The following is a 52248-nucleotide window of genomic DNA, read 5'->3' as shown; positions in this document are numbered from 1 at the left end:
TATTTTTAAATTGTTTTTATTTAACATTTACATTTGTTTTCCATTCTTCGTCAATGCAGAGGTTAAAAACGACAGCACTCCAATAAGGACTACCACCACCCCTGAAATTAGAAAAGAATTGGCTACTCCGATTGTTTCCGCTATTGCCCCAGTGAATAATAAACCAACTATGGTTGGCAAAACCGCCATACTGTAATACATTGAAAATACGCGTCCCAACATACTTGGCGCGATTTCTTCTTGAAGAATAGCAGCAAAAGATGCTGAAAATATAGAGATCGCTACACCCCCCAAAAGTGTTGTCGTTGCATATCCGATAAACCAGCCTGACGGCAACCCACCACACAGGATAAAAGATGTCCCTAATAGTATGTGCATAGTATTAACCAGAATAATTTTAGGAATTCTGATTTTCACTGCGCCCAAAATAGTTCCACCTATAAGCATCCCTACGCTCCAAACGATTTCAATTAAACTCATTTCCAGTTTTCCGCCTTGGTAATGTCCCGTTGTCAGCAAGGGAAACATAATAGCAGCGGGCATAATAAAGAACGTAACCATCATCGCAAATATGAATAATAGCCTCAACACTCTATTTTGCACCACCGTTTCAAATCCATCCTTCAATTCCATCACTACGTTGTTGAGCGTTGATTCCGTCGATTGTCTGACATGGGGGATATGCACAGATACCAACGAAGTAATTGCTGCAACGGCTCCTAGAATATCCAAATACAATACATTAGGAATCGACATGTACGTTATTGCCAGTGTTCCGATTGCTGGCCCTGCTATACGGCTTAGCGACTGTAATAACTGGTTGATCCCCGCTACCCGCAGTAACTCCTGCTGGGGCACAATAAGCGGTGCGATCGCCTGCATTGCCGGTGAATGAAAGGCGTTTCCGATGGACCGCAACCCCAACATTAGATAAATCCAGTTCAGATTAACTGTTTCATAACGTAAAAGGATGATCATGATCAAAGCGCATAATGCTAAAAAAGCATCAGACAATATCAATACTTTCTTACGGTTCCATCGATCGATAAATACGCCTGCGAAAGGCCCAATTAAGGCCTGCGGAAATAGTGCTGATATTCCGGCGATAGCCAAAACTTCAGCAGAGCTATGTTCCAAACTCAACCATATAACAATCGCAAAATTAACAGCATAGCTGGTCAGCATAGAAATAAACTGTCCAGACCATATAAACAGATAGGTCTGCAACCATTTTCCATTTTCCATGAAAATTTATGAAATAATTATACAACAAAAATTGGAAGAGCAATACCAAGATTGTCTTCTAAGAAAGGGGAGTGTGTATTAAAGCGACACTCGGATTAGTTAATCCAAGGTTTCGCCATCATTGCTGTATTTCCTGAATAGTTCATAGGTGCAAATATATGAAAATTAAAAAGACGTTCTATAAGTTGACAAAAAAAATTGATTATTAAGAGTTAGTTTTCAATGACCTAGTTTAATTTACACTCTCTATCACCATCTATGCATTAGCGCCTACGTTTTCTTGGTTTCGTTGTAGTCCATATAAATATAAACCATATCCCAAAAGCTACGGTAAATCCTATCCAAGGAGTTTTCATAGATAACGCTGCAAAGAACCCTACCGTCGCAATGATGCAAGTAATAAAAAACCAAATTACATTTTTCATCATTATCCAAATTTACGTGTTTAAATACATTAAATGAATTACATGAGAAAATTATTCCTATGTAATTCATGCTCTTTTATTAGGCAGCGACTTTGTCTGTTTTGTTTCCCTTTTGTGTTTTCTTCACCCACTTGACTTCGACTTTTTTAAGTTGCGCAATTACTCTCCGCTGTACGTCATCGACGATCTTCCAATCTTTGGCTATATAGATGTCCGTGGTACGATTACCTTCGTCAACGTGATTGAGCGCAAGTGCCACATCATCTTTGCTCATACGGCAATCGTTGCGTGCGGTATTGGCAAAGGTGTGCCTTGCCCAATACAAGGTGAGCTCCGGTATTCCAGTCAATTTACGCAACTGCTCCATACCTTTGCACAATGCCCAATTGAGACCGTCGCAACTGGAATAACGTAAGGATAATTTGCCTGTGTATTTTTCGAGTAACGGTTTGGCTTCCTCGACAATCTTGATGCTGATAAAGGCATTGTCCTTACGTTTGCCCTCGGTCTTGGAACGGTTGTAATCCACCCGGCCGTTTCTAATATCACACTCGGTTAATTGGTAAAGGTCAACGGCGTTCATTCCGCAGAGGTAGAACGAAAGCATATAGAGTTCTTTGGCCAATTCCGCGCGGCTTCCGGGTTTGGTGACACAATCCCTTATCACCAGCACCTGTTCAAGCGTATTGTTCCTTTTCTTGGTGAGAGGTGGCGAACCGACTTTGTATCTCTTGAACGGATAATGTTTGATGCGGTATATGCCGAGGTCTTCATTGTTGTATAGGTCACGTGCAGCATTGAATAACGTCCGCAGGTCGCGCATCTGATTATGCAGACCGCTATCGGACAACCCTTTTTCTTTGGTCGTAACTTCATTTCCCAATTGGTTGATCCGTGTCATTGTTCTTTCTGACCGCATATAACGTTCGTATGCCATCAGCATATTGGAATTGATCTCCTTGATCGAGACGGATGTCCGATTGAAATAGTCGACCAGACTGTTACGGATTTTCCTGTGATTGTTCGCCGTTCCCGTATGCTTTTCTTTTCTGAGACGTTCAATGTGTTGGTCGCAAAACTTGATGAAGTCGATATCCTCATCTTTGTCACGCAGGTAATCGCGCAGGGATTCAGCGGTAAAATAATCCAGTCGTTCGTCAAGTTCGCTAATCATCTTTCGATAATCCCTAAGCTGCTTCTCGACCTTGTCGGCGATAAACGGGTCTTTGACTTTAAAGTCTTTGGTTAATTGTTTCCTGACAACGAAATGAGTTGTGTCAAGATACTTTCTTAATCTTTTGTGTTGCACACAAATTTTCACATTGTAGGTGCCATCGGCTTTTTTGTGATGCTCGAACACCTTTGCACTAACGGTTGCCATAGTTCTTTCGAAATTGGCACGTAAAAGGGCTGTAACACATTTGTAACACTTTTACGTGAAGTTCAACAAAAATCTATGCAAGTCACGTCGTTTCGGAGTATCCGATTCGGCGTAGGACAGATGTCCCTAAAGTGCCCTAAGAAACGAAAAAAGTCGTTTTCCCTTGCGGAAAAACGACTTTTTCGATTTGTGCGCCCACCTGGGCTCGAACCAGGGACCAAAAGATTATGAGTCTTCTACTCTAACCAACTGAGCTATAGGCGCGCTATTTTATATTCACCTCTGATATACACAGTTGTCTCTAAAAAGTCAATATTGTTCCTTTTTGACGATGCAATTATCGATATTTGCGGCGAGAAAACAAAATTTTCTATGCAAAAAATTAAAAATATTATCCTCGATTACGGTAATGTGATTTTCATGATAGACTTCGTCCGAGTAAAAGAGGCTTTTATGTCGTTGGGTATCACAAATGTAGATGATTTCTTCGGCCATAGGGCACAAGACCCTTTATTTGATGCTTTTGACCGAGGAGAAATCAGTGCTGCTGAATTCAGAACCGGGATCCGCGAACGTGCCAACCGTCCCGACCTGACGGACGAGCAAATAGATCATGCGTGGAATGCCCTCCTCATCGGTGTACCTCACGGCAAGCACGAAATATTGGAATACCTCAAAACAAAATACCGTACATTTTTGTTAAGCAATAACAATGAGATCCATTACGCATATTGCATGCAGCATATTCAGGATCGATATGATGTGCCGGACAATTCGGTCTTCTTTGAAAAAACCTATTATTCGCACGCTATAGGTCTACGCAAGCCCGATCCGGCAATCTTTGAGCGAGTGGTCCAAGAAACAGGTATTGTCCCCGACGAGACATTGTTTATAGACGATAGCCCACAACATTTGGAAACGGCAAAAGACATGGGTTTCCATACCGCATTGTGCACGGCAGAGTATCCGTTAGAAAAGATTGTAGCGGATTTGAAGTTATAAATACAGGATAAAATTGGGACAACATTTTTTTTAATTTTTACCTTTTAGTTTTTACTTTTTTAAGCTATCTTTGCACACACAAAAAAAATTAAAAGGGCACGAAAGGAGGTATATAACAGCATGATTATCGTAAATGTAAAAGAAGGAGAATCCTTAGACAGAGCGTTGAAACGTTTCAAGAAGAAATTTGAAAAGACAGGTGTATTACGCGAACTGCGCTCTCGTCAAGCATACGAGAAAAGATCAGTCACTCGTCGTACCCAGATTAAGAAAGCAATCTACAAACAACAATTAAACCAAGAGAACGTTTAAACGTGTTTGCTACGATAAGATTAGAAGAGGATGTTTTGCGACATCCTCTTTTTTTATGTCACAGACAATTCTTTAAATAGGGCTGCATATCCATGGACCATTTTGTCCCATCCAAAATGCGCCAAAGTATATGTACGATAAGCATGTCGCTGCTCTCCCTTTCCGTCATATACCAATCCCTGTATCGCACTGGACCAGGCTTGCGCATTTTCTGGTTCTACATGTATCCCATTTTTTCGATGTTGTATAGCATCCACAATCCCATCGATAGCCGATGCCAGTACCATTGCTCCACAGGCACTCGCTTCCAGACATACCAAACCGAATCCTTCCATATCCCCCTCTACGCTAATATTAGGCATTAAGAAAGCTTCTCCATGACTTAAAAGAACATCCAGCTCTTCTCTCGGCAATTTCCCCACATGCTTGATCCTATCAACGTATGCCGAATCGTTTAATAAGCTGCGCAATTCCATCTGATCCGAAGGATAGCCCATAAACAACATATAAAGCTGGCGCCAACGTCCGGGCAACCACCGTAATCGTTCCTCCGTTTTTGATACTTCCCTAGAAAACGGCCCGGCCATCACCAGGTAATATTCTTCGGGAAGCAAGGGCAACACCTCACGGACAAACCAGGAGAACCCTTTACGCTTGACGGGGCGTCCCAACATAACCAGAATTTTACTTCCATGAGGCAGATGATATTTCCGTTGGAACTTTCCCCATTCTGTGACATCTGTTTTTGGGGCTAGCCGATGATCAATTCCGTTGGAGATAACGGAAACCTTTTTTTCGTCTATTCCCCGTCTAATAGCGGCTACAGCTGTAGCCTGACTAACAGCTACGACACGATCGTAACGATTGAAACGTGGCAAGATAAAACGTTGATAAAGACCAAGAGGAAAAACAACATCCAATCCATGAAGCGTGACCACCCTACGGAGATGGTCATAACCGACGTGCCAAAGGCTAAGGGCCGCAATCAATCCATCATTAAAATGTACCACACGGATATTGGGGTACCGGTGTACCATCGCCAGGATGCGACCATTGAGTTTGCGAAAAAAATGAAAATAGCTTTCTTTGCCCGTATAAACAATTTTCCGGACAACCACATGGGCATGCATTCCCTCAATCAATTCATAGCTCTGCTTTTCCATTCCGCCGGTAGCAGGCGGATATTTGTGACTAACGAACAGGACTTCCATATTTTAAAACGTTGGTAGTATCCGATTTTCGGATAAAAATATAACAGACTATCCCGATCAATATCCAACATACCTGCCGTGCCCGTCGCAATATGGATACCGTAACCCAGACTGCCACCCCCTGAATTCCTATACTGGCCAATACCACCTTATTGCCCAGCTCTTCTATTCCCAGCTGCCCGGGTATAAACGCCCCGACACTTTTGATCAGGATGACACCCATATCCAAAAGTACACCCTGTATCCATAAAATATCGTAACCAAGAAAATACAGGATAACATAAAACTCCATACTACCCACCAACCAATGTAAAAAAAAGAGGAAATAAGACCACCAAAACAGCGTATTGTTGTCACGGCAAAAACATTGTGCCTGTAGAGCCAGATCACGAACAGTCTTCCGCATGCGCCACCATAAATTAGACATATTTTGAGGCACAGTCCTACCGATTCCTCGCTGTTGATAAAGAAAATAGAAAAACACACCTTTTATGGCTAGAAGCAATGCAATGAGTACAAACAAACCGTAACGCCACAATAGCGGCAGCACATTGCTCGCTGTAAGGGACAACCAGAGCAAGGAAATAATCAACAGTAATAATTGGGATAATACCGCCGTCACACGCGATACAACAATAGATTCGGATGCTACACTTCCCGTAATCCGATAAGGCTTCAATAGTTCATTCTTCAACACATCTCCCCCCACGATACTGGACGGATTGTAAAGACCTACCGTTTCGCCTACCTGACGGATTCCAAAAAGTTGCAATAAGGAAACACACCTCCTTTCCTTCCCCAAACATACCCACCAGCCAACCGTACCAAGTAGATAGGCTATAAAAGTAATCAGCAGAATAACGAGAAATCTTGGGCCGATTTTCTGAAGTTCTTGAAAAACCACTACAAAATCGACTTTTGTAATGAATACGGCGATCGGAACGATAATACATGCAAGAATGATAAATCGCCATACCTTTTTCTTGGTCAACATGCCGCCCATACCAGATCTTTATTGGATTGCATACCCAACTGTGTAACTTCGTCAAAGTAACGGTCAGTCAGTTTTTTCCAATCAAATCCTTGTACATAGCTGAGTCCTGTACGTGTAATGAATCCATGCAATACCGGGTCGTTGAGCAACAGTCGAATATAGATAATGTAGTCCTCTGCTGATTCGGCAGCACATTTATATCCTGTCTGTCCATGACGCACCAAATCGGCACTTCCTCCACCATCCGCAATGACGCAGGGCAAACCGGATGCCATAGCTTCTACAACTACATTTCCATAGGTTTCAGAAACCGAAGGGAAAACAAAAGTATCGCAAGACGCATACAGCTTTGCCAATTCGGCGTGGGGCAGGTTGCCCATAAAAATAGCTTCTGGCATTTGTCGTTGCATCTCCTCTTTTGCCGCTCCATCACCAGCAACGATAAAATTGTAGGAAAGATGCATATCTTGAAGCCGATTATATATTTCTATCAATATCTGTACGTTTTTTTCCCACACCAATCTACTTGCGAATAATATATTGGGCCTATCATTCCCCGTGATACCTTGAACATAGGCTACGTCCCTTTTTTGGGGATTGAAGAGATTCAGATCGATGCCACGTTGCCACAAAACCATTTTATCCCTTTCTACGCCCAGGCCTTCCAGTTGTACCTGCATGGCCCGTGAAGGAACATATACCACATCACACCGATTATAAAATCGCTGCATAGCTGCCGTCATCCACTGTTTTACAGGCTTGATGAGCACAGGAATTTTTCGGAAATAATACGGTATATAAGACAGAAAATTGGTGTGATAAAGGCTGATGACCGGAATATTCCGTGACTTGGCATAACGCAGTGCGAAAAAGCCCAGCAGCGACGGTGTCGCAATATGAATGACATCGGGTTGGAAAGTATCCAGCTGTTGTTTGACCTGTACACTCACCAAAGCAGGCAAACTAAAACTGTAATCCGCATTTAGGCCGGTATTGAGCGTTGGAATACGTATGGAAGCATGTTTGTCTATTTGTTCAGGACCTTTGCCATATATAAACAAGAAAGAAAATTGCGTAGAATCTATTCTATTGATAATTTGAAACATGGTGCGGGAAGCGCCATCACATTCCTCGATCAGTATCTCTGCAAAAAAGGCAATTTTTATCATATAACCTTATTATTTGTTTCCACTAAAATAAGTCCTTCATATTGCCCTAATAGAAACTGAATATTAATCCTTTATGAAATTTCAGGAGCTTGTTTATCCATTGGAAACAATTTCTATACGAAAGTATAATCTGGGCTTTACACCTACGTAACAATTCTGATCTAGATTTGAAGCATATAACGATAAATACCTATGGTCTTCGATATGGTTTGGCATAAAAAGAGGCACTGGCGAAATGTAGTACTGTCCGTTTTAACCTTTCCAATTGTATTTGGCTACTTGATCAAAACGACCCATTCCAGCACTTATTCCTCATTTCATACCGAAGTAAACGGGTACGCCCTGGAATATAAGGATGCAGGAGAGCTGTCACTGTTGACCTATAATGTCGCCGGCCTCCCCGATTTCCTGTCTTCGGCCAGTTGTTCCCGAGCAAAGAGCATGAAAGAAATTGCGGAGAAAATCAACCGTTTTGATATTGTCAATGTGCAGGAAGACTTCCATTATCATCGGGAACTCTACGGAGATCGAAATGAACATCGCTTCCGCACTGTCCACAAGATAGCGGTACCCTACGGCGATGGCCTCAACACCTTGTCCAAATATCCCATCCGGGAATCAAGGCGTATCCCATGGCAACACTGTAGTGGCTCGGATTGTCTTGCCGCCAAGGGGTTTTCCTTTGCCCGTATCGAAGTTGCAAAAGGAATCAGCGTAGATGTCTACAACGTGCATGCAACTGCACAGGATGATAAATATGCGACCATCGCCCGAAAGAAAAACTTACAGCAATTGGCCCAATATATCGGCACCCAGTCCGTTGGAAAGGCTATTATTGTCATGGGGGATTTTAATGCCCATTTTGAAGCCACTTGGGACAATATGGGTTGGTTTGCACAAAAAACAGGGCTAGAGGATGTATGGACGATACTCCAAAAAGGCGGGGTATGCCCCTTCGCACATACTGACTTTGTTCCAAAAGAAAAATTGACCCTGACAGATAGCTGCGAAAGTATTGATAAGATCCTTTTTCGAAATAGTGCGCAGTTAGAATTTTTTCCTTCGGTGTACAAGGTAGAAAAGCAATATTTCACCAATAGCAACGGTGTACCTCTCTCGGACCACTATGCTATTTCGTGCATACTGCAATGGAGAAAAAACAGTAGATAATCCCCTTCAGACCGTCCGGACCGATAAAAATAATGTTTAGTAAATTCCAAGAAAAATTATTTTTAGAAGATAAATATTGTATATTTGCACTCGCATTCGGAAAGGTGTCAGAGTGGTCGAATGAGCAGTCCTGGAAAGACTGTATACGGGATGACTGTATCGAGGGTTCGAATCCCTCCCTTTCCGCCAAAGCAAGAGCAAGCCCGACATTAGTCGGGTTTTGTCGTTTAATACAATAGGCCAAGTTTACTTGAGCGAAAATGTATTAAACGACAAAACTGTGCGAAGCACATTGCTTGCTCTTGCTTTGGAACCCTCCCCTTAGGGATCACCGAGCAAAGCGAGGTAACCCCTCTCAATATACAGCAAAAACAGCAAACAAGTGATGAGCCACGATTCGTTATCTATCTCCGATCTCATGTGCTCTTTTGAGTTGGCTTGTTTCCCTTTTTCAGTCAAAAGCATAAACAAAACCATACAAAATTTTCTCTAACACCATAATATGGTATGTGTTACGAAGCTTTTGCTTAAAAGCGTCCGAGTTCGTAACTTGCACTATTCGCAAAGGCACTTTATGATGATTCGTACCATAGGCTTGTTATTTTGTTTATTGTCCGGTATTTATTGCCCTGGACAATCCATTTCATCTATTGGGAGTCCCTATGTACAGAATTACACCAAATCGAAATACAAAGCAGGAAACCAAAACTGGAGTATTGATCAGGCACCGGATGGCGTGATCTATACGGCCAATGCTGATGGTATAATAGCATTCGACGGGTCCTATTGGGAAATCTACCCTTTGAAAAACAAAGTTGGTGCACGGAGTGTACGTGTGGCAGAAGATGGACGTATATATGCAGGTGGCAAGGAAGAATTTGGTTATTTCGAAAAGAAGAAGGGTAAGCTTCAGTACCATTCCTTAACACATTTGATAAAACCCGATATTATCGAGAATGATGAGATATGGAAAATATTCTTCACTGGCGATTCGGTTATCTTTCAGTCGTTCTCTAAATTTTATCTCTTACATCAAGATAAAATCGCAACACTCTACGGTAATGGAGAACCTTTTCTCTTTGCACATCAGGTAGGAAAGAAAATATGGGTCGAAAAAATCCCTACCGGGTTAAGCACGTGGAGTCCGGCGGGGTTTATCCCCTTGGAAACACGATTGACAAATGTATTGGTCGTTCTTCCTTTCAGTGCTAAAGAAATGTTGGTCGGAACTGCCAAAGAGGGGCTTTTTATCTTGCATGAAAACGGGAAAGCTTTGCCGTGGAACGTCAACCCACAATTAAACCAACTCCTTAAAGAAGCACAGATAGACAACGGTATCAAAATAGATGATCGCACATTCGCATTCGGAACAATTAAAAACGGTATTTTCATCATCGATCAGTCGGGGCAAATACTCCAACATATCCACAAACGGAACGGCCTACAGAACAACACCGTACTCAGCATGCTATTGGACAAACAGGGCAATATCTGGGCAGGATTGGACAATGGTATAGACCGTATTGAGATCAACTCCCCCTTTTATTATTACAACGATATTTTCGGCGAACTGGGAACTGTTTACGCCATGAAGGTCTTTCAAGACAAGATATACTTGGGAACAAACCAAGGTTTATTTTATAGCCACTGGACTACAGACAATTACGCACAACAACTTCAATTTCAATTCATTCCCAATTCGCAAGGACAGGTTTGGTCCTTGGATATACTCAACAACCAACTGATCTGTGGACACAATAATGGTACTTTTTTAGTCAAGGACAACCATATACAACGTATATCAAGTTGGACGGGCGGTTGGCAAAACATCCAGCTTATACCCAACGCCCCCTTTTTCGTCCAAGGGAACTACACGGGAATAGCCTTATTCGAAGATCGACAAAACTGGCAGCTGAGCCGTAAGTTTGACGACCCCAAACAGGCCGTATTCAAACTTTATCCTTGGGGAGATATGACTTTTTGGGCTGTATTTAATAATAGTATAAAGTTGCTAGAACTTTCAATAGCCCAACCTAAGATAAAAACGCTCAAAACATTCTCTTTCAAAGAAGATTTTCCCAATATTCAGCGAATCACGCCGGCTGGTATACGGGGCAATACTGTTTTTGCGACCGATAAGGGTATTTTTATCTACGACAAGGTATTGGACAAATTTGGACCTTACAATGATCTAAATGAATCCCTCGGCTCTTTCGCGAATGCGAGCAAAATAAAGGAACGGGATGATACAACGTATATCTTTATCAACGAAGGACGCTTTGCTTTAATAGAATGGAGAAACGACAATACTATCCGTATCGATTCCACCTCCTTTAATGTGCTGGAAAATACCGTCATGAAAAAATATGAAAACGTAGAGTTTGCAGCAGATCGGTTCCTTTTTGCCCTAGACAATGGTTTTGTAGCCTATAATCCGTATTTTAAACATAGCATACCTATTGAAAGCCCCATCATAAAAGGCTTACAGGATATTTCCATGATGAATGGTGACTCGACACACTATCTGGCTCTTGAAAAACCTATCCCTTACCGACACAATAATATACGTGTAGTATTCTCCTCTCCATGGTATTCCAGCACAGCCATAAAATACCAATATCAATTAGAAGGGTATCATAATAAATGGTCCAGCCCTTCCGAAATACCCTATATCGATTTTACAAATCTTTCGTGGGGAACCTATACATTTAAAGTAAGAGCGATAGCCGCGAATGGACAGATTTCAGAGATCAGTCAGGTTACATTCACCATCAAGCCTCCATTTTTCCTGCAATGGCCTGCCCTTCTTCTATATCTGGTCATTTTTGTACTGACATTCACCTATATACGGCGTCGTATAATCCAAAAGATAAAACAAGATAAGCTTCAACTGCGTGAAAAGCTACGCCGACGCCAGGAAGAATTATTGCGTCGAGAAGCGGAACAAAACGAGAAAAAGCTCATGAAGCTAAAGACTGAGCAATTGGAACAGGAATTAGAACTCAAAAATCGAGAGCTTGCCAATGTAGCTGCCAACATTGTTTACAAAAATGAACTGTTGAACAATCTGCAGGATGAACTCTTCAATCTGAAAGATAAAAATGGCAATAAATTGTCTGCTGACCAATTGCAGAAAGTAAATAAACTCATGGATAATGCACGCAGTGATGAACGTGATTGGGATATATTTGAAAAAAGCTTCAACGAGTCACATGAAAACTTCTTCAAAAAATTGAAAGCAGATTATCCATCTTTATCACCGAACGATCTCAAGCTATGCGCTTACTTGCGACTTAATATGTCCAGCAAGGATATTGCCTCACTACTCAACATCACAACACGCGGTGTAGAGATACGACGCTACCGTTTACGCAAGAAATTCAGCCTTCCTACAGACAAAAACTTAACAGAGTTTCTATTAGAACACTAAATATACTACATCAATAGTACTACAAACATACAGTGTCAAAACTACACTAACAAAAAATAATTGAGCAAGCCCAACAAATAATTAACACACTAACAAACAACAAGTTAGCAAAATAAAAACTTTCTAATGTAGCAGGTATTTATACATGATGTAGTAATGTGAAATGCTATTATTTTGTCATACAATCTATACATCACATCTTTGTTGATATTATAAACGCTGTGTTACGATAACCTATTATTGTGCCACAATTATAAACAATTAACAAACTATTTTTATGAGGAAGTTATTTTTACTTTTTTTGTTTTTGACCGCTGTCCTATCCTATGGATATACACAGGTAAAAACGATCACCGGGACGGTAAAAGACAGCCAATCCTTAGAAGGTATACCGGGGGTCAGTATTGCTAAACCTGACGGAACGGGCGTTCAGACGGATGGAACGGGCCGGTTTACCCTAGAGGCACGTCCCTCCGAAGTACTCACTTTTCGCTTTATCGGTTATACGTCACAAACAATGACCGTTGGTGACCGGGAAACGTTGGAAGTTTTATTGGTCAGCGAAGACCAGGCTCTGGAAGAGGTCGTCGTCATCGGGTATGGTACAGCCAGCAAACGAGATTTGACGGGATCTATCACGCAGATAAAGGGTGACGACATCGTGGACAGACCCGGTACCAACCCCGTAGCCAGCCTGCAAGGTAAAGTGGCGGGTTTACAGGTCACGAACTCCGGTCGCCCCGGACAAGAACCGGATATCCGTATCCGGGGAACGAACTCCATCAATTCGGTCAAACCGCTGTATGTCGTGGACGGATTGCTCAATGATAACATCAACTTTCTCAATCCTGCCGATATCGAAAGCATCGATGTATTGAAAGATCCTTCGTCACTCGCCATCTTTGGGGTACGCGGTGCCAATGGTGTCATTGCCATCACCACAAAAAGAGCCAAAACAGGGCAATTAGATTTTGAGTTTAGCTCCCGTCTTGGTATCAAAGATGTCAATCACCGGATGAAAATGACCAATGCGGAGCAGTTTAAAGAGCTGTACGATGAGCTACGTTTCAATCAGGGGAATGATACTTACGATTATACCCATTGGACAGGAGATACGGATTGGCAAGACGAAATATTCAAGAACGGTATCATCAACTACAACAACCTCAGCGTAAGCGGTGCCACCGAGCGCAACACCTTTCGGATGGGGGTAGGCTATTCGCTTGATCAGGGAATTATCAGCCACGAAAGACACAAACAGTTTACGTTCAATATTTCGGATGAACTCCGGCTTACCGACAATTTCCGGACCGGGATTGTGCTGAATGGGTACCGTGCGCACCTGCCGGTAAATCGCGACGTGTTCGGAGCGATACAGGCAGCGCCTATTGCCCCCGTCTACAACGAAGAATATGGGCTATATCATACGATGCCCGACTTTCAGCGTGCGCAGGTAAACAACCCCTTGCTGGCTATCGAAGAAAGGAAAGATTCCAATATCAGCCTAAACTACCGTGTGGTAGCCAACAGCTACGCAGAGATCGACTTTCTATCCCATTTCAATTTCCGTGTCAACCTGTCCGCTGATTATGGGTTCAATCCATCTAGGAGTTACATGGCAGTGCTTGCCCAGTACAACCCGGAAATTGCGGAAGATGACAAAACCCATTGGGTCGGAAACCAATATACTTCTGTGAACCAATCTCAAAATAAACATTATAAGTACCAGACAGACTGGTTGCTCAACTATAAGAATAGCTTTGGCTTGCACCATTTTACCGGAATGCTCGGTTTCACGACTTATACACAGGGAATGCAGTCGGTCAGTGCAAGCAGAACACAAGGAGAGAATAGTATACCGATCCCCAATAATCCGGACTATTGGTTCGTAGGGATCGGCGATGCCGCCAGACAGACCGGTAACGGAACTGCCTCTGAGGCCCGTACGGTATCCTACTTAGCACGGGTATTGTACAACTACGACAGCAAATATCTGCTCAATGCTTCTTTCCGTCGTGACGGTAGTTCCGCTTTTGCCAAGAATAGGAAGCCTTGGCAGAATTTCATAGCCGTCGGTGGTGCCTGGGTCGTAAGCCGTGAAGACTTTATGCAAGATCAGGATATCATCAACAACCTGAAGATACGGGGTTCGGTGGGTGGCTTAGGCAATCAGAATGTCGGTCTTTCCTACCCGATGTATCCTGTACTACAGGCCGGAAGTTCTGCTGTCTTTGGTGATGAGCTTGTCCCGGCTTACGGTCCGGAATATATCCCTGATCCGAATCTGCACTGGGAGATCGTAAAAAGCTGGGAAGCGGGCTTTGAGCTGACTGCCCTCCAAAACAGATTGAATGTAGAAGCTGTCTATTATTACAAAAATACAGATGGTGTGATGGTCAGGGTGCCGGGTATGTTTGGAACTATCCCGGGATTGAGCAACATCGGAAATATCGAGAATAAAGGGATCGAAGCCTCCGCCCGATGGAATCAACGCCTAAATGATGATTGGTCACTATCTTTCGGAGGAAATATCACTACAGTAAAGAACATGGTCAAGAAACTCTCCACCGATGGGTACCAGATAGCAAATCCACCTTCACGGACTATTGCCGGATACCCGATCGCTTATTTTTATGGCTACGTCCATGATGGTATATTCCAGACGCAGGCTGAGATTGACCAGTACAATGTTCAAAATGGTATCGGAAGTGGCGTTTTTCGTCCAGGAGATATTCGTTTCCGTAATGTGACGACCAATACGGAAGGAGGTCCCGAACGTATCGATGCCAATGACCGTACGATGATCGGTAACCCTACACCAGACTTCTATTACGGTCTATCCACCTCTGCATCCTACAAAAACTTTGATCTAAACATCGAGTTTCAGGGTGTCTATGGCAACGAGATCATGCGTACATGGAATAGACAATCGGCCACCGGCAACTTTTTACAGGATAGAATAGCACGCTGGACAGGCCCGGGCACCAGCAACTGGGAGCCGATACTCGATGATGGACGTGCAGCCAATAGGGAGATTTCTTCATATTTCATTGAAGATGGTAGCTTTTTCCGTCTGAGAGATGTCACATTAGCATACCGGTTCCCTCAGGAGAGCTTATCCCGAATAAAACTAAAGAACCTGAGGCTGTTCATGAACGCACAGAATATGTTTACACTCTCCCGAAATACAGGATTTACCCCCGAAATCGGAGGTAGCGCTATCTCATTTGGTGTGGACAATGGGACCTACCCTGTTCCGGCCATATACACCTTTGGTATAAACATGAATTTTTAAACCGTAAAATGACGATAATAATGAAAGCACTAAATAACAACAGCAGGATGCTTTTCCTATCTATGGTGGCAGTACTGTTCATGACAAGTTGTGGCACGGACTGGTTGGATATTAAGCCTTTGGGACGTTTTACCGAAGATGACCTGCCTACAGGTTCTTTGGAAGAGCATGTTTTTGCAGCCTATGCCGCATTGCGTAGCGAAGGGACGAGCGGATTGCAGTATGTAGGCCTGCACAATATCCGTTCGGATGATGCCAATTTGGGCAGTAATGACAATGACTACGCTGTAGGGGGTCCTATCTATGATAATTTCAACTATTCACTGACACATTGGTATGCACCCGACTATTGGACAGGACATTATGGTTTGATCAACAGGGCCAACAATGTCTTGTCCGCCGCAGATTCATTGGACAATCTTACAGCAGGAACCCTGACCAATATCGCCGAAGCAAAATTTCTTCGGGCATGGGCTTACTTTAATCTGGTCCGTACCTTTGGAGAGGTACCGATCATCGACTTTCGTATCACGGATCAGGCTTCAGCCAACAGACCTAAGTCTACTATTCCGAAGATTTACGAACTGATCGATTCCGATCTGCAGGATGCCGTCACTAATCTGCCCGATACATGGGTAGGGTTTGCCGGCCGTCTTACCCGCGGAGCTGCACTGGCACTCCGGACCAAAACCCTCATGGCACGTCATCGCTATGCAGAAGCATTGATATCGGCACAGGCCGTCATGAGTTCAGGAGTATATGACCTGAGTGTTCCCTACGACATGATCTTCAGAGAAGAGAGCGAAAACAGCAAAGAATCTATTTTTGAGATACAGGCTTACTATGACGGTGTACAGAATTTTGGGGTGACATATGCCTCACGTCAGGGAGTACGCGGTTCCGGACAGTGGGATCTCGGCTGGGGCTTTAATGTACCGAATGAGCGATTGCTCAATGCTTTTGAACCAGGTGATCCGCGTCGCGAAGCCACCGTTCTATTTAGCGGACAGCTCAATACGCCCTATGGCGAAGTACTCCCCAGCGGTTTGCCACGCCCTTACTACAACAAAAAAGTGTACACCAACCCTGCTCTGCGGACAAAGTATGGAAGCCGAATGGGACAATGGTTTAATGTAAGGATTATCCGTTATGCCGATATCGTGCTATTGGCAGCAGAAGCGGCCAATGAAGTAGGCGGTGAGGCTAATACGGATTTGGCACTCGAATATCTGGAAATGGTCAGGGCCAGAGCCAGAGGAAATAATAATGCTATCCTACCGGAGGTAACCACACAGGATCAGGAACAATTGCGTCAGGCTATACGCCACGAACGTCAGGTAGAGCTCGGTATGGAAAATGAACGCTTCTACGACCTGATCCGTTGGGGAATCGATGTACAAACGATGCAGGCCGCAGGTCACACAACTTATCAGGCAAAACATCGCTTCTACCCGATCCCACAAGTGGAGATCGACCGTTCGGGTGGTGTATTGGTTCAAAATCCGGATTATTTATAATTGATAATGATGAATTACAATTCGATTATTAATATACAAAATTCCTAATTATCTCATTCGCAATTCTTAATTAGGAATTCACATTAAGCATATATAACATGAAAAAACATATATATACCCGTTTATTACTGCTATTTGGCATCTTGGCCGGAACACTAACATTCAGTTCCTGCCAAAAGATGGATCGTCCCGCGATGGGCGAAATAATTCCCGATCCTGAGGATGACGGAAGTATCCGTGTACTGGCCATCGGCAACAGCTTTTCGACAGATGCCTTAGAAACACATCTATCGGGACTAGCACAGGCCGCAGGTATTCCGATGACTATCGGAAACTTACACATCGATGGCGCATCACTAGAATTGCACAGAAACAATGTACAGCAGAATGCCAACACATACAGTTACCGAAAAATCGACCGTAATGGGGAGAAAACCACTACGGGTGGCTTCAGTATACACCGCGCATTAGCGGATGAAAACTGGACACATGTTAGTTTTCAGCAAGTCAGCCAAAACTCCGGGCAGTATGAAACCTGGGCAGCGTCATTGCCATTTGTATACGAGTATGTCGCACCAAGAGCAAAGAATCCGACAGTTAAGTTTCTTCTCCATCAGACCTGGGCTTATGCACAGACATCTACCCACTCGGGATTTGCCAACTACAGTAACAATCAAATGACGATGTATTCGGCCATTGTTGATGCTGTCAACAGAGCCAAAGATCTTGTAGCCATCGATGCAATCGTTCCGGCGGGCACAGCCATACAAAACGTACGGACAAGCATCATCGGCGATAATGTAACCAGTGATGGATACCATCTGAACGCCGGTATCGGCCGTTACACAGCCGCGTGCGTATGGTTTGAAGTATTGACAGGCCAGAGCGTACTGGGCAACACCTATGTACCTGCGGGTATGTCTGCCTATGAAGCCGAAATTGCCCAACAGGCTGCACATATGGCTATGGCCCAACCTTCGTCAGTGACCGACATGGTAGATTACAAAGATTGGGGTGGCAGCTTTGAATTTGTCGATCCCATCTATCTCGATTTTGGACAAAATGTAGCTACAGACGGATGGAATGGAATTACTGTGTCAGACAACAATGTTGGTTTCAGTATATCCAACCTGAGGGATGAAAACGGTGAATTTACCGGTATATCCTATACGATGCTTGAGAAGTTTAATGGTGTCAATACAAATGGTGTCCCATTTGTCGGCTCAACTCCGTTTTCTATCCCTGAATCGGTAGCAAGAAGATCTTTCTTTGGGCATGCTTTGGATTGGGGAACGACGCCAGCCTATGAAAAAGGCGTCTTTAAGCTTTACGGACTAGATCCTGAAAAATCCTATGAACTCTGCTACTATGCATCTAGAGAGGGAGGCGATGTAAACGTTAGGGAAACAGCCTTTATCGCAGAAGGAGCAAACACAAGTACTGTATCTGTGCTTACTTCTACCACGCCGCCTGCCCATCCACCGGTAGTCTGTAGCCCTAATGCTATTACACCGAACAGTAATGGAGAGATTACGATAACAGTAACCGCAGGTGCTAACAATACACATGTAAACAAGTTCTTTTATATTAATGCCATGCGCATCCAACCATCAAATTAATATTTGATGACTCTTTAACCAACTATCGGATTCCCAATGGATCCGATAGTTGATTTTACATCTCACTATCTTGAACAATGAAGTTTATATATTTGACATTCACGACCATACTGAGCATACTACTCCTAAATTGTTCTGCACCCAAAACAGAAAACAACGCCAACACAGGTATAGAGGATTTGAGCGATACATTATCCGATGACTCGTTGATTACGCTTGTCCAGAAACAGACATTCCATTATTTCTGGGATGGTGCCGAACCGAATTCCGGATTGGCACGCGAACGTGTACATATCGACGGAAAATATCCCGAAAACGATGAAAATGTCATCACCATTGGCGGAAGCGGTTTCGGCCTAATGGCTGTACTGGTAGGCATACACAATGAATTTATTACTAAAGAAGAAGGTTTGGCTCGCATAGAAAAAGCCCTCACCTTTTTGGGAAATATCGAACGCTTTCAAGGTGCTTGGTCACACTGGTATTTTGGTGATACCGGCAAACCAAAGGCTTTCAGCGAAAGCGACGATGGTGGAGACATTGTCGAGACGGCGTTTATGGCAGAAGCCTTGATCTGCATACGCGAATACTATAAAAATGGCAACGATGCAGAGAAAAAAATAGCAGCAAAAGCAGATAAACTTTGGCAAGGTATCGACTGGGATTTTTATCGCAATGGAAAGAATGTGCTTTACTGGCATTGGAGCCCAAAACACGAATGGGGTATGAATCATGCCATCCAAGGGTTTGACGAGTGTATGATCGCCTATATCCTAGGTGCTTCATCCCCTACCCATCCCATCCCGGCAGACACTTATCATAAGGGTTGGGCACGCGACGGTGCCATTCGCACGTCAATGACTAAATACGAAATCCCTACCGTATTGAAGCACAATGCCAAGGAAGGAGAAGTAGGCCCCTTGTTCTGGTCGCATTATTCCTTTTTAGGGCTGAATCCAATGGGCCTATCGGATCAGTATGCCAACTATCAGGACTTAGTCACTAACCACACGAAAATTAACATCGCTTATGCTGAACATAATCCCAAACAATTTAAAGGCTATGGTGCAGATAAAGGTTGGGGATGGACAGCCAGTTATTCCACAAATGGATATAATGCCCACCATCCGGACAACGATCCGACGGGCGTCATCTCCCCTGCAGCGGCCATTTCGTCCATACCCTATACACCCAAGGAAAGCATCAGCTTTATGCGTTATCTGAAAGACAGTATCGGTGACAAGGTATGGGGCAAATACGGCTTCTATGATGCGTACAGCGAAACAGCGGATTGGTTTCCACAACGCTACTTAGCTATCGATCAGGGACCGATGGTGGTGATGATCCAGAATTACAAAGATGCCTTTATCTGGGACCTCTTTATGGGAGCACCCGATGTACAGAAAGGTTTACGTAAACTGGGCTTTTCGAGTACATATCTGAAATAGAAAAGTGAAACAAGCCTTCTAATGATGCACATTGAAATCGTACCTCTTCAAAAACGAAAATGAAATGATAAACAAACTTGCAATATGGATGCTCGGTATCGTTACAATCTGGACAGTCAGCACGACAGCCCAAACAAATTCCCAAATGGACCGATTCATTTTGGAGCTCATGAGCAAAATGACGGTAGAGGAAAAGATTGGGCAATTGAATCTGGTTACGGGTGGAGAGGCTGTCACCGGATCCGTAGTATCCACAGGTGTTGAAGCCAAGATTAAAGCCGGCAAGATCGGCGGAATTTTCAGTATGTCTTCACCGGCCAAAATCCGAACCGCACAAGAGTTGGCAGTGAAGCATTCGCGTTTGGGTATCCCCCTTATTTTTGGTATGGACGTTATCCATGGATATAAAACAATGTTTCCTATCCCACTCGGCCTTGCAGCGACCTGGGACATGGGGCTTATTCGGGAATCCGCACGTATCGCCGCAGTAGAGGCCAGTGCCGACGGCTTAAATTGGACATTTTCACCTATGGTCGATATTTCCAGGGATCCACGTTGGGGGCGGATATCAGAGGGAAATGGCGAAGACACCTATCTCAGTTCGCGAATAGCGGCCGAAATGGTCAAAGGATATCAAGGTGACGACCTCAAGGCGCACAATACCCTCATGGCGTGTGTCAAGCATTTTGCGCTCTATGGAGCCGCAGAAGCGGGGAGAGACTATCATACCACCGATATGAGTCTTCATCGCATGTACAACGAATACTTGCCCCCTTATAAAGCCGCTATAGATGCCGGCGCAGGAACGGTCATGACCTCCTTCAACGATATCAATGGTGTGCCTGCCACAGCAAACAGATGGTTGATGACGGATATACTGCGCAATCAATGGGGATTCAAAGGGATGGTCGTGACCGACTATACCGCTATCAATGAGCTGATGGATCATGGTCTGGGTGATCTGCAGACCGTGTCTGCATTGGCGCTAAAGGCAGGAGTACACATGGATATGGTCGGTGAAGGTTTTTTGAGCACACTAAAAAAATCATTGGATGAAGGGAAAGTGACACAGGCCGAGATCGATGAGGCTTGCAGGCTTATACTGGAAACAAAATACAAATTGGGACTTTTTGAGGATCCATTCCGATACTGCGATGAAGAACGTGCAAAGAACCATATCCTGACCACAGCCCATTTGGCCAAAGCACGTGAAATAGCCGGTAAGTCTTTTGTGCTTCTAAAAAATGAAAACAATACCCTGCCCTTACAAAAAAAAGGTACGGTCGCTCTTATAGGCCCGTTATCAAACACCCGATCCAATATACCCGGAACGTGGAGTGTAAGTGCTGACCTGCAGAATACACCTAGCCTATTGGAAGGTATGCAAGACGCTTTGGGCGATAAGGTAAACATAGTACAGCATTTGGGTGCTAACTTGATGTCGGATGCAGCATACCAAGAGCGTGCCACGATGTTTGGACGTACGATACCCAGAGACGAACGTCCCGAAACAGAAATTATTGCCGAAGCACTACGAGTTGCAGAATCGGCAGATGTCATCGTTGCAGCATTGGGAGAATCCTCCGAAATGAGCGGCGAAAGTTCCAGCCGTACAGAGCTGGATATTCCCGACACACAAAAAAGATTATTGGAAGCTTTGCTGAAAACGGGTAAACCCGTTGTATTGGTGTTATTCGCGGGTCGTCCGTTAACATTAATCTGGGAAAACGAACATGTACCTGCTATATTGAACGTTTGGTTTGGCGGAACGGAAACCGGTAAAGCGGTGGCAGATGTTCTCTTTGGAGACGTGAACCCGTCGGGTAAACTTCCCGTGACCTTTCCTCAGAATGTCGGACAGATCCCATTGTATTACAGCACTAAAAACACCGGACGTCCTCTAGCTTCGGGAGCATGGTTCGAAAAATTTCGCTCCAACTATCTCGACATCACCAACGAACCCCTCTACCCTTTTGGGTATGGGCTAAGCTATACCACATTTTCTTATGGTGATATCCAACTGGATAAAAATACCTTGGGTGTAAATGATAAGATCACAGCGACTGTCTCTATAACCAATACTGGCAATTATGACGGCGAAGAAGTGGTACAGCTTTATATATGCGATCTTGTCGGTTCAATCACGCGTCCTGTCAAAGAGCTTAAAGGGTTCCAAAAGATATTCCTAAAGAAAGGAGAAAGTCGGAATATTACATTTGAAATCAGTGTGGAAGATCTGAAGTTTTATAATAATGACTTGGAGTTCGTTGCAGAGCCCGGTGACTTTAAACTATCTATCGGCACCGATTCCAAAGAGGTAAAGGAAGCCGAGTTTTCACTGCGTATGTAATGGGCTCCTATCCATCAAAAGGCCCGGCAAAGAAAATAATTTAGCAATATAATGCACAACGAGTTTATACTATTTCTTATCCGTAAAATAGATCTCCATCTTGCCGTCCACGGCTTTCTTATTGACCATATATCCCGCCTGCTCTGTTATCTTCGCCGGGGTTCCATCGATATATACAAAGTATCCATACCCACCTATCAACATCTGACTATCAGTAAATTATAATTTCACACTACTGCCCTATTCACAACAACATATTCGAATATAATTTGCTTTTTATTATTTTGCCATGTACACGGCAAAACAGATTGTATAAATCCTCCATGTGGAACCTCAAATACCAGGAAATCAAGTATCCTGATAGCGTAAAACAAAACTATTTATACCCACTTCACGATTATCGCCAAAGCATTTTCAGACACTCAATATCCACCTCACATCAAAAGCATCGATTACTTCAACTAGCTTTTGGTCAATATTATGTCTGACGAGAAGACTCTCTTGATGACGTTCCAGTTTTTCAATCAGCATTTGTCTATCGTCCATATTTTTACAATGCATAAAAATAGACATATAGTTGCCAAGTATCCTTCCTTCATTGTGCACCAGATCCGAACCATGAATGATAATGCTATCAGAAACCAGCGATCCACTCACGACAGGCATGTCTGTATAACCTTCCAATTCCTTTTCAAAAGTTTCAAATTGTAAGGTACCTTCAAAGCAGGTTTGGTAATAGGTGAGTGCTCTCCTACAATTACCAGAAAATGTAATGAAGACCGCACTCACAAATTTACCATGATTAAAGACAGCCATATCAGGTTATGCATCAGGAATTTCAGGCTCTACGAGCTTCATTAATTTCTCCAGCGATTCCTGCCAGCCCAAATAACACATCTCTGCCGGTATGGCCGAAGGAATTCCCTCCTGCACCACCTTAAGTTCCGTACCGTACGAAACAGCTTTCAGCCAGACGGACGTTGTCATTTTTCCCGGTAAACCGGGGTTATCAAACTCATCCGTGTATTTAATAAATGTATTGGGTTTTATCTCAACGTACGTTCCACCAAAAGAATGTCCATGCCCGGTGCTGAAATTAACAAACGTCATGTGGTACTTCCCCCCGACCTTAAAGTTCATCTCCTGAACGGTACATACAAAGCCATAAGGAGGCAGCCAAGTTGCATGGGCTAAAGGGTCGGCAAATGCGCGGAACACTTTTTCCGGACTTGCCTTGATTACCCGATGTAATGATATTGAATTACTTTCCATGATCATAAAATTTAATTTGTTATTAATTATTTCTTGTTATGCTTCGCTTTTTCCTCATTCTCCTTTTTTTGGAATGCAATGATTTTCCTGATCGATGCTTCGGACAGCGGTTTTTCATTTGGAATCTGGATAACAGACTTACTGGTTTTATACCCCTTCAGATCTGCTTTGAAGTGTTCCCAAAATTTTGCACTATACGGATGTGACAAAGAAATATGTTTGGGAAATGCACAATAGTAGATCAAATAACCATGGTACTTAAAGCACGGTATTTGATAACTGATCCCTTCCACCGCATCGGATACGAGTTCATTGATGATTTTGCGGATGGTTTGCATCCGTGCTAACGTATCACCGCTAAAAGCCTGGTGATACGCATCGATACTTTGATAATCTGTCTTAGCCATTTGTCCGCAGTTTAGGATTATATACGTAAGAAATAGCGAGGATAACCAACACCACCAACGGCAACAGCATAAAGCCTATATTTTTGTCTACACAGGCGTGACTGATGAATGCGAAGATCAGGTTGAAGGTAAGCCCCGCATAGGCCCATTCCTTTAGTTTGACGGGTATGCCAGGATAAGAAATTGCAAAAACGCCCAGTACCTTACAGATGATCAGCGCACAGGCAAAGTAATCGGGATAGCCCAAGGGTCTTGTCCCTACGGTTGCCTGTTCCGGTGCAAACAGCAGGGTGCTAAGTGGCATGACACCTTCCCAAAGGATGATGAGGATCGTAGCCACCCAAAAGATTATTTTACGTTTCTTCATTTTCGTAACGATTAGTGGTTTATAAATTAATTTGATTCAACATAGCGTACAAAACTGTCCAATATAGCCTGCCAACCTTGTTTCTGAAATTCAGGGTCATTTTCTGTTTCAGCATCGAATGTGGTTTGTATATTGGTCTTACCATCTTGTGAGGTAAACAGTGTGGTCGTCTTTCTGCCATCAGGCATCGTATACGTGATCTCCCGATGTAGCTCCACATTATCATAATGAGGTGTAAATTCACGACGTTCAATGAAGCCCCTCCGATACACGTCTCAATCTAGAGATATACAAATCATATAAACAAATATTTCAGCAGAAAGCAGTACCTTTGTCTGGATATATGAAAGAACTGGCGTATCTCAACAAGTACTTTTATAAGTATAAATGGCGGCTCATTCCGGGGGTGATCTTTGTGGTCTTGTCCAACTATTTCGCTATTCTTCCGGCAAAGGTCATCCGCGAAGCCTTCGATCTGGTCAAGGAGAATATTGATCTTTACCGACTGTACGACGGTTTCGAACGCCAGGAGCTCATCTATCAAATCTTTGGGAGCAGTCTTTTGCTCTTTGGGGCAATCGTTCTCCTGCTTGCGCTGATACGAGGTCTATTTCTTTTCTTGATGAGACAGTCGATCATACTGATTTCAAGATATATCGAATACGATCTCAAAAATGAGATCTACAACCATTATCAAGAGTTGGACTTCTCTTTTTTCCGAAAAAACAATACAGGTGATCTCATGAACAGGGCGACAGAAGATGTCAATCAAGTACGCAACTACCTGGGACCTGCCATCATGTACGCCATCAATACCGTCACGCTATCGCTCATGGTCATCTATGCCATGTACGACGTAAACCCTACATTGGCTACCTATTCATTGATTCCTATCCCCATCATCGCTATCATCATCCTTTTTATCAATAAGATCATCAACAGGCGTAGTACACAGATACAGGCACAGCTCTCCAAACTGTCCTCTTTTGTACAGGAAACATTTTCGGGTATCCGGGTCGTCAAAACCTATACTAAAGAACCGGAAAAAATGGCCGAATTTGCCAATGAGAGCAATGCCTACCGGAACAGGTCGCTTGATTTGGTACGTGTACAGGCTGTCTTTTTTCCATTGATTATTTTCTTGATAGGTTTCAGTACCATTATCACCGTCTACATAGGTGGTATAGAGGTCAATAAAGGTACGATTACAGCCGGTAATATCGCCGAATTCATCATCTACGTCAATCAGCTTACCTTTCCCGCAATGGCATTGGCTTGGGTCACTTCATTGATACAACGTGCAGCAGCCTCTCAAAAGCGGATCAACGAGTTCTTGAAGACCCAACCTCAGATCGTCAATGGTACTGTCGAACGAAGCATAGAAGGGGACATACGGCTTTCACATGTTTCCTTTACCTATCCCGAAACAGGCATCAAAGCATTGGACGATATCAATGTACATATCCCTCGCGGCAGTACATTGGCCATTATCGGCCGAACAGGTTCTGGCAAGACCACGCTGGCAAATCTGTTGTTGCGTATGTACGATGCTGACCAAGGTAGTATCCGTATAGATGATATACCTCTAAAGGATTATGACTTTAGATCCATACGGCACCAAATAGGTTTTGTTCCTCAGCAGGTCTTTTTGTTTTCGGATACCATTGCCAATAATATTGCTTTTGGCTTGGACGAGGCCGACGACGAGCGGATCGAACAAGCCGCAAAAGATGCAGTGGTGTATGACAACATCATGGCTTTTGAAAAAGGCTTTCAAACCCATATAGGGGAAAGAGGTATCACACTGTCCGGAGGACAAAAACAACGGGTATCCATTGCCCGGGCACTGATCAAAGACCCCAAAATATTGATATTTGATGACTGCCTATCGGCTGTAGACACCAAGACCGAAGAACAAATCCTCCACAATCTCTCCCGCATCATGAAGGATAGGACATCGATCTTCATTGCACACCGGGTATCGACCATCAAAAATGCCGACCATATCATCGTATTGGACCATGGCAAAATCATAGAACAAGGCACACATGACCAACTCATGGCACAAAATGGAGAATATGCCAATCTCTACGAAAGCCAACTGCTCCAAGCTGTAGAGTAACAATCAGATTTGCAAAATCAAGGCAAAACATGTTTTGCCCCTACCTCAACTCACATTAATTTTGTATATTCACGGTAGATTACCAACCCTATAGCTATATGAAGGCTCTTTTTGTGTTTTCCTTCCTATTATTGCAGACACTTGCATATAGTCAGGTCATTCACTTACCAGACATCAGCAAGAACGAACTGCTTACTCAAACCTTTGCAATCGACACGACTGCCAATGCCGTGATCCTCTTGGAAAGAGGGAGCACCATGATCCAAAAAAGTGATGCAGACATGGCTCTGATGGTTTTCCATCGCTATGGTGCGCGTACCAAGATAGTGAATCAGGAAGGATACAAACATGCCGATTACCGCATTCCGCTGTACACATATGGTTCGACATCGGAGTATATCATTGATATCAAAGCGAGGACCTATAATCTTGCTCCTGATGGTTCTATCAGCACTACCTCTCTCAAAATCAAGGATATCTTTACCGAAAAAGTCAGCGAATACCTTAAAGTCACGAAATTTACGCTGCCCGACATACGTACCGCATCAGTGATCGATGTCGAATACACGGTCGTTTCCCCCGATATCTTCAAGTTCAGAACATGGGCTTTCCAAGCTGATATCCCAAAAATAAGCAGTGAGTACAATGCCGTTATTCCGGCCATGTTCAAGTACAATGTAACCTTACGGGGTACCTTAAAAGTCAAGGACACCAAATCCAAGATATACCGGGAATGCCTTAACTTCAACGGTGCAAAGATGGATTGTTCGGATATCACGTATATTATGGAAGACATTCCGGCCTTTATCGAAGAGGAGTATATGTTGGCTCCCAAAAACTATCTATCGGCCATACACTTTGAGCTGGAGGAGTCCACAGACCCCAGAGGTGCTGTCAAAAAGTACACACAAGAGTGGGCAGATGTAGACAGAGAACTGATGTCGGACAAAAGTTTTGGAGGTCAACTGAAAGAAGCCAATTTTTTCAAAAAAGTATTTCCATCAGAAATATTGTCCATTACGGATCCCTACAAAAAAGCCAGCGAAATCTACCATTTCATCCAAAAACATATCCGATGGAACAAATATTACGGTAAGTACAGCCAAAACGGTGTAAAAAACAGTTTTGAAAACAGATCGGGAAATATAGCCGATATCAACCTGGCACTGACTGTTGCACTTCAAGCTGGCGGATTGGAAGCCTACCCTGTATTGGTCTCCACGCGGGACAATATCGTGCCCAACACCTTATATCCTGTGATTTCCGAATTCAACTATCTCGTCTGTGGAGTAAAAATCGATGGAAAAATCCTATTGGCCGATGCTTCCGAGCCTCTGCTCTCTTTTGGAGAACTTCCCCTTAGAGCCATCAATGACCGTGGACGGATCATCTATTCGCGAAAATCGTCCGAATGGATTCCGTTGGTCAATCCCTTACCCGCAGAAACTTCCTATTCTTTCTCTGGCGAATACCTGAAATCCGGCAAAATCGTGGGACAGCTCACAGTCACTTCTTTGGGTTACGATGCCTTCCAAAAGAGACAGTCCATTCTCAAATACGCCTCTAAGGAGGAGTACGAGGAAAAATTGGATGAAAGGCTGACGAATATCCGAATCAAAAAACTCGATCTCTCCAATGTGGAAGACAATACCTTTCCGTTGATAGAAACTTCGGTGGTAGAAATAACCGTTGGCGACTCCATTACTTCGGGAAGTTTTACAATCAACCCCATCTTTGTCAACCGGACCACTCGCAATCCCTTCAACCTGGACGACAGGACATATCCTGTCGATATTGGTTCAAGAAAAGCAGAAAACCACCATATCTCTATCCGTTTTCCCGAAGATATCAACCTAAAATCGGCTCCCAAAAGCATCAGCTTGGTACTGCCTGACAAAGCAGCGCAATATATCTATAAGAGCAGTTTTGAGAATCATGTACTTACCGTAGACCAACAGCTTGCCTTGAACAAGGCCATCTACAATACAGATGAATATTTCCATTTGAAAGAACTGTTCTCACGCATTATCCAACAACTTAAAGTAGATCATCTCTTTACATACACCCCATGATAAGGATCTTTATTCTTTTTATTTTACTGAGCGGATGGATATTCCGTGCATCTGCCCAAGACTATGCCGTAGAACGGATACCCTTTGCCCTCAAAAGCAGAGCCGCCGCTATTGTAAGGCATGAGCATGTGCTGATCGACATGAAGAATGATGCCCATATCACGGAAAAAGTGAGCCGGGCTATCACCATTATGAACAAATCCGGTGAAGAATACAGCAATATCGGCTTATATTACAATAAAGGAAAATCAATCCGAAAAATTGAGGGGGTGATCTACGATGAATTTGGCAAACCCATCGGTAAATTCGGGACCAAGGATTTTTCTGATTACAGTGCCAGTAGCCAAGCAAGCTTGTATGATGATGTACGCGTCAAACACTATACGCCTTCTGTACATGCCTATCCGTACACCATCGTCTATACCTATGAGATCAAACATAGCCAAAGTCTGCACATTCCATACTGGAACCCCAACTCCATACCCAACATTGCCGTAGAAAACAGTACGTACCAATTCACTTGTAAACCCGAGCAGGAGTTGCGCATCAAGGAAGAAAATATTCCCTCTGCGGTCATCACCGAACAGACCGAAAAGTCAAAAACATATACATGGAAAGCCGATAATCTACCTGCACGAAAACAGGAACCCTACTCCCCTATACACTCGCCGGACGAAATCTACGTCAAGATCGTCCCAAAAAAATTCTACTACTTCAAGAAAAAAGGAGAAATAAACGATTGGGAAGATCTCGGAAAATGGGTCTACGAGGAATTACTAAAGGACAAAAATGATTTGCCCCAAGCGACAGTGGAAAAAGCAAAAGAGATCGCTTCCAAATATGCGACCGACAAGGAGAAAGCACAAGCACTCTATGCCTATATGCAGCAGAAGACACGCTACATCAGCATTCAAGTAGGTATAGGTGGTATAGAACCTTTCCCCGCTTCTTATGTAGAGCGGTTGGGCTATGGGGATTGCAAAGCTTTGGTCAACTACATGTATGCCCTACTGGATGCCGTCGGCATACCTTCCCACTACTGCATTGTCGAAGCCGGAAATACCAAGATAGATCTGGATAGAGATTTTGCCAATATCGTAGATGGCAACCATATCATTCTTTGCATACCTCTGGCTGGCGACACGGTGTGGTTAGAATGTACAAACAATAAAATCCCATTCGGTTTTTTGGGCAACTTCACAGACGATAGGCTCGTGCTGGCCTGTACGCCGGAAGGAGGAAAACTACTCCATACTCCTCAATACGATGCACAAAACAACCTACAGGTACGACAGGGAAAATTTGTCATTGATGCATCCGGTTCCGTATCAGGCAGGTTGACAACGACATTTTCAGGAGCCCAATTCGGTGATCGCTTTCCCCATACCTCACTTCCTCCCAATGAACTCAACAAGGCATTAAAAGAAGATTATAATGTCGACAACATCCTGTTCGAACATGTTGCCTACCAAATGCATGACAATAATGCAGACCTAAAAATCACGGAAGATATGGATCTTCGGATCAAAAATTACATCGTCCGAAATGGAGATCATATGATCATTCAGCCCAACATTTTTAATCGTACGGCCAGCATTCCCGAAACCAGAAACCGCACCAACAAAGTCTATATCAACAGAGGCTATACCGACACAGATAAATTTGAATTTACCTTACCCAATCCTATACAGGGCGAGGTGGATCCTATTGACAAAACACTGACATGTCCCATGGGGCGATTTGAGCTAAAAATCATACCGGAAGGCGATAAAATAAACTTTTCACGTATCTTAGAGGTCCATGACGGCACATATCCCCCAGAGGACTATGACAAGTTCTTTGACTTTATGCGTGAAGTATCCGCGTTGGACAGGGGAAAATTTAATATTCCTTTGGTAAGTAATTAAAGAAATTACTATCTTAGCGAACATTTTCAGCAGGGGCATTAGCTCATTTGGCTAGAGCGCTACGCTGGCAGCGTAGAGGTGATCGGTTCGAATCCGATATGCTCCACAAGAACAAAAAAACTAAAGAGGTAATTTTCAGAAAATTACCTCTTTTTTTATCTGTCCATTTTGGAAAATGGAATTCAATATATCAAAACATCTCTTCCGTCAACTGATGATTGATCATGGCTCCGGCAATATTCCCGGTGGCGACAGCATAGGCTACAGATCGCATCATACTGGAGCTATCTCCGCAGGCAAAGATGCCTTCTATAGAAGTCTTTTGGGACATATCTACCTTGATATGTCCCAAATCTGTCAATTCACAGCCTAGTTTGGCAGGAATATCCGAATGCTGTTCAAAAGGCAGTGCCGCATATACAGCGTCAAAGTGAATGTTACTTCCTCCACGGAAGACGACTTGGTTGACATACCCTTGCTCATGTGCTATTTTTACCACATCCGTTTCGATGATCTGTATGTTATGTTTTTCCAGCCTATCGATTTGATCTGTATTAAAATCTGCCTTACCCCTTGTCAGGATCGTCACATTATCCGTCAGGTTATGGACAAGCGACGCGATGTGGAATGCCCGCTCACCATTGGCCATGATCGCGGTCTTTTTACCCCGATATTCATATCCATGGCAATACGGACAATGGATAACAGAGATTCCCCAACATTCTTGAAAGCCTGTTATATCCGGCATGATATCTTTGATTCCGGTAGCAAAAAGCAACTTCTTTGCGCCGAAGGTCTGTCCACCTTGCGTGCCTATTTCATAGCCTGTATCGGTCCTCTTGCCATATACCGCCAAACCGTCATAAAACCGGACAGTCGGGTAAGCCATGACCTGAGACCTCGCTTTTTCCGCTATTACAGATGGTTTTTCACCATCATGGGAGATGAAATTGTGCGAATGCGGTGTCTGCCGGTTGCATGGATACCCACTGTCAATAATCAGTACATGTCGCAGCGAGCGCCCCAAAGCCATCGCTGCGGAAAGTCCCGCATAACTTCCGCCCACAATAATGACGTCAAAATCTATTCTTTCTTCCATAATGCGATATTTTGTAGAAGCTGTACCCTTAAAAGCTGATGCTACAGCAACCGTGCCATATTTTATAAAATCTCGTCTGGGTAAATGCATAGAAGGATATATTAAATATTTTTGGGAAAAGGATCCTTAAACCAGATATGGCGCCAATCGTCTGCTTCGTCTTCGGTCAGTAGACATTGCTCAAGTTCTGCCAGATACTGTTCCTTATTTAGATTCTGACCGATAAATACCAATTCGGTCTTACGGTCTTCCCATTCGGGATGCCAGCGCGCCAGAAGCGACGGCCGGATTTCCGCGTATTCGGGATACCGGTAACGCATTTCTTCCGGCATGGTACACCACCATGAACCTGCATTGTCCAAACGCAGGCTTCCCCCGGCCTGACTGAAGCTGATAGCTATATCCGGGCGTGATGCCATCCAAAAAAGACCTTTGGCACGTATGATATTATTTGGATAATCCTCGTTTAGGAATTTATACCATCGTTGTGGCTGAAAAGGCTTTTGCGAATGGAATACGAATGAAGATATACCATATTCCTCGGTCTCAGGTGTATGTTCGTTTTCCAATTCCTTGATCCATCCTGCGGACGAAGATGCTGTTTCAAAATCAAATAAGCCGGTTCCGATGATCTCCTTCGGTTCCACTTTACCGAAATGTGTACGCACGATCTTGGCTCCGGGGTTTAGCTTGTGGATGGCAGCTTCCAATACTCCTGCCGTCTCGTCGGATACCAAATCTGTTTTATTGAGTAAGATAACATTGGCAAATTCGATCTGATCTGTCAACAGATTGACCACGGTACGCGTATCATAATCATCGTCTGTCAATTCCCTATCCTGCAAGGTCTCGGCACTCCCGAAGTCCTTAAAAAAATTGTAACAATCGACCACTGTCACCATCGTATCGATATAACTGAACGAAGACAGATCAATGCCATTGTTGTCGTCTACATAACTAAATGTCTGCGCGACGGGAATAGGCTCGGAAATACCCGTACTTTCAATAAGCAGGTAGTCAAATCTATCTTCTTTGGCCAGACGTTCTACTTCGACCATCAGGTCTTCACGCAACGTACAACAAATACATCCATTGCTCATCTCGACCAGTTTTTCTTCGGTTCGCGACAACACATTCTCCCGCTCCACCAATTGGGCGTCGATGTTGACCTCACTCATATCGTTGACAATCACGGCTACCTTAAGTCCTTCTTTATTGTGCAGTACATGGTTGAGCAATGTGGTCTTTCCTGCACCCAAAAAACCACTGAGCACAGTGACGGGCAGTTTCCTGCTTTTCTCTCTCTTTTCGTTCATATATGTTCGCTATTATCGTTAAATATCCCTTTCTGCTATAGCCAGGTCCATAGCCACCCGTGCAAACCATTCCCTGACACGCCAATAATGTTGTTCACCGTACTTGCTGATAAACCGTTTTGTCTCGGGAAGCTCTTCATTTTCATAAACCGCCAAACGACCTTGTACAAACGGTAATGTCAGCGGGATGCCACACTTCTGCTCGATGCAATATTTCCAGCTTTCAAAATCTTGAGGTATCATATGTTTTAAGACTTTAAATATCCGATCTCAAAGATACAACACAAAAATCATTAAAGCAACAATGTTGCATTAAAATAATTGTGTTAACTTTGTTCAAAAGTTAAAGAGTACAATAAAAAACACATTATGAAACATTATATTAAAATAATATGTTCGGCAGTATGGTTATTCTTGGCCAGTTCATCCGAGGCACAACCGACCTCAAGAGAACATCTTACCGAACACAAACCCCTCATGAACGAGGTATGGCAAACATTTGACCTGCTGATGTACAAAGTGGAGAACAAAAATGGGAAAAAGGTCTATATCCCATACTTCCCTCCTTTGCTACGTCGATTGCATGGTAAGACAGTTTCCTTACAAGGTTATGCCATTCCCATAAAAGCAGGCTTTCGTCACAACAGGTTTCTGCTGTCCGTCCTACCAATAGACCAATGTATGTTTTGCGGGCAAAATGGAATACCCGCAATGGTAGAAGTAACGCTGGCCCACGATAAAAAACAAAAAATCGGCAATAAGCCGATTCTGATAACAGGAAAAGTCGTACTCAATGCGATGGACAAAAAGCGGACGGAAATATGGATAGAAGGGGCATCGGCAACGGAAAGATAAAACCCTCTATTTCTTAAAAAACATAAGGCAACGCCATGTTGCCTTATGTTTTTTACGGCCAGCTATTAATGATCGTGCTCTGCATGGATCTCAAATTTGAGTTCCAGCTCATTGCTTCCTGCAAATGCAGTCGTATAATCCGTACGGTTCCAGTCAGTACGGGTGATATTTGCTTTTACGCCTGCGTTAAGCTTACGCATCACAAAAGTTACGTCTTTTTCGCCTTCGTTATCGTGGCCTACGGTAAAATAGGTAGTGACACCTGTGGTATTGGTCGCTCCCGAAACCGCAGTCCCGTCGGCATATTGCGTCTCACGTGTCTGGAAAAGGGCTCCCTCACCTTCGGGAGAATCGGGATTCAATATAAAACCTCCTCCGATTAAGAACGCCTTATAAAGACTTGCTGTAGCTTCATTCGCGATGAACCGTTGATCTTGCGTCTCGTTTCCTTGAGCATCGTACGTTTTTAGGCTGATTTTATAGATCGCTTCGGGATCAAGGTGCAAATGACCGCCACTGAGTGCATTGCCATTAGCGTCAAATGTAACCGTCGTCGAGGCACCTTCCACGGCACCGTCCAATCCATGGAAGTGGTCACCGTGTCCTTCTACACTTTCGCCAGTGATCAACGTGAAGACCAATGCAGCACTCGGTGACCCGATGACAAGCTCCAGCTCAGACTCTACAGTCGTGGTCTGTCCGTTTTTGTCGGTGACCGTAAAATGCAGGTGGTACTCGCCGGCAGGGGCATTAGCCGGGATATCCAGGTGCTCGTGGAATTCGACCTGTCTTACCCCGATATATTTGCCTTCGGTGTACGATTTTTCGATCTCAAAGCTTCCGCCACCTTCCTGATGGATCTCGATATCTATGCGTTGGATCAAAGCCTCTGCCGTGATCGTACCCTCCAGATGCAGATCTCCACCGATGGTGGCCTGTTTACTGTTTCCGCTGCCTACTTCGGATAAATCAATCACTGGAGCTTTTAAGACAGGATCTTTATCCTTTTCACAGGATGACAGGGAGAATAACGTCGCTGCCAGCAACGTTAAGGCGACAATGAATTTGTTGTGTTTAAGTGTTCTCATAATATTTAATTTTAGTTGTTTGAATTTTAGTTATTTAATCTTTATACTCAACCCCTTGGTATCACTCCACCCCTCCTGATCCGTCACGATAATCATAAAATGATAATCTCCCGGATCAATATCTGCCGGAACATCTATCTCTACATTGGTTTCGTACTCTTTTAGTCCCTGAGCGATCGTATAGGATTTGATGAAAACAAGCGGCTTGATCGGACTTTTCTTGGGAGCCAGATCACACTCGTCTATCTCTGTACTGTGGCTGTGATGGTCAAAATTGTGATGGATATCCACGCTGACATTGCCCAAAGCTACATTATCCGACAATCTGGCTTTGAATGTGAATTTTTGACCTCTTTCGATCTCGCTGCATTGCACCGGAAAAGCACCTGCAAAGTCAATATGTATCTGAGGGGGATCCTGATCGATCTCGTTATTACTGTCTTTTTCACAGGCTACGAATAGTCCCGCAACTGCCAGAAAAAGAAAAATGATCTGTCTTGTCGTCTTCATCGTTATTTGTTTTACTTATCTGTTATTTATGATTTACTACGCTCTGAATTTTCGTTTTTTGCTGACTGGAAAGGCATCCTCAGAGACAGGATGATATTCCGGCCTGCTTCGGGCAATTCGATCAAGCGATAAAAACTCGTGTGATCCATATATTTTGTATCCAACACATTCTGCACTTGCAGGTTAAGCAGCACTTGTTGACCCGCCAATGCAAACTGTGTACCTGCTTGCACATGCCATATGCCATAGCCAGCTGTTTTCTTCTCGGGCGGAACGATACGGTTTTGTGCCGCCACCCGTTTATAATCCAGACCGAAATACGTACCCTGCCCTTTGCTCCACTCCAAAGGCGACCAGGTCAAGTTCATCATTATGGACGCCGGAGGCGAAAAGGGCAATGTATATCCCTTTTTCTGTCCCGACAATTGTCGGGCATACAAGTACTCGCCCGAAATCTCTGTAGATAGGCTTTTCATGATGTTGTACCTTGCCTGCACCTCTGCGCCATAGCGTAACACTTTGCTCTGTGTATAGACAAATATCTGATTGCCGGCGCCATAATAATGGTCAAAACCAGGCGTAGGGTTCAGATAGATATAGTTCGGAAAATAATTGTAATACGGGCTTAGCTGTATAGCCCATCGGCTATCCTGCCAACGCAAAACCAAATCCCCCTGATAGGACTGCTCCGGTGACAGCGTCGGATTACCGAGCTCATAGCTGAAGTAATGGTAATTCACCCCATTTGCCGCCAGTTCCTTCGCAATAGGCACCCGAAAGCTCTTTCCGGCATTTGCCTGCAAAGAAAAGTGGCCCAGCCTATAGTCCATCCCGAAAGACCAAACAAAACTGTTGAACTCTTTTTCTGACGCCTCAGCGCGGGTTAGGTTCTGCCACTGCTCTTCTCCATCAATCTCTATTAGAGAAGGAAACCAATCCGTATAGGACATCGTACGGATAGTGCTGTGGTCATAGCGGATAGCACCGTGCAGGGATACCTGTTCATTAAGCGAGAACTTGTCATATACAAACACACCTACCGCTGCCTGGCGAAATGCCGGCACCAAAAAAGTCCACCCATTTATATCGTTGTGCTGATACTCACCCGAAGCTCCTATGGTCACTACGTGTGAACCGTAGGTCATTTTATCACGGAGATTAGCTGAATATACTTTTTTGTCAAATTCACGCTCCAGGTCCTGTGGAATATCCAAATTCTCCGGATATAGCGGAGGCATGTAGCCATGGCTGACGTAATGACTGTACTCCTGCCTAAAGTTATGTTGAAAACCCAAATCCAATTCGATTTCGTGATCATTCCATACGTATCCGCTTCTATTTATCAGCTTCAAATGGTTAACTTTCTGGCTTGGCATCGGGATATCTCTCGAAGACGCATCATGCAGATCGATATCTACCCTTCGGGGTTCCAAACCGTGTGCATTGGCAAAAAAACCACTCTTATTGAAAGTGTTGCTGAAATAGAACATCGAACTGAACCGATCGTCTACATAGCCACTGTTGAGATGAAAATTTAACTCTCTGCCTGCTGTATTCCGAAGATGCCGCTGATCCAGATGCACAGCGTAGCTGTACACATATACGGTATCCGTAGGCACCCGGTAGTCACTGTAATCTTGGTAGGTCGCCCTTCCCTCATAAAACCAATTGGTCTTCCTCTGGTAAAGGTGGACACTGACACCCCCAAGCATGTTGTTGGTCTTGCCGATCAGGTCCACCGTCCCACCGCTCGTATGGTCATCCGGATAGGCTTTGGGTTTGATATCGATCACCCCGCCGATCGCATCCGAACCGTACATAAAAGATGCTCCACCGCGTATCACTTCTATATCTCCCGTAGCAAATTGATCGATTTCCAGGCCATGATCGGCACCCCACTGCTGTCCTTCATGTTTTATTCCTTTTTCGACAGTGACCACACGGTTGAAACCCATTCCACGTATAAGTGGCTTTGACTGTCCGGAACCTATCCCGATCATGCTGACACCTGGTAGGCGACCGAGGGTCTGCATGAGGCTCCCACCGAGATACCTATGGACAAACTGCGAACTAACAATATCTGTATTCAATGGATATTCGTCTTTTTTTAAGGACGTTTTGTCGTGTACGACAACTTCTTTGAGCATGTGTATGCCGGGAGTAAGGTAGACCGTCAGTGAAACATCTTCGTCTGTCAGGTTGACTTCCGAACGGTAGGGTGCATAGCCGACCATATGAACTGATAGTACATACTTTCCTTTTGATACATGCTGAAATGAAAATTCTCCTTTTTTGTCCGAAAAAGATTTTAATTCCGTAGGAAAAAGTTCTACCCGGGCTCTGGACACCTCCTCCCCATCATCTCCTTTCACCGTTCCGGAAATTCGGAAAGTTTGAGACTGCACAGCAATACTCCAAAGACCTAACAAGAAAAACAATCCTACTATTTTCATTATCCTATTCGCTATTGCTCTTAGATCATACAATCTTTGTAAAAGCAATATTGTTGCAAATATAAAATAAACATGAAACAAAAGCAACAATGTTGCGAATATAATTTTTCTGCATTCAAAAAGAAAGGGTGTGCGGTAGCTATCTTACAGCTCGACGGGCACAATCTGTCTGACAGCAAGACAGATTCCGCAAACTGCTTTTCTCTATGTATATAAAAAAATATCCTTTATGTTATCCATCAATTGATTTTCCATAAGCAAAACCTTATATCTTTTTTTTAAACAAAGGTTGTCCGGCTCACTTCTATTTGGAAAATCCACCTTCTGCGATAGCAGTACGGTCATTCTGGTCGTGCACATAGACCTTGACCTTATATTCCCCAGATGGCAATTCTGCAACCTTGATATGCTCATGAAAATGAGCTGTCAACTCGCCCTGTAGTTTTTTGCCTGCAAAAGTATATTCCTGTTGCCATGCTGTACCCGAAATCTCCACTACGACATGGGCTATACGTTTTGCTGCGACAATCTCAGTCGCCAGATGCAGATCATTTCCGGCAGAATTGAGCCCTACTTCCAATTCGGATATGACCGGAAAAGTACTATCCACAACAAGCATCATATTTTTTGCGCTTTGAACGACTTTTCCGTCACGTTGCCTGGCGGACAGGCTTATCTGATACTCCTCGAGTGCAATAGAATCCGGAATAGCCACTCCTTGCTGCCATTCAAACTTATCGCCTTTATCAAAAGTCCGAAGATCTATGGTGTCTACATACGTCCACCCCTCGCCCGAAACCGGTCGGATATGCCACCACAGCACGTCCAAGCCTGTGGTATCCCGTACGATTCCTTTCAACAACAGAGTTTGCCCCACATAAAACCGATCATCATCCTGATTATCGCCGACCTTCACCCACGCAATCGGAGGTACCGGTTCACTACAACCGTACAAAAGAAACAGTAAAAATGCCAAAAAAACTATTGAATCTCTCTTCATATGTTCATTGCTTTTAGTTTGCACCAAGATCAGGGATAGCTATCCATTCATGTAGATATCTTTCTATATGAAGGCCATCCAATTCTTTTCCAATAAATACAAATTGATTTTGTTTGGTGTGATCATTTTCCCAATGGCCACCATAATCCATATACAGCCTTGCCCCTACAGACTGTATAATAACTTTTTTATCCTCATCTTTTTTGAATACCACTCCCTTCATCCGGTATATCCTATCCCTATACTTTCCAATCAAGATGCTCAACCCAATGTACAGCTGCCCAAGATTAAACTCAGCGTCTATCATATAAGCACGGACTGCGATATCCTGATGATGTGTTTGTCTTGATTCCTTACTTCTAGGGATAAAGGTATCCGTAGACTCTTTCTCTCTTGCCAAAGAAAAAAATGTAGAATGAGGAGTATACCTGACTTGATCCACCTCATCCAAAGGGAAAGCAGCAGGTTCTAAAGATCGGAATACTTTGGCAAATGGATTAAGCGAAGCTAAATATTCTTGAAGGTCATTAACATATCCTGCACGTACAAGGTCTGTTTTGTTCAGTATTAAAGCATCAGCGGCCATAAGTTGCTTCAAGGGCTCAGTTCTTTCGGCCAATTGGTCTTCAATCAGCTCGGCATCAACCATACAAACTGTCCGCAGCAAAGGAAAATATTTTTTGAATACCGGATGTACTGTAAACGGTTCTATAATCGCTTCCGGCAATGCCAACCCCGTACATTCAATAAGCAACTCATCAAAATTGTCTTTCTGATGATACAATGCTTCTAATGAACGATACAGGTCATCGTTCAAGGTACAACATAAACAACCATCCTGTAATTCGACAAATTGATTGCCCTTATCAACAACTAGCATACCGTCTATATTGGTCTGCCCGATTTCATTCTCGATAATAGCATAACGCTTTTGCGGGTTAGCCCGTAGCAGTGCATTCAAAAACGTAGTTTTGCCGGCTCCTAAAAAGCCTGTCAATATCGTGACCGGACGTATATCATTACTCGGCATAGCATCGTACTTTATACTTCAAATTCAAATCTTATAAATTTCTCCAACTGTACCCATCAGATCACCCTGTCCGTCAGTGCCGTGACACACCTCCTCCATCTCAAAACCGTGGATCTCTAGTGCACGATTGAATCCAGAAATAGTCTACAACTCCTCTTTTTTAAACCTTTTTGCCATTATCCTTTAAACATTGATCACATATTCCCGAAAAAAGCAACATTGCATCGTCTATCCAATAATTCTTTAGCTCATCTATATAATATTCGGGCAAGGGTGTCAAGCAGGAAACCGAACCGCAGTGCCTACACCTGAATGAGGGGCGTATACCGAAACTCTCCGGATAATAGACAAAACGATTGATCCCATCAATATCAACTACCCATTCTATTACACCTCCATGATAGAGATCATTGAGAATCCTGTACATCGTCACCCGATCCTCTCCCCTATCAAAATAAGCGTACATTTCCTGAAAGGAGAACGATTTGCGCGTATTCATCAAAACGTTCAATACTTTGATCCTTAACCTCGTCGGCCTAACACCATGTTCTTTAAGAATATCACTTGGAGTAGACATAAACTCGTTATTTTATCGGAACAAAAATGCAATGCGTTCAATTTTCTCCTCATCCGACCAATCAAAAGCATCGGGATGCAGTGACATATCCGCAGAAGTCATCACATGGAAGTCGCCCATAGCTTCGACCAAAACTGTAGATGTAGTCAATATGTTATCGGTTATTCTCACAACTTTAGCATAAAATAAAAGCAACAATATTGCAAATATAAAATAAATACGAAACAAAAGCAACTATGTTGCGTATTTGTTTTGGATAAAAAAAGACCCGTCAGATTTTGGAACCTGTCAGGTCTACAAATGATACAACACCGCCTTATCTACCACCTACGGTTATTGCCACCGGAATGAGCGGGTTTCTTTTTCTTACGATGCCTATAATCAGGCTTTGCACCGGCGGGTTGCGCTTTGGAAGCCTTTTTTGCATTTTTGCCTTGTGGCGCTGCCGAAGATGATTGGGCCAAAAACTGTGGAGACATGCTCAACTCTTCCATTTCCTTGACAGGTAGTTCTAGTCCGATCGTAAACTGAATATCGCGGATATAGGGTATCTCTTCGACATCACATAGCGAAATGGCAAACCCCTGTGCTCCTGCCCTACCCGATCGGCCTATGCGGTGTACATACGCCTCGGGGATATTGGGGATTTCGTAATTGACCACATATTTCAACAGGTCGATATCAATACCACGTGCGGCAATATCCGTCGCTACCAATACCCTGATCTTCTTGTTCTTGAAGTTCTCCAAAGCGCCTTGACGTGCATTCTGTGATTTATTGCCGTGTATAGCCGCCGCAGAAATCTCATTCTTATGGAGAAACTTCACCAATCTGTCCGCTCCATGTTTGGTCCGCGTAAACACCAATACATTGTCATCCAGATCATTTTTCAATAAATGTAACAAAGCTTTGTTCTTGTTGGCCTTTTCAATGTAGTACAAGGTCTGCTGTATAGTCTCGGCCGTGGTCGATTCGGGTGTCACTTCCACTTTAACAGGACGGCTCAACATGCTATCTGCCAAGGCTTGTATAGCTTTGGGCATAGTCGCTGAAAAGAACAAAGTCTGCCGACGTTCGGGAATAACCTTCAGTACACGCTTGACATCGTGGATGAATCCCATATCCAACATACGATCCGCTTCATCCAATACGAAAATCTCAATCTGGCTCACAGAGAGAATACGCTGATTCATCAAATCCAATAACCTACCCGGTGTAGCCACCAATATGTCTACCCCTTGCCGTAATTCGTTGACCTGCGAGAATTGGTTGACACCGCCAAAGATGACGGTATGGCGCAACTTCAAGTTTGCTCCATAGTCCTGGAACGATTCGCTGATCTGAATGGCCAATTCACGTGTAGGTGTCAGGATCAAGGCACGGATAGTTCCCTTTTTATGCCCCTGTGGTTTGTATTGATCAAGCAACTGCAAAATAGGGATTGCAAATGCAGCGGTCTTGCCCGTGCCTGTCTGGGCACAGCCCAGAAGATCCCGGCCATTCAATACCTCGGGGATAGCCTGCTCCTGTATAGGGGTTGGATATTCGTAGCCGAGATTTTCTAAGGCTCCAAGGATCGGAGCGGCTACTTTCAGTTCTTTAAAAGTTTTCAAATCGAAAAAATTACTTTATGTGTAAGGGGCTTTCTGAAAAGTTATCAAGTAAAAAAACGCGTCGTTGCGAAGAAGAATGGCGAAGCAATGACGGTGATGTTTGACTTTACGGACAGTCCTTCTTATAGGAAAAAGCCGCCAAGAGACACTTAGCGGCTTTGAATTTTTGAATGAGGTATGTACAAAACTTAGTTAGCCTCAGCAGGAACTACCGAAACATAAGATTTGTTGTTGGCTTTTTTGCGGAACACAACGGTACCGTCTACCAAAGCAAACAAAGTGTGGTCTCTACCAATACCAACGTTTTTGTCAGGATTGTGTTTTGTACCGCGCTGACGAACGATGATGTTGCCAGCGATAGCTTTCTGACCACCAAATATTTTTACCCCTAATCTCTTACTGTGTGACTCACGGCCGTTCTTCGAACTACCCGCACCTTTTTTATGTGCCATTTCTTTATCCTAATTTATGACTATAAAGTCAGATTAAAAAATTCAATTATAAACTGATTCCAGTGATCTGGATCTTTGTAAACTGTTGACGGTGTCCGTTTTTCTTTTTGTAACCTTTACGGCGTTTTTTCTTGAAAACGATGACCTTATCACCTTTCAAATGAGACAAAATCGTAGCTGAAACCTTAGCACCTGAGATACTTGGTGTACCAACAGTAAATTTACCACCGTCTTCTGCTAACAATACATTGTCAAATTCAATACTAGCGCCCTCTTCTCCCTGTAAACGGTGTACAAAAAGAGATTGGTCTTTTGCAACCTTAAATTGCTGTCCTGCTATATTTACTATTGCGTACATTGTTATTTAATTTTTTATAATTATTTTAATGAACCGCAAAGATAGAATATATAGTTGAATTGTGCAATTATTTTTTAGAAGTAGGGGCAAAAAATCTTTTGCCCCTACTTCGTAAACGCATCTATGATCTCCATACAGAGGATACCATCCTCTATTGTACAGGGATTGTCCACTTCACCTTTAAAATACCGGACTGTCTGCTCGATCATCGGTTGCTGCACATGCTGTAACGGTTCAAAAGCAAACTCGTCGATATCCTCTCCCCTTTCTAAGACAATAGGTTTTCCTTCAAAAAAAGAAAATCTCAATTTGCCTTCAGAACCCAGAATCACACACAGATCCTCCTCTTCCGTCCGATCAAAATCCCATATCCCATGAAACAAAACACCACGATCAAACAACACCTGACCTGATACACGTGTCGCAGGCTTTTCCGTTCCCTTTACGTCTGACAAACCGCAATAATGCAATGGACTTCCAAAAATAGCCACCATCAGATCCAACTGATGGGGTGCCAGATCATGGAAAAGCCCTCCACCCGATATGGCAGGATCTATACGCCATTTGTTCTTGGATATGGATAGTTCTTCGGCAGATTGGGCTTTTTTGTACATGTTGAGATGGACAAGGGAAGCTTGTCCGATAAGGCCGCTCTCCACAATTTCCTTTACCTTCAAAAAATAAGGGTTCGCACGACGATAATGTGCCACGACCAATTTTCCGCTATACCTTTTCAACAAATCCTTCATCTGCCTGGCCTCGTGGGCATCCAAGGCCAAAGGCTTTTCTACATACACCATTTTTCCAGCCTGCAAGGCCTTTTCTACATAATGGAGGTGCACATGCGGTGGTGTGGCAATATATACAGCGTTGACATCAGAATTGGCCAGCATCGCTTCTACATCTGTGTACCAATTGGCGATCCCATGTCGGGCAGCATAATCTTTTACCTTTTCTTCGTCCCGGCGCATCACAGCGATCAGATCCGAGTCTTCCACTTTCCTGAAGGCAGGCCCGCTTTTGACTTCGGTCACATCCCCTGCCCCAATCATTCCCCATTTTATCATTGTGCAAAATCTTTCTTATGAACATTTAACTCCTATGGAGTCTCTCAATCCTACCATGGCTCTCCTTGCTTTCACTATCCACATAATCCCACCTTCATTACCCCTATAAAGATAACAACCTTAGGCAAATTATAAAACACTATCCAAACCTTTGCTTCATCGGTTCTTACGCCCCATTTCACTTTTGCCAAAAAAATGTATCTTTGCACTTCACAATTTTTTTAGAAATGAGCAAAGCTATAATCAAAACCGAAAAGGGTGATATGACCGTAGAGTTCTACGATCAAGACGCTCCGAATACAGTTGCCAACTTTATCAAACTAGCAAAGTCCGGTTATTACGACGGCCTGGCCTTTCACCGTGTCATCCCTGATTTTGTGATCCAAGGTGGATGTCCCAATTCCCGTGAAGGTGCAGCCGGTATACCGGGCACAGGCGGCCCTGGCTACAAAATCGATTGTGAATTGACAGGCGAAAACCAATACCACGATAGAGGTGTATTGTCTATGGCGCATGCTGGCCGCAATACAGGTGGTTCACAGTTTTTTATCTGCCATAGCCGCAACAACACGGCTCATTTGGATCGCAATCACACCTGCTTTGGCAAAGTAGTTGAAAATGTAGATGTCGTAGATGACATCCGTCAGGGAGACCGAATCTTATCTGTAGAAGTTATTGAGAATTAAGCACACAGGTTTATGAATTTAAGAGCATTAGTATCCGTCACCGGAAAACCGGGCTTATTTAAGCTGATCGGACAAAATAAAGGAGGCTTTGTCCTAGAAACTTTGGACAGTGCCAAAGTGAAATCGGTCGTCAATCTTAACACGACAAAGATGGCCACGCTCGAAGACATCACGATTTACGGCGAGGAAGAAGAGATCCGCTTGATCGATATCTTCGAAAACATCAAGGCCAAAGGAGGTGAGACTCCTGACACAAAAGCCGACAACAATACGTTAAGGGCTTTTTTCAACGAAGTAGCTCCGGGGCACGATGAAGACCGGGTGTATACTTCCGACATCAAGAAGATCATCTCTTGGTACAATATCATCAAGGAACTTCCTTTGTTTGAAGAAGAAGCTCCTGAACCTTTGGCATAACATCTTTTCCGAGGTCTTTCTACATTCAAATTAAAAGCCTTGCAAATTTTCTTTTGCAGGGCTTTTTTTCCTAATCTACAAAACATGTATCCCTACCACAACAAAATAAAGCAACGGATAAAAAACGGAGAGTTGATCCGATATGAGTTTGTAGAGCGTTACAACCATATCAGTCCTGCACTGCTCTTATATTTCAAAACAGAACCATTTGTACGCCCGATCCGAGAACATAGATTTGGAGAATATGAGGTCTTGCTGAGAGAAATGGATGGTGATAAATAGCATAGGAATTATCCTCCCAGGGCATTATGTTTATTTCACACAATGCCCTACAAATCCTGCGCAATCACATAGCCTGCCGCCCAGGCCCACTGAAAATTGTACCCTCCAAGCCAACCCGTAATGTCCACAGCCTCACCACCAAAATACAATCCGGGATATTTCTTTGATTCCAAGGTTTTGGGATGCAGTTCGGCCGTAGACACACCGCCACGCATCACTTCCGCCTTATCATAACCTTTGTCTCCTGCCGGTTTAACTTTAAAATGGTGTATAGTATCCGAAACGAGTGCCGCATCGGCCTTACTGAGTGATGCAATTTTGATAGTTATCGGCAAAAATTTACCCAAAGCATCTACCATCTTTTTTGTGAAATAATCATTCAACATCTGTCCTATCGTACGTTTCCCCCCAGCATTGCGTTCCTGTCGGATCAGATTATCCAATCTAAACTTCGGGAGCAAATCTATCTTGAAGACCTCACCTGCCCGCCAATAAGATGAAATCTGCAAAATGGCCGGCCCACTCAATCCCCAGTGCGTAAACAGTATATTTTCCTCAAATGAGATTTTATCGTTGTAGACACGTGCAAAAACCGAATTCCCCGACAGGGAAGCATACCAATCCGCATCCTTGCCCGTGATCGTCAAAGGGACGAGAGCAGGTGCAGTCTGCACAACCTCCAATCCCAATTTGTAGGCAGTCTTCAATGCCAGATCCGAAGCTCCCAACTTAGCCACCGGCAATCCTCCAGAAGCAAATACAACTTTTTTGCTCGTCAGCACCTCTTCTTTTCCGGCACGCGCTATAATTATCCTGTAGCCCTCCGTTACAGATTCTACAGATTTCACCAAGGTATCTAACCAAATATCCTGCCCTGTTTCGTACATTAGTTTGGTAAAAACAGACACAATATCCTTCGCTTTATTCGTAGCAGGAAACAACTGTCCCAATGTTTTTTCTACTCCTTTTATATGGCCGAAATTTTCAAAGAAAGCAATCGTATCCTCCACCGTCCATTGTGCAAAGACAGTATGTAGAAAGGAGGGATTTTCCGAAACAAAATTTTCTATTGATGTATGCAGATTGGTGTAATTGCACCTTCCTCCACCCGAAATCAATATCTTGGCACCGGGCTTGTCGTTGCGCTCCAGAACCAGGGTCTTTTTGCCCAACAATCCTGCCTGAACCGCACACATCAGCCCGCATGCTCCACCTCCTATTATTATGGCCTCGTAGTTTTTCAAAGTATTCAGTTGTCAGTTGTCAGTAATCAGTGTTCAGTTCTCAGCCATTTTCAAATCTTCAAATTATCTCATTTTCAAATTTCACAACCCTCTGCTCCCGCCACGATTGCTCTGCCAGTTCCAGAATACGGATCACATCCCTTGCTTGTTCGGGCTTCACAATCAATGCTTCCTCGCCATCCAATACAGCAACTACATTTCGATAAAAATCTTCCCCCGAACCTATTTCACTCGGAATACGCTCAACGATATCCTGTCCATCCTCCACAATGGACAATGTACCATATGTATCTTCGTTTTCCTTCCCCCAGTCCTGCACATCCCCAGGCCTAGCACCAGCACGCAAAAGGTTTTCCTGTGGATCTACCCCCCATTTCACAAAAGAGCCATTGGTTCCATACACTGCAAAGCGTGGTGTAGGCTCTTTGGCCAGCATCTGTCCCTTGAGCGAAACTTTCAATCGGGGATACGAAAGAATAATTTCAAAATCATCAACTGCTTTTGCCCCGTCACGCTGTACACGCAGATCGGCAAACACCCATTCGGGATGCCCAAACAATTGTAAAGCCTGATCGATCAGATGCGCTCCCAGATCGTAATGAATACCCGATCCGGGCAAATTTTCCTCCCGCCACGCACCCGGTCTCAAAAAATTGCGGAAACGGTCAAATCGCGCCTCATAATTGACTACACGTCCCAATCTTCCCGAAGCAATCATCTTACGCACGGTTTTAAAATCTGAATGAAAACGGGCATTGTGATGGACAGACAATAGCAAATTCTTATCCTTTGCCAATACGATCAACTCATCCGCTTTGGCGGAGGTATTTGTAAAAGGTTTTTCGACGATCACATGCTTTCCGGCTTCCAGAGCAGCCTTTGCCAAGCTGTAATGTACATCATTGGAAGTGGCTATGACGACCAGGTTCACTTCCGGATCCCCAATAATATCGTCCGCTGACAGTACATTGATGGCAGTAGGATATCGTTCAGCTAACATGCGCTGTTGCTCAGGCTTCCGTGCCGTCACTTTATATAATTCCAGACGGTCATTTTCCACAATAAACGGTGCATGAAATACATGACCTCCTATGGAAAACCCGATCAGTCCTACTTTATATTTTTTTTGCATTCTCAATACTTTTACATCCGCTCCGGCACTTGAATACCCAATAAGCGCATACTCTCAGCAATAATCTTTGCAGCAGCAGCAGACAAATGCAGGCGGAATATCTTTATATCTTCCTGCTCGGCTTTCAGGATGCTTTCTTCATGATAGAATTTGTTATACAGCTTGGCTACTTCATACACGTAATTGGCTATCTGTGCCGGGCTGAATTCCTGAGCAGCGGCTTCGATAACGGTCGGGAAATTGGCCAGCACCTGTATCAAATCCCGCTCATAAGGAGAGATGCTTTCGGGCGTAATTATTCCCTCCGTTCCATTGAACCTTGCTTTGCGCAAGACCGATTTGATACGGGCATGCGTGTATTGGATAAAAGGCCCTGTGTGCCCCTGAAAATCGACCGATTCATTCGGGTCAAACAATAACCGTTTCTTAGGATCGACTTTCAACAGGAAGTATTTCAAAGCGCCCATACCAATGGTATCGTACAATTCCGCTTTTTGGTCTTCTTCAAAATCATCTGTTTTGCCCAGTTCTTCGGTTCTTTCCTTAGCCGTTTTTTTCATCTCTCCCATCAGATCATCCGCGTCGACTACCGTACCTTCACGGGATTTCATCTTTCCGGACGGCAGATCGACCATGCCATAAGACAAATGGAAAAGCCCATCTGCCCAGTCAAAGCCTAATTTCTTTAGAATCAAAAACAGTACTTTAAAATGGTAATCCTGCTCATTGCCAACGGTATATACCATCCCACCTACATCCGGAAAATCTTTTACCCGCTGAATGGCCGTTCCAATGTCCTGCGTAATGTAAACCGAAGTTCCGTCCGAACGCAAGACCAGTTTTTCGTCCAGACCTTCATCCGTCAGATCAATCCAGACCGAACCATCTTCTTTTTTATAGAATACGCCTTTTTCCAACCCTTTTTCCACTTCATCTTTCCCCAACAAATAGGTTTGGCTTTCGTAATAATTGAAGTCAAAATCAACACCGAGATCTTTGTACGTCACCTCAAAGCCGTCGTACACCCAACCGTTCATCGTCGTCCAAAGATTGACCACCCCCTCATCGCCGGCTTCCCATTTGCGGAGCATTTCCTGGGCTTCGAGCATCAATGGCGCTTGTTTTTTTGCTTCGTCCTCAGACATTCCCTGCGTTTTGAGCTCGTCGATCTCTCTTTTATAGGCTTTATCAAATTCCACATAAAAATTTCCGACAAGCTTATCACCTTTTAGCCCGGTAGATTCAGGTGTTTGACCATTGCCAAATTTCTGCCAGGCCAGCATAGACTTACAGATATGGATACCCCGGTCGTTGATGACCTGCGTTTTATACACTTTTTTGCCCGAAGCCTTTAAAATTTCGGCTACCGAATAACCTAAAAGTACATTGCGTACATGCCCTAAATGCAAAGGTTTGTTGGTATTTGGCGAGGCGTATTCAACCATAATCGCTTTTCCATTTTTTGGGAACTGTCCAAAATCAGATCGTACGATAGTCTCGTTCAATAGGCTAACCCAATACGCATCGGACAGGCTTATATTCAAAAAACCTTTGATAACATTAAAAGCAGAGATGGCTTCGATATGCTGTTGGAGATACTCCCCTATTTCTGTTCCTGTCTGTTCTGGAGATTTCTTTGAAAAGCGAGTGACCGGAAAAGTTACAATCGTGATCTGTCCATCAAATTCCTTGCGGGTTTCCTGCAAAGTAACCTGTTCTTCCGCCAATTCGGCATCGTAAAGTGAACGTACAGCCACAACCGTTTGTTCGATAAGTGTTTGTTGAATAGAAATTGCCATGTAAATATTACGTAATAATCTATATCTTTCTGATAATGAATGAGAAAATTATCACCCCAAGTATTTAGGTATTCATTACGAAAGTATATCTTTGCCAAAAATAATAAAAAATGCAGAGCTATCAGGAATTTCTTGACTTAAGTGTCGGTTTTCCACAGGACGGATTCGAGATTATAGACGATGAGTTATACTTTCAGGATTTGAATCTGATGGAAATGATAGAAACATATGGCACGCCCTTACGTTTCACCTATTTGCCTATGGTCAGTAAAAAGATCCAACAGGCGAAGATTCTTTTCCAGACAGCTATCCTCAAGCACGATTATCGGGGGTCTTACAAATATTGTTATTGTACAAAGTCGTCACACTTCAAGCACATCGTAGAGGAGGCATTGAAAAATGACATCCACTTGGAGACTTCGTCTGCTTTTGACATGCCAATGATCGATTCACTGGAACGTGCAGGCACGGTGACCAAGGATATTACCGTCATCTGCAATGGCTTCAAAACTTACCAGTACAAGCAATACATCATCGACATGATCCATGATGGCTTCAAAAATATCATTCCGGTACTGGACAACAAGGAAGAGTTCAACCTATACGACGACGAAATTGAACTCGATGAACCCTGCTCTTTGGGAATCCGTATCGCGGCCGAAGAACAACCCGATTCGCAGTTCTATACTTCGCGTCTGGGTGTCCGTTCGGAGGATGTCATTGATTTCTATAACAACAAAATAGCGAGCAATCCAAACTTTAAGGTCAAGCTATTGCATTTCTTTATCAATTCCGGTATATCGGACACCCCGTATTATTGGAACGAGCTGGAGAAATATGTAACGCTCTACTGCAAGTTCAAAAAGGTCAACCCCGATCTGGACACATTGGATATTGGCGGAGGTATGCCGTTCAAAGATTCGCTGGTGCACGACTTCGATTATGAGTACATGGTCAATGAGATCGTCAACCGCATCAAACAGATATGCGCACACCACGAGGTTATCGAGCCGGATATTATTACCGAATTTGGCAAATATACCGTAGCCGAAGCATCGGGTATACTGTACAAGGTATTGGGCCGCAAGCAGCAGAATGATCGCGAAAAATGGTTTATGATCGATGGTTCGTTTATCACCAACCTACCCGATGTATGGGCGCTGAACCAAAAATACATCCTCCTGCCGATCAATAACTGGGATTCGGAATACGAAAGAGTCAACATTGGCGGCATCACCTGTGACGGGCAGGATTACTATAACCAGGAAGCACATATGAACTCCGTCTTCATGCCCAAAACCCGTAAAGTGCAATATATCGGATTTTTCCACACTGGGGCGTATCAGGATGTATTGAGCGGCTACGGTGGCATACACCACTGTCTGTTGCCTTCGCCCAAGCATGTGCTGATCCGTCGCAATAGGGATGAGACATTCAATTATGAAGTCTTTGGGGAGGAACAGAACTCCAAGCAGGTCATGAAATTATTGGGGTATCAGTGATTTTTGATTATACATTTTTAACACAAAAAGGCTTGATTTAGGTATACCTAAAATCAAGGTATATCCACATGAACAATAGCCAATGTATCGTGCTGTAAGTCGGACAACGGATGATAACCGTCATTGACAAAAGAATAGTAAGCCACCCCTACCCAGATCAATACGACACTTGTCATTCGAGGGTACAGATCAAAGGATAGAGAGGGTGATACCGTTTCAGTAGCTCTTCGTATGTCCAGATATTCCGAAGATACCATGGAGATCCTATCCGTATCGTCATCGTCCATTCCAAACTCCGTTGCCAACACCCGCAATTGTACATGTGTTGCGTTTGCAACAGGCAAAATTTTGTCAGACGGTCTAAACTGCGGAAATATCAACGTCCCTTTTCCCGTAAACCGATCATATTGAACAGGAATCTTTAAAAACAAAACATCTGACAACCGCGCTTGCTCATTACAATCGAAGCCCAACAGCATCTCCATATTTTCAGCCATCACCTGTCTCTCTCCACGGCCGTGGATTTGATCGGCTTTGATTATCTTAACCATACGGCTATTCATCCGCTGGCAAAATTTTGAATCCCTTGGACACGACAATTTTCTCTTCAATATACTCCGCACACGCTTAGATGCTTGAGCTGCTCGTCCGAACTCTTGTGCATTTTCTCTCGTGCGGCGCAGTTCGGGAGTATTCAATACCTGTTCTCTCGAAGGGCCTCCTTTTCGTCGGACCTGATAGCCCGTACGCTTGTCTTTGTAAAAAGAAAGATCACCGATGCTTCCTCTTAACTTGAATATAGTGTCTTGATAAGCCATAGTATAATGATATGTCTAGAGCGTAAATGTAAAACAAAACTTACTACAGCATGTCCAAAATGTCCCAAAATGTCCGAAATGTCCACTTTTGTCGTTTGCATTTTAGCTTTATGGGATTTAGGGCATCAAAACGCTTCCAGAAAGATCATATTTTTGAAGTGACAAAGCAGAGATAAAGCAGGTATATAGCATAGATATAGTAGGGATATAGTATGGCTAGGATGATACTATAACA

46 protein-coding genes and 3 tRNA genes are annotated in these 52248 nt (G+C 43.6%); 19 read left to right on the top strand and 30 right to left on the bottom strand.

Going from position 1 to position 52248, the window contains the following annotated elements; all coding sequences use genetic code 11:
- Nucleotides 1–27: 27 nt before the first annotated feature.
- The 3 genes from G5B00_RS15875 to G5B00_RS15865 all read right to left on the bottom strand — a co-directional run bounded on the left by G5B00_RS15875 (nt 28) and on the right by G5B00_RS15865 (nt 3315).
- The gene (locus tag G5B00_RS15875) at nt 28–1245 is read right to left on the bottom strand and encodes an MFS transporter (RefSeq protein ID WP_163877706.1); all 1218 of its coding nucleotides are present in this window, start codon (nt 1243–1245) and stop codon (nt 28–30) included.
- A gap of 504 nt (nt 1246–1749) precedes the next feature.
- The gene (locus G5B00_RS15870) at nt 1750–3051 is read right to left on the bottom strand and encodes a site-specific integrase (RefSeq protein ID WP_163877703.1); all 1302 of its coding nucleotides are present in this window, start codon (nt 3049–3051) and stop codon (nt 1750–1752) included.
- A 190-nt stretch (nt 3052–3241) separates the two neighbouring features.
- Nucleotides 3242–3315: transfer RNA gene (locus G5B00_RS15865), tRNA-Ile, on the bottom strand.
- 108 nt (nt 3316–3423) lie between these two features.
- On the opposite strand from G5B00_RS15865, the gene G5B00_RS15860 reads away from it, so the two are divergent.
- Together G5B00_RS15860 and rpsU are read left to right on the top strand one after the other, a co-directional pair.
- Nucleotides 3424–4053, top strand: coding sequence for an HAD family hydrolase (locus tag G5B00_RS15860; RefSeq protein ID WP_163877700.1), 630 nt, complete (start codon nt 3424–3426; stop codon nt 4051–4053).
- A 120-nt stretch (nt 4054–4173) separates the two neighbouring features.
- Complete coding sequence (gene rpsU / locus G5B00_RS15855; protein WP_163877697.1) at nt 4174–4365, top strand: 30S ribosomal protein S21; 192 nt, start codon at nt 4174–4176, stop codon at nt 4363–4365.
- Nucleotides 4366–4418: 53 nt separating this feature from the next.
- Here the strand turns inward: rpsU and G5B00_RS15850 are convergent, their stop codons facing one another.
- Genes G5B00_RS15850 through G5B00_RS15840 form a run of 3 tightly spaced genes read right to left on the bottom strand, consistent with a single transcriptional unit; the run spans nt 4419 to nt 7739 of the window.
- On the bottom strand, nt 4419–5576 hold the full coding sequence (locus tag G5B00_RS15850; protein WP_163877694.1) for a glycosyltransferase family 4 protein: 1158 nt from the start codon (nt 5574–5576) through the stop codon (nt 4419–4421).
- On the bottom strand, nt 5557–6570 hold the full coding sequence (locus G5B00_RS15845) for a lysylphosphatidylglycerol synthase transmembrane domain-containing protein (protein WP_163877691.1): 1014 nt from the start codon (nt 6568–6570) through the stop codon (nt 5557–5559). The genes G5B00_RS15850 and G5B00_RS15845 overlap by 20 nt, the downstream gene beginning before the upstream one ends.
- Entirely contained in the window at nt 6564–7739 is a 1176-nt protein-coding gene (locus G5B00_RS15840) for a glycosyltransferase family 4 protein (protein ID WP_163877688.1), read from the bottom strand. The genes G5B00_RS15845 and G5B00_RS15840 overlap by 7 nt, the downstream gene beginning before the upstream one ends.
- 204 nt (nt 7740–7943) lie before the next feature.
- On the opposite strand from G5B00_RS15840, the gene G5B00_RS15835 reads away from it, so the two are divergent.
- The 8 genes from G5B00_RS15835 to bglX all read left to right on the top strand — a co-directional run bounded on the left by G5B00_RS15835 (nt 7944) and on the right by bglX (nt 22568).
- Nucleotides 7944–8909, top strand: coding sequence for an endonuclease/exonuclease/phosphatase family protein (locus G5B00_RS15835; protein WP_205966446.1), 966 nt, complete (start codon nt 7944–7946; stop codon nt 8907–8909).
- Nucleotides 8910–9007: 98 nt separating this feature from the next.
- Nucleotides 9008–9098: transfer RNA gene (locus G5B00_RS15830), tRNA-Ser, on the top strand.
- A gap of 385 nt (nt 9099–9483) precedes the next feature.
- Entirely contained in the window at nt 9484–12339 is a 2856-nt protein-coding gene (locus tag G5B00_RS15825) for a triple tyrosine motif-containing protein (protein WP_163877682.1), read from the top strand.
- 277 nt (nt 12340–12616) lie between these two features.
- Nucleotides 12617–15634 (top strand): SusC/RagA family TonB-linked outer membrane protein, encoded by a 3018-nt coding sequence (locus G5B00_RS15820; protein ID WP_163877679.1) that lies wholly within the window; start codon nt 12617–12619, stop codon nt 15632–15634.
- Nucleotides 15635–15654: 20 nt separating this feature from the next.
- Complete coding sequence (locus tag G5B00_RS15815; RefSeq protein ID WP_240894533.1) at nt 15655–17151, top strand: RagB/SusD family nutrient uptake outer membrane protein; 1497 nt, start codon at nt 15655–15657, stop codon at nt 17149–17151.
- 98 nt (nt 17152–17249) lie between these two features.
- Nucleotides 17250–18770: a DUF4886 domain-containing protein gene (locus tag G5B00_RS15810; RefSeq protein ID WP_163877673.1), complete on the top strand. Its 1521-nt coding sequence runs from the start codon at nt 17250–17252 to the stop codon at nt 18768–18770.
- A gap of 77 nt (nt 18771–18847) precedes the next feature.
- Complete coding sequence (locus G5B00_RS15805) at nt 18848–20218, top strand: glucoamylase family protein (RefSeq protein ID WP_163877670.1); 1371 nt, start codon at nt 18848–18850, stop codon at nt 20216–20218.
- A gap of 64 nt (nt 20219–20282) precedes the next feature.
- The gene (gene bglX, locus G5B00_RS15800; protein ID WP_163877667.1) at nt 20283–22568 is read left to right on the top strand and encodes a beta-glucosidase BglX; all 2286 of its coding nucleotides are present in this window, start codon (nt 20283–20285) and stop codon (nt 22566–22568) included.
- A 69-nt stretch (nt 22569–22637) separates the two neighbouring features.
- On the opposite strand, the gene G5B00_RS18295 is transcribed toward bglX, so the two are convergent.
- The 6 genes from G5B00_RS18295 to G5B00_RS15775 form a co-directional block, all read right to left on the bottom strand.
- Nucleotides 22638–22772 carry a hypothetical protein gene (locus G5B00_RS18295; RefSeq protein ID WP_255453802.1) on the bottom strand — a complete coding sequence of 45 codons (135 nt, stop codon included), beginning with the start codon at nt 22770–22772 and terminating at the stop codon, nt 22638–22640.
- A gap of 210 nt (nt 22773–22982) precedes the next feature.
- A complete protein-coding gene (locus G5B00_RS15795) occupies nt 22983–23384 on the bottom strand; it encodes a glyoxalase (protein WP_163877664.1) in 402 nt (133 codons plus the stop codon).
- A 6-nt stretch (nt 23385–23390) separates the two neighbouring features.
- On the bottom strand, nt 23391–23840 hold the full coding sequence (locus G5B00_RS15790; protein WP_163877662.1) for an SRPBCC family protein: 450 nt from the start codon (nt 23838–23840) through the stop codon (nt 23391–23393).
- A 26-nt stretch (nt 23841–23866) separates the two neighbouring features.
- Nucleotides 23867–24247, bottom strand: coding sequence for an iron chaperone (locus G5B00_RS15785; RefSeq protein WP_163877659.1), 381 nt, complete (start codon nt 24245–24247; stop codon nt 23867–23869).
- The gene (locus G5B00_RS15780; RefSeq protein WP_163877656.1) at nt 24240–24614 is read right to left on the bottom strand and encodes a DoxX family protein; all 375 of its coding nucleotides are present in this window, start codon (nt 24612–24614) and stop codon (nt 24240–24242) included. Before G5B00_RS15780 ends, G5B00_RS15785 begins: the two co-directional genes overlap by 8 nt.
- A gap of 26 nt (nt 24615–24640) precedes the next feature.
- The gene (locus G5B00_RS15775; protein WP_317168855.1) at nt 24641–24886 is read right to left on the bottom strand and encodes an SRPBCC domain-containing protein; all 246 of its coding nucleotides are present in this window, start codon (nt 24884–24886) and stop codon (nt 24641–24643) included.
- A 71-nt stretch (nt 24887–24957) separates the two neighbouring features.
- Here G5B00_RS15775 and G5B00_RS15770 point away from each other — a divergent pair, with 71 nt between their 5' ends.
- The 4 genes from G5B00_RS15770 to G5B00_RS15755 all read left to right on the top strand — a co-directional run bounded on the left by G5B00_RS15770 (nt 24958) and on the right by G5B00_RS15755 (nt 30821).
- Nucleotides 24958–26736: an ABC transporter ATP-binding protein gene (locus tag G5B00_RS15770; protein ID WP_163877653.1), complete on the top strand. Its 1779-nt coding sequence runs from the start codon at nt 24958–24960 to the stop codon at nt 26734–26736.
- 98 nt (nt 26737–26834) lie between these two features.
- Nucleotides 26835–28808, top strand: coding sequence for a DUF3857 domain-containing protein (locus tag G5B00_RS15765; protein WP_163877651.1), 1974 nt, complete (start codon nt 26835–26837; stop codon nt 28806–28808).
- A complete protein-coding gene (locus G5B00_RS15760; protein WP_163877648.1) occupies nt 28805–30715 on the top strand; it encodes a DUF3857 domain-containing transglutaminase family protein in 1911 nt (636 codons plus the stop codon). The genes G5B00_RS15765 and G5B00_RS15760 overlap by 4 nt, the downstream gene beginning before the upstream one ends.
- A gap of 32 nt (nt 30716–30747) precedes the next feature.
- Nucleotides 30748–30821 (top strand) — tRNA-Ala (locus G5B00_RS15755).
- A gap of 84 nt (nt 30822–30905) precedes the next feature.
- On the opposite strand, the gene G5B00_RS15750 is transcribed toward G5B00_RS15755, so the two are convergent.
- From G5B00_RS15750 to G5B00_RS15740, 3 genes are all read right to left on the bottom strand, one after another.
- Nucleotides 30906–31814, bottom strand: a complete 909-nt coding sequence (locus G5B00_RS15750) for an NAD(P)/FAD-dependent oxidoreductase (RefSeq protein ID WP_163877645.1) — start codon at nt 31812–31814, stop codon at nt 30906–30908.
- A gap of 101 nt (nt 31815–31915) precedes the next feature.
- Nucleotides 31916–33130, bottom strand: a complete 1215-nt coding sequence (locus tag G5B00_RS15745) for a GTP-binding protein (RefSeq protein ID WP_163877642.1) — start codon at nt 33128–33130, stop codon at nt 31916–31918.
- Nucleotides 33131–33148: 18 nt separating this feature from the next.
- Nucleotides 33149–33373, bottom strand: coding sequence for a hypothetical protein (locus G5B00_RS15740; protein WP_163877640.1), 225 nt, complete (start codon nt 33371–33373; stop codon nt 33149–33151).
- A 126-nt stretch (nt 33374–33499) separates the two neighbouring features.
- On the opposite strand from G5B00_RS15740, the gene G5B00_RS15735 reads away from it, so the two are divergent.
- Nucleotides 33500–33985: a hypothetical protein gene (locus G5B00_RS15735; RefSeq protein WP_163877638.1), complete on the top strand. Its 486-nt coding sequence runs from the start codon at nt 33500–33502 to the stop codon at nt 33983–33985.
- Between the two features lie 65 nt (nt 33986–34050).
- Here G5B00_RS15735 and G5B00_RS15730 read toward each other — a convergent pair whose 3' ends face one another.
- The 11 genes from G5B00_RS15730 to G5B00_RS15680 all read right to left on the bottom strand — a co-directional run bounded on the left by G5B00_RS15730 (nt 34051) and on the right by G5B00_RS15680 (nt 44133).
- Nucleotides 34051–35073 carry a DUF4625 domain-containing protein gene (locus G5B00_RS15730; RefSeq protein WP_163877636.1) on the bottom strand — a complete coding sequence of 341 codons (1023 nt, stop codon included), beginning with the start codon at nt 35071–35073 and terminating at the stop codon, nt 34051–34053.
- 30 nt (nt 35074–35103) lie between these two features.
- A complete protein-coding gene (locus G5B00_RS15725) occupies nt 35104–35583 on the bottom strand; it encodes a DUF4625 domain-containing protein (RefSeq protein ID WP_163877633.1) in 480 nt (159 codons plus the stop codon).
- A gap of 26 nt (nt 35584–35609) precedes the next feature.
- Complete coding sequence (locus G5B00_RS15720) at nt 35610–38036, bottom strand: TonB-dependent receptor (protein WP_163877630.1); 2427 nt, start codon at nt 38034–38036, stop codon at nt 35610–35612.
- A 304-nt stretch (nt 38037–38340) separates the two neighbouring features.
- Nucleotides 38341–39036: a hypothetical protein gene (locus G5B00_RS15715; protein ID WP_163877627.1), complete on the bottom strand. Its 696-nt coding sequence runs from the start codon at nt 39034–39036 to the stop codon at nt 38341–38343.
- 13 nt (nt 39037–39049) lie between these two features.
- On the bottom strand, nt 39050–40066 hold the full coding sequence (locus tag G5B00_RS15710; protein ID WP_163877624.1) for a CobW family GTP-binding protein: 1017 nt from the start codon (nt 40064–40066) through the stop codon (nt 39050–39052).
- A gap of 160 nt (nt 40067–40226) precedes the next feature.
- A complete protein-coding gene (locus G5B00_RS15705) occupies nt 40227–40643 on the bottom strand; it encodes a Fur family transcriptional regulator (RefSeq protein ID WP_163877621.1) in 417 nt (138 codons plus the stop codon).
- A gap of 12 nt (nt 40644–40655) precedes the next feature.
- On the bottom strand, nt 40656–40814 hold the full coding sequence (locus tag G5B00_RS15700; RefSeq protein ID WP_163877618.1) for a hypothetical protein: 159 nt from the start codon (nt 40812–40814) through the stop codon (nt 40656–40658).
- A 149-nt stretch (nt 40815–40963) separates the two neighbouring features.
- Complete coding sequence (locus G5B00_RS15695) at nt 40964–42256, bottom strand: DEAD/DEAH box helicase (protein WP_163877614.1); 1293 nt, start codon at nt 42254–42256, stop codon at nt 40964–40966.
- Between the two features lie 188 nt (nt 42257–42444).
- On the bottom strand, nt 42445–42708 hold the full coding sequence (gene rpmA / locus G5B00_RS15690; RefSeq protein WP_163877611.1) for a 50S ribosomal protein L27: 264 nt from the start codon (nt 42706–42708) through the stop codon (nt 42445–42447).
- A gap of 46 nt (nt 42709–42754) precedes the next feature.
- Entirely contained in the window at nt 42755–43066 is a 312-nt protein-coding gene (gene rplU / locus G5B00_RS15685; protein ID WP_163877608.1) for a 50S ribosomal protein L21, read from the bottom strand.
- 104 nt (nt 43067–43170) lie between these two features.
- Nucleotides 43171–44133: a Gfo/Idh/MocA family protein gene (locus tag G5B00_RS15680; protein ID WP_163877605.1), complete on the bottom strand. Its 963-nt coding sequence runs from the start codon at nt 44131–44133 to the stop codon at nt 43171–43173.
- A gap of 227 nt (nt 44134–44360) precedes the next feature.
- On the opposite strand from G5B00_RS15680, the gene G5B00_RS15675 reads away from it, so the two are divergent.
- The 3 genes from G5B00_RS15675 (at nt 44361) to G5B00_RS15665 (ending at nt 45518) form a co-directional block, all read left to right on the top strand.
- Nucleotides 44361–44819: a peptidylprolyl isomerase gene (locus G5B00_RS15675; RefSeq protein WP_163877602.1), complete on the top strand. Its 459-nt coding sequence runs from the start codon at nt 44361–44363 to the stop codon at nt 44817–44819.
- Nucleotides 44820–44831: 12 nt separating this feature from the next.
- Nucleotides 44832–45236 carry a DUF5606 domain-containing protein gene (locus G5B00_RS15670; RefSeq protein ID WP_163877599.1) on the top strand — a complete coding sequence of 135 codons (405 nt, stop codon included), beginning with the start codon at nt 44832–44834 and terminating at the stop codon, nt 45234–45236.
- A gap of 84 nt (nt 45237–45320) precedes the next feature.
- Nucleotides 45321–45518, top strand: coding sequence for a hypothetical protein (locus G5B00_RS15665; protein WP_163877596.1), 198 nt, complete (start codon nt 45321–45323; stop codon nt 45516–45518).
- 47 nt (nt 45519–45565) lie between these two features.
- Here the strand turns inward: G5B00_RS15665 and G5B00_RS15660 are convergent, their stop codons facing one another.
- Genes G5B00_RS15660 through argS form a run of 3 tightly spaced genes read right to left on the bottom strand, consistent with a single transcriptional unit; the run spans nt 45566 to nt 49693 of the window.
- Entirely contained in the window at nt 45566–46762 is a 1197-nt protein-coding gene (locus G5B00_RS15660) for an NAD(P)/FAD-dependent oxidoreductase (protein WP_255453801.1), read from the bottom strand.
- Nucleotides 46763–46820: 58 nt separating this feature from the next.
- Nucleotides 46821–47894, bottom strand: coding sequence for a Gfo/Idh/MocA family oxidoreductase (locus G5B00_RS15655; RefSeq protein ID WP_163877593.1), 1074 nt, complete (start codon nt 47892–47894; stop codon nt 46821–46823).
- 11 nt (nt 47895–47905) lie between these two features.
- Nucleotides 47906–49693 carry an arginine--tRNA ligase gene (argS, locus tag G5B00_RS15650; RefSeq protein WP_163877590.1) on the bottom strand — a complete coding sequence of 596 codons (1788 nt, stop codon included), beginning with the start codon at nt 49691–49693 and terminating at the stop codon, nt 47906–47908.
- Between the two features lie 110 nt (nt 49694–49803).
- Between argS and G5B00_RS15645 the strand changes: the two genes are divergently transcribed.
- The gene (locus G5B00_RS15645) at nt 49804–51195 is read left to right on the top strand and encodes an arginine decarboxylase (protein WP_163877588.1); all 1392 of its coding nucleotides are present in this window, start codon (nt 49804–49806) and stop codon (nt 51193–51195) included.
- A gap of 53 nt (nt 51196–51248) precedes the next feature.
- On the opposite strand, the gene G5B00_RS15640 is transcribed toward G5B00_RS15645, so the two are convergent.
- A complete protein-coding gene (locus G5B00_RS15640) occupies nt 51249–52013 on the bottom strand; it encodes a hypothetical protein (RefSeq protein ID WP_163877585.1) in 765 nt (254 codons plus the stop codon).
- Between the last annotated feature and the right edge of the window lie 235 nt (nt 52014–52248).

This window comes from Parapedobacter sp. SGR-10 (assembly GCF_011030405.1).
In the GTDB taxonomy this organism is placed as follows: Bacteria; Bacteroidota; Bacteroidia; order Sphingobacteriales; family Sphingobacteriaceae; genus Sphingobacterium.
Note: the sequence above shows the minus strand (reverse complement) of the source record. Positions and strands in the feature narration are given on the sequence as shown.

Excerpts from the sequence above, each read along its gene's own strand:
- G5B00_RS15815 (WP_240894533.1), top strand. The coding sequence starts at position 15,655 with ATGAAAGCACTAAATAACAACAGCAGGATGCTTTTCCTATCTATGGTG.
- G5B00_RS15735 (WP_163877638.1), top strand. The coding sequence starts at position 33,500 with ATGAAACATTATATTAAAATAATATGTTCGGCAGTATGGTTATTCTTG.
- G5B00_RS15780 (WP_163877656.1), bottom strand. The coding sequence starts at position 24,614 with ATGAAGAAACGTAAAATAATCTTTTGGGTGGCTACGATCCTCATCATC.
- G5B00_RS15710 (WP_163877624.1), bottom strand. The coding sequence starts at position 40,066 with ATGCCGAGTAATGATATACGTCCGGTCACGATATTGACAGGCTTTTTA.
- G5B00_RS15655 (WP_163877593.1), bottom strand. The coding sequence starts at position 47,894 with ATGCAAAAAAAATATAAAGTAGGACTGATCGGGTTTTCCATAGGAGGT.
- G5B00_RS15680 (WP_163877605.1), bottom strand. The coding sequence starts at position 44,133 with ATGATAAAATGGGGAATGATTGGGGCAGGGGATGTGACCGAAGTCAAA.
- G5B00_RS15860 (WP_163877700.1), top strand. The coding sequence starts at position 3,424 with ATGCAAAAAATTAAAAATATTATCCTCGATTACGGTAATGTGATTTTC.
- G5B00_RS15745 (WP_163877642.1), bottom strand. The coding sequence starts at position 33,130 with ATGAACGAAAAGAGAGAGAAAAGCAGGAAACTGCCCGTCACTGTGCTC.
- G5B00_RS15645 (WP_163877588.1), top strand. The coding sequence starts at position 49,804 with ATGCAGAGCTATCAGGAATTTCTTGACTTAAGTGTCGGTTTTCCACAG.
- G5B00_RS15725 (WP_163877633.1), bottom strand. The coding sequence starts at position 35,583 with ATGAAGACGACAAGACAGATCATTTTTCTTTTTCTGGCAGTTGCGGGA.
- argS (WP_163877590.1), bottom strand. The coding sequence starts at position 49,693 with ATGGCAATTTCTATTCAACAAACACTTATCGAACAAACGGTTGTGGCT.
- G5B00_RS15665 (WP_163877596.1), top strand. The coding sequence starts at position 45,321 with ATGTATCCCTACCACAACAAAATAAAGCAACGGATAAAAAACGGAGAG.
- G5B00_RS15790 (WP_163877662.1), bottom strand. The coding sequence starts at position 23,840 with ATGGAAAGTAATTCAATATCATTACATCGGGTAATCAAGGCAAGTCCG.
- G5B00_RS18295 (WP_255453802.1), bottom strand. The coding sequence starts at position 22,772 with ATGTTGATAGGTGGGTATGGATACTTTGTATATATCGATGGAACCCCG.
- G5B00_RS15760 (WP_163877648.1), top strand. The coding sequence starts at position 28,805 with ATGATAAGGATCTTTATTCTTTTTATTTTACTGAGCGGATGGATATTC.
- G5B00_RS15825 (WP_163877682.1), top strand. The coding sequence starts at position 9,484 with ATGATGATTCGTACCATAGGCTTGTTATTTTGTTTATTGTCCGGTATT.
- G5B00_RS15805 (WP_163877670.1), top strand. The coding sequence starts at position 18,848 with ATGAAGTTTATATATTTGACATTCACGACCATACTGAGCATACTACTC.
- G5B00_RS15785 (WP_163877659.1), bottom strand. The coding sequence starts at position 24,247 with ATGGCTAAGACAGATTATCAAAGTATCGATGCGTATCACCAGGCTTTT.
- rplU (WP_163877608.1), bottom strand. The coding sequence starts at position 43,066 with ATGTACGCAATAGTAAATATAGCAGGACAGCAATTTAAGGTTGCAAAA.
- bglX (WP_163877667.1), top strand. The coding sequence starts at position 20,283 with ATGATAAACAAACTTGCAATATGGATGCTCGGTATCGTTACAATCTGG.
- rpmA (WP_163877611.1), bottom strand. The coding sequence starts at position 42,708 with ATGGCACATAAAAAAGGTGCGGGTAGTTCGAAGAACGGCCGTGAGTCA.
- G5B00_RS15850 (WP_163877694.1), bottom strand. The coding sequence starts at position 5,576 with ATGGAAGTCCTGTTCGTTAGTCACAAATATCCGCCTGCTACCGGCGGA.
- G5B00_RS15840 (WP_163877688.1), bottom strand. The coding sequence starts at position 7,739 with ATGATAAAAATTGCCTTTTTTGCAGAGATACTGATCGAGGAATGTGAT.
- G5B00_RS15670 (WP_163877599.1), top strand. The coding sequence starts at position 44,832 with ATGAATTTAAGAGCATTAGTATCCGTCACCGGAAAACCGGGCTTATTT.
- G5B00_RS15870 (WP_163877703.1), bottom strand. The coding sequence starts at position 3,051 with ATGGCAACCGTTAGTGCAAAGGTGTTCGAGCATCACAAAAAAGCCGAT.
- G5B00_RS15875 (WP_163877706.1), bottom strand. The coding sequence starts at position 1,245 with ATGGAAAATGGAAAATGGTTGCAGACCTATCTGTTTATATGGTCTGGA.
- G5B00_RS15795 (WP_163877664.1), bottom strand. The coding sequence starts at position 23,384 with ATGGCTGTCTTTAATCATGGTAAATTTGTGAGTGCGGTCTTCATTACA.
- G5B00_RS15845 (WP_163877691.1), bottom strand. The coding sequence starts at position 6,570 with ATGTTGACCAAGAAAAAGGTATGGCGATTTATCATTCTTGCATGTATT.
- G5B00_RS15770 (WP_163877653.1), top strand. The coding sequence starts at position 24,958 with ATGAAAGAACTGGCGTATCTCAACAAGTACTTTTATAAGTATAAATGG.
- G5B00_RS15835 (WP_205966446.1), top strand. The coding sequence starts at position 7,944 with ATGGTTTGGCATAAAAAGAGGCACTGGCGAAATGTAGTACTGTCCGTT.
- G5B00_RS15810 (WP_163877673.1), top strand. The coding sequence starts at position 17,250 with ATGAAAAAACATATATATACCCGTTTATTACTGCTATTTGGCATCTTG.
- G5B00_RS15750 (WP_163877645.1), bottom strand. The coding sequence starts at position 31,814 with ATGGAAGAAAGAATAGATTTTGACGTCATTATTGTGGGCGGAAGTTAT.
- G5B00_RS15730 (WP_163877636.1), bottom strand. The coding sequence starts at position 35,073 with ATGAGAACACTTAAACACAACAAATTCATTGTCGCCTTAACGTTGCTG.
- G5B00_RS15720 (WP_163877630.1), bottom strand. The coding sequence starts at position 38,036 with ATGAAAATAGTAGGATTGTTTTTCTTGTTAGGTCTTTGGAGTATTGCT.
- G5B00_RS15640 (WP_163877585.1), bottom strand. The coding sequence starts at position 52,013 with ATGGCTTATCAAGACACTATATTCAAGTTAAGAGGAAGCATCGGTGAT.
- rpsU (WP_163877697.1), top strand. The coding sequence starts at position 4,174 with ATGATTATCGTAAATGTAAAAGAAGGAGAATCCTTAGACAGAGCGTTG.
- G5B00_RS15715 (WP_163877627.1), bottom strand. The coding sequence starts at position 39,036 with ATGAAGAGAGATTCAATAGTTTTTTTGGCATTTTTACTGTTTCTTTTG.
- G5B00_RS15675 (WP_163877602.1), top strand. The coding sequence starts at position 44,361 with ATGAGCAAAGCTATAATCAAAACCGAAAAGGGTGATATGACCGTAGAG.
- G5B00_RS15705 (WP_163877621.1), bottom strand. The coding sequence starts at position 40,643 with ATGTCTACTCCAAGTGATATTCTTAAAGAACATGGTGTTAGGCCGACG.
- G5B00_RS15740 (WP_163877640.1), bottom strand. The coding sequence starts at position 33,373 with ATGATACCTCAAGATTTTGAAAGCTGGAAATATTGCATCGAGCAGAAG.
- G5B00_RS15765 (WP_163877651.1), top strand. The coding sequence starts at position 26,835 with ATGAAGGCTCTTTTTGTGTTTTCCTTCCTATTATTGCAGACACTTGCA.
- G5B00_RS15820 (WP_163877679.1), top strand. The coding sequence starts at position 12,617 with ATGAGGAAGTTATTTTTACTTTTTTTGTTTTTGACCGCTGTCCTATCC.